The organism is Phytobacter massiliensis JC163 (genome assembly GCF_000321045.1).
Lineage (GTDB): Bacteria > Pseudomonadota > Gammaproteobacteria > Enterobacterales > Enterobacteriaceae > Phytobacter_A > Phytobacter_A massiliensis.
Map to the genome: position 1 here is coordinate 163,205 of NZ_HE578949.1, position 57,671 is coordinate 220,875.

The following is a 57,671-nucleotide window of genomic DNA, read 5'->3' on the forward strand; positions in this document are numbered from 1 at the left end:
CGCGCCGTCTGCCGCTGCCTTCCCCGACTGCGCGAAAAGCAATTTCCCGCAAGCGGCCCAGTTCGCGTAATAAGGGCGCGTCTTCCTGCCCCTGGCGTTGCCAGAGGTAGATTGTTTTACCATCGGCGGTACGGCCAAGGCATTCGGCGCGGCTCAGTTCGCGGCGCAGCGTGGCGCGGTCTTCCGGACGGGCGATGGCGCACTCGGTTTTAAATATGCCGGGCAATTTTTCCCCAGACGTAACACGTGCTGGCGACATTTATCCGCCAGCTCCCGCGGCGAAAGCGAAGGCGCATGCCAGCTCTCCCAGGGGATACGCTGCCCGATGGTGACGGGCAATGTAGTGCCGCGGCGGCGGAACATCTGCTGCATGAGCAGCAGCACGGGCAGCGTGTCGGAGAGCAGGGCGCTGCCATAAAAGAGGGGGCTGTTGCGGGCAGTGATCCATACCGGCAGCAACGGAGCGCGAAACTTCGTCGCCAGCTTGATAAAACCGGTGTGCCAGCTGCCGTCGCGGATGCCTTTACGGGTCAGCCGTGAGACTTCGCCAGCCGGAAAGAAGATCAGCACGCCGCCGTTTTGCAGCTGGGTTTCCATCTGTTGTAGCGCGGCTTTACGCGTGCGCCCGCCCATATTGTCTACCGGAATAAACAATGAGCGCAGCGGAGTAAGATGGCTCAGCATACGGTTAGTGACCACTTTCACATCGCGGCGCACGCGGGAGACCGCATACAGCAGTGCCAGCCCGTCCAGGGTGCCGGTGGGGTGGTTGGCGATAATCACCAGAGGGCCGTTTTCGGGGATCTGTTCCAGTTCGTGTTCGGGAAGGGCACAGCGAATTTGCAGATGCTCCAGTACGTGTTCCACCATATCCAGCCCCTTAAGGTGGCGGTGGTCATTGGCGAACTGCTGGAACTCTTTTTCATACAGCAGACGTCTGAGAAGATTTTTCTGCCAGGGGGCGGGCCTGGCCTGTGGCCAGAGGTCGTCGAGAACATTATCGAGGCTAAACATAGGGACTCCTCCTGCTGTCTTGCGAAGACAGTAGAAGGCGCGGATGACAGTTGCATTTCAGCTTTGTGAATAAACCGTAATGCCGCAGAAGAGAGAAAAAAGCCCGGCAGAGGCCGCCGGGCCTGAGGGCTTACAGAATCTTACGTTCCGCCAGATCGAGGGCGAAGTAGCTGAAAATCAGATCCGCGCCGGCGCGTTTAATGGCGCCCAGGCTTTCCAGTACAACTTTATCCTCGTCAATCGCACCCGCCTGCGCGGCGAATTTGATCATCGCGTATTCACCGCTGACCTGGTAGGCACCCAGCGGCAGAGTGGTACGCTCACGAATATCACGCAGAATATCCAGATAAGCGCCCGCCGGTTTTACCATCAGGCAGTCCGCGCCCTGCGCTTCGTCAATCAGCGACTCGCGAATCGCTTCACGGCGGTTCATCGGGTTCATCTGATAGGTTTTACGATCGCCTTTCAACGCCGTGCCAGCCGCTTCGCGGAACGGGCCGTAGAAAGAGGAGGCGAACTTGGTGGAATAGGACATGATTGCCGTATCGGTAAAGCCCGCGGCGTCCAGCGCCTGACGAATCGCCTGCACCTGGCCGTCCATCGCGGCGGAAGGGGCGATAAAGTCTGCGCCAGCTGCGGCAGCGACAACCGCCTGCTTGCCAAGGTTCAGCAACGTAGCGTCGTTATCGACGCCGTGGTCGCACAGCACGCCGCAGTGGCCGTGGGAGGTGTATTCGCAAAAACAGGTATCGGACATCACGATCATCTCCGGCACCGCCTCTTTGCAGATGCGGGACATGCGCGCCACCAGCCCGTCTTCCCGCCAGGCGTCGCTGCCGGTCTCGTCGGTATGGTGGGAGATGCCAAAGGTCATCACCGAACGAATGCCCGCATTCGCGATACGCTCAATTTCCCGGGCGAGGTGTTTTTCCGGAATGCGCATCACGCCGGGCATGGCGGCGATGGCTTTGTAGTCGTCTATCTCTTCCTCGACGAAAATCGGCAGCACGAGGTCGTTGAGGCTCAGGGTGGTCTCTTCAAACATAGCGCGGAGCGAGGCGGATTTGCGCAGGCGGCGCGGGCGGGTGATTAAGTCGGTCATGATTTGCCTGATAGCTTATGAACAGAGGGCTAGTGTAGCTGAAAAGGGTGGCGGATGTTTCACCAAAATCGTCTTTAACGAGGCCTGCAGCGTTGGGGAGAGGGGAATTTCTTATATACATAATTTCAATTTCCAAATGGTTAATATTTATTCTCTGTATTGAATTCATTGGTTGATTATGTTCCTCGGTGTTATATATTAAAGAAATAAAAGGTTTTGTCCTAAATAAATGTGGAGCTGCGGTTAAGAAGCTGTTTAGTAATGTGGTTAACCTTTATAAATTCCTAATTTTGCTCATTAACCGCAATTTGTCCGATTTCGGACTTTACGAGAAGTTTAATTGAACCATTTCGTTTTTGTGCGGCATAATTTTTTCGCGCAATTAAGTTTAATTGCATTTGATGCATTAAAAATGATGGACCAACGATTATATCCCTGAGGAGGGATGACAAATGCACTCGTGGAAAAAGAAACTGGTAGTATCTCAATTAGCGTTAGCCTGCACGTTGGCAATCGCTTCTCAGGCTCAGGCGGCGACTTACGATACCTTTGGATATCATGACGACGCAGACACTGCATATACGTGGGATAACTGGACAGACGCGGATAAGCTCAACTATATCTCTTATTATGGTTATATCTACAACAACGCGGCTGACGGTGCTTACGATCAGACATTTAACAATGATGTAGTAAACGGTGTTCTTTCCACTTACTACATGAACCATGATTACACCGACGGCACCGCTAATACGCTGGATGTTAAAAACTCTACCATCCACGGTATGATTACTTCCATGCGTCCGGTTGCTTATGTTGACGGTAACGGTTATGGCTACACCTGGAACAACGGAACTGACGTCGATTATAAATGGCATGATGGTGATATCTTCACGCTGAATGTTGTTAACTCTACTATCGATGATGATTATGAGTATTTTTATTTCACCGATAAATATCTGAACGGTGAAGGTAAAACCGCTTCAGAAGATTATCGTACAGCTTCCTTTGCTGCTCAGGGTCTTGCAGTAACAATGGACGTTGAAAGCAATATCAATATCAGCAATAACTCCCGTGTTGCGGGTATCGCCATGTATCAGGGTGATACTACTAATGCTGATTACACCACTGAATCCCATACCTGGGACAACAACATCAAGGTAACTGATTCTGCAGTTACTGCTGGTTCTTTTACTGCACTGGAAAATGAGGGTACCTATGGCAACTCTCATGAGCCGAACAAAAACGGCGGTATCGCGCTTTCCTTTAAGGATAATTCCTCTTCCGATTATGCGATGAAAAACAACGTGTCTTTCAGCAATTCAACGCTGACAGGCGATGTTGAGTTCACAAGCACCTGGAACGCCAATTTTGACGCAACCGGTCATTCTACCGTCGCAAATGGTGATATTAACACCAATGGCGGATGGGCTGATGACGGCTTGAACGTTGATGAACTGAATATCACTCTTGATAACGGCAGCAAATGGTCTGGTGCTGCGCGGTTCAGTTATGAGTGGACTTCTCATATGTATGATGTTGCCTCTAACAGCCTTGAGCCTGATTCTGTTAAAGATAAATGGGGCAACGTTATCGGCAACGAAACCTTCCAGAGTGGTGTGTTCGACGTCACGCTGAATAATGGTTCACATTGGAATATTACTGGTGATTCAAATATTGATGACCTGACCGTAAACAACGGGTCTCATGTTGATCTGGCTAATAGCAATGGGTTAGTCGCTGATAACATTACGCTGAAAAATGGTTCAGCAATGAATCTCAGCTCTGGCGGTCAAGCTGAAACCGATCACCTTACTGTTGACAGCTACAGTAAAGTTGATCTGAACGACGAAACCACCTATCTGTATGCCAACACCATCACCGTGTCCAACGGCGGTGAATTCAGCATCGGCGCAGGCGCTTATGAAGCAAAAGCGTTTGATACCAATACTATGGAGCTGACGAAAGGTGGTGTATTCAACATCAACAGCAGCGACTATGTATTAGACGCTGACCTGGTGAACGGCCACACTAACACCACCAAGAAATCTGATGCAACCTACGGTTACGGTGTTATCGCTATGAACTCCGATGGTCACCTGACCATCAACGGTAATGGCAACCTCAACAATGCTGACCAGGAGTTCGATCTTTATGATGCGAACGACGACGTTGTTGCTGCCAAAGGTAACTACAAAGTCCGTATCAACAACGCTACTGGTACTGGTAAAGTCGCTGATTACAAAGGTAAAGAACTTATCTATGTCAACGATAAAAACACCACCGCTACCTTCAGCGCTGCCAATAAAGCTGACCTGGGTGCTTACACCTACGAAGCACAGCAGAAAGGCAACACTGTTGTTCTGAAACAGCAGGAACTGACTGATTACGCTAACATGGCGCTGAGCATTCCTTCTGCAAACACCAATATCTGGAACCTGCAACAGGATACTCTGGATACCCGTCTGACCAATGGTCGTCATGGCCTGGCTGACAACGGCGGCGCATGGGTGAGCTACTTCGGTGGCAGCCTGAACGGCGACAACGGCGTGATCAGCTACGATCAGGACGTTAACGGCATCATGGTTGGTGTGGATACCTTCATTGACGGTAACAACGCTAACTGGGTAGTCGGTGCTGCTGCAGCCTTCGCGAAAGGTGACGTGAGCGATCGTTCTGGTCAGGTTGATCAGGATAGCCAGTCCGCGTACATCTACTCTTCTGCGCGTTTCGACAACAACATCTTTGTTGATGGCAACCTGAGCTACAGCCGCTTCGACAGCGACCTGTCTGCTAACATGAGCAACGGCGACTATGTTGACGGCGATGCGTCTACCGACGCATGGGGCTTCGGTCTGAAACTGGGCTACGACTGGCATGTTAACGACAAAGGCTACGTGACTCCGTATGCAGGTATCTCTGGTCTGTTCCAGTCTGGCGATAGCTACCGCCTGAGCAACGGCATGAAAGCTGGTGACCAGGATTACGATAGCCTGCGTTATGAACTGGGCGTGAACACAGGTTACACCTTCACCTACGGCAGCGACCAGGCTCTGACCCCGTACTTCAACCTGGCGTACGTCTATGACGACTCCAACAACACGGCGAAAGTGAACGGCGACTCTATCGACAACGGCACCGAAGGTTCTGCGGTACGTGTTGGTCTGGGTACTCAGTTCAGCTTCACCAAAAACTTCAGCGCATTCACTGACGTGAACTACCTGGGCGGCGGCGACGTTGAGCAGGATTGGGGCGCGAAAGTTGGCGTGAAATACACCTGGTAATAACACTGGCAGGGAAGAGAACTTCCCTGCTACTTTATCAGTGCCTGAATTCCCGCCACGGACTGGCGGGAATTTTTTACATAAGGACTGTGAATGTTGCCAATTGAAAAGCCGCTTGCGGAATTTGAGTTATTAGACAAATGCTTCTCCCCTCACGGTGTTCATTTTGAACTGCCTGCTAATACCGTGCTTACCTTCAGCAATATCGATCCCAGTAACGTCACCGTCGTACTCAACCAGGGCGAAATCGCCATTAGCCGCAAATATAACGATGTATTAATGGGCATTGTTAACGCCCCGTTTGTCAACGGATTGAGTACCAGCATTATCAAACGGCCTACCGAATATATTTACACCACGCAAAACAGCTGTAGCGGCTACTACCTGCCTGCTGAACTGTCGCTTAAACTGGTGGAAGAACATCAGCTATGGCGAGAATCGTTTTGCTGGTTGACCTGGTGGTACCGGCTGGCAGAAACACGCGATTGCCAGCTTATCGGCAGCAGTACCTATGATCAAATCCGCTCGACGCTGCTGATTATGGCGGAATGGGAAGAGACGCTCCGCGCTCGCGTTGGCGTAATACAGTACATCCAGAAGCGCACGGGGATCTCCCGGTCCGTTATTGCCGAAATGCTCTCTGCGCTGCGTCAGGGAAATTATATCGAGATGAGTAAAGGCAAGCTGACAAAGATTAACCGCTTGCCTTATGAGTATTAATCGCCTGCTATTCAGGAAGAGGGGGCAACCAGCGGTTTATTATTGCTGAGCTCGCTCACCAGATCGTTAACGCCGTCGCTCATATTCACAAACTTCGTCAACGGTGAGCGGGTGACCACCACAAACACGCCAATATTATTTTGCGGGTTCATTGCCATATAGGTGATGAAGCCACCGCCACCGCCGGTTTTTTGAATGATTCCCGGTCGGCCATCTTTCGGCGCCATATAGACCCATCCCAGCCCTAGCGCATCCGCTTTGCCCGGCACATCCATACCGATCACCCGCGTCAGCTGGTTACGCTGATAGATAAGCGTCTGCATCCTGTCAGCCTGATTGTTACGGTGGTAAAAATCTGACGAAAGGAACTGCTGCATCCAGCGCATCATATCACCGGGGGTTGAGTAAACGCCGCCGCTGCCAATCGCTGCCAGCGTGTTATTACAGGGGCTGGCCCCTTTTTCCGCCACCATCAGGCGACGGCACTGATCCGGAGAAGGCGTAAAGGTGGTGTCTTTCATCCCCAGCGGTCGGGTTATCTGCTCTTCGAAAAGCTGCGGGTAGGGCTTACCCGCCGCCCGCGCAAGGGCATCGGCCAGCAAATCAAACCCCAGGTTGGAATAGGCGGCCTGGGAGCCGGGGGCGAATTTCAGCTTCGCGGTGGAGAGCCAGTTCCAGCGCTGTTCGCGCGTAGGCCAGACGAACACCGGGCGATGCGGCGCGCCGCCAGGTTGTTCACGGGGAAGGGCGCTGGTATGGGTCGCCAGGTTCACTAACGTTATCGGCTGGCCCTGATATGTGGGTACACGCGCGCCGGGGGGAGCGTACTTACTCAGCGGGTCGTCAAGCTTTACAACGCCCTGGTCGAGTAATTTAACCAGCATCTCGGTGGTCATCAGCTTAGACAGAGAGGCGATACGGATAACAGAATCCAGCTGCGGCCGCACATTGGTGCCCGGGCGCGTTTCGCCAAAAACTTCTGAACACGCGCTGATTACCGTCAATAGCGACCATCGCCATGCCCGTAGCGCCGCTGCCATAAAAAATATGGTTGGCGTAACGATCAACAATATCAGACGCAAAGACCGGGTCAGGAGACTGCTGCGCCGCCCGGGCGGAAGTGATAGTCAACGCACACAGCGTCGCACAGAGAAGCAAACAACGTTTCAACGAAAGCACCCGTAGTGAAGGAAGAGACTAATGCGTATTTATACTACCCGGCGGCATATTGCAAAACACCGAAAACAGCTACGTTCATGAAATAACGCAACGAGGAGCAAAAATGGGCCTGTTTCCCTTCGCACGCTGGCCGCTGCGCTGTGGTAATCTGCTTTTTTGCGCATATTCAGGAGGCAGGCAATGTCAGGTAAGCGGGTCGTTATGGTCGTGGACATGCAAAACGGCGTCTTCGCCACGCCACGCGTTGGGCGTGAGCGCTGCGCGGCGCTTATCAATCAGCTCACCAGGGCGGCAGACCAGGTTATTTTCATTCAGCATTGCGAAGAGGGCGGGCTGGAAGAGGGGAGCGATGGCTTCCAGATCCTGCCGGAACTGTACCAGCCGGACAATGCGCTGTATGTCACCAAAACCGCCTGCGACAGCTTTTATAAAACGTCGCTGGAGACGGTACTACGCGAGCAGGATATCAACGCCTTTGTCATCTGCGGGTGCGCTACCGACTACTGTGTGGACACAACAATCAAAAACGGCGCCAGCCGGGGCTACGCGATAACCGTCGCCGGGGATGCGCACACTACCGCTAACCGTGCCGCGGCCGATGCGCACACCCTCATCGAACATCACAATGAGGTCTGGCGAACGCTTATCGTACCGGGCAATCCGGTTCGGGTGAAATCCGTCGAAACAATTCTTCACGAGTGGCAAGCGAACTAAGGCGTTACGCTCAGGTCTGATGCAACAGCTTTCCTTTACACACGCCCGCAGAGTGCGCTCTGCGGTGGGAAGCGCTATCCGTTTTGAGCAATGCACAACAATAAGAAGTTCGCAGGAGATTCGTATGTTTAAGTCTTTTTTCCCGCAGCCGAAGCTGTTTTTTCTGTCGGCGTTTATATGGGCAATGATCGCTGTCATTTTCTGGCAGGCCGGTGGGCAGGACTGGCTGCTAAAGCTATGCGGCGCATCCAGTGAGCCGCCCATCAGCGCCGGACGCTTCTGGTCGGTTAATTTCCTTCTTTTTTATGCCTACTACGCGCTTTGCACCGGGGTTTTTGCCCTGTTCTGGTTTCTCTATTCGCCGCACCGCTGGCAGCGCTGGTCCATTCTCGGCACTGCGCTCATTATCTTCGTGACCTGGTTTCTGGTGGAAGTTAACGTCGCCATCAACGCCTGGTACGCCCCTTTCTACGATCTGATTCAGACCGCGCTTAGCGCCCCGAATAAAGTACAGATTGGCCAGCTCTACAGCGGCATTGGCGTCTTTTTATGGATAGCGCTCATCGCAGTAACCGTGGCGGTGCTCAATAACTTCTTCGTCAGCCACTATGTCTTCCGCTGGCGCACGGCCATGAACGAGTACTACATGGAGAACTGGGAGCGGCTGCGTCATGTCGAGGGTGCCGCCCAGCGTGTGCAGGAAGATACCATGCGCTTTGCCTCCACCCTTGAAGATATGGGGGTCAGCTTTATCAATGCCGTGATGACGCTGATAGCCTTCTTGCCGGTGCTGGTGGCGCTTTCGCCGCATGTTCCTGAGCTGCCGCTGGTGGGGCATATTCCTTACGGTCTGGTGATTGCGGCTATTCTCTGGTCGTTACTCGGCACCTTCTTGCTGGCGGTAGTCGGTATCAAACTGCCAGGGCTGGAGTTTAAAAACCAGCGGGTAGAGGCCGCCTACCGTAAAGAGCTGGTGTATGGCGAAGACGATCCCGCCCGCGCGCAGCCGCATACCATGCGTGAGCTGTTTGCCGCCGTGCGCCGTAACTATTTCCGTCTCTATTTCCACTATATGTATTTCAACGTCGCCCGTATTCTCTATCTGCAACTGGACGTGGTGTTTGGCCTGATTGTGCTTTTCCCGACCATCGCCGCAGGCGCTATCACGTTCGGCCTGATGCGCCAAATCACAAACGTATTTGAACAGGTGCGCAGTTCGTTCCAGTATCTGATAGCCTCCTGGACGACGCTGGTGGAGTTAATGTCCATTTATAAACGTCTGCGGAGCTTTGAACGGGAACTGGACGAGCCGTCCGTTTCGCCACTGACTGATTCGTTACATTAACGCAAGGAATGATATGCCTGTTTGCGCGCCGCGAATTCTCGCGACCACAATAACCCTGCTGGCGGGGATGATCCTCGCCGGTTGTACCACCACAACAAGCACCAGCAAGGCAAAAGATGGCGCGAAAGCCAGCGAGGCCGAAAGGCCTCGGGACGTGGCAAGCGTAGTGAAAGCGAAAATGCCGGCCAGCGTGAAAGACAGAGACGGCTGGGCGCGGGATCTCGCCACCACATTCGAGAGCCAGTCGATTGCCCCGACCCTTGAAAATATCTGTTCGGTGCTGGCGGTCGCGCAGCAGGAGTCGAACTACCGGGCCGATCCGGTCGTGCCGGGACTCAGTAAAATCGCCTGGAAGGAGATCGATCGCCGCGCGGCGAGTCTGCATATTCCCACGCTGCTGGTGCACACCGCGTTGAAAGTGAATTCACCTAACGGCAAGAGCTACAGCGAGCGTCTGGATAAGGTACAAACGGAAAAGCAGCTGAGCGAGATTTTCGACGATATGATAAGCGTCGTGCCAATGGGGCAGACGCTGTTCGGTTCTTATAATCCGGTGCATACCGGCGGGCCGATGCAGGTGAGTATCGCCTTTGCGCAGCAGCATACCGACGGCTATCCGTGGAAGATGGCTGGCACCGTGCGTCAGGAGGTCTTTACCCGGCGCGGCGGTCTGTGGTTCGGTACTTACCATCTGCTCAATTACCCCGCCAGCTACAGCGCGCCGATTTATCGCTTTGCCGATTTCAATGCCGGATGGTATGCCAGCCGTAACGCGGCTTTTCAGAACGCGGTAAGCAAAGCCACCGGCGTGAAGCTGGCGCTGGACGGTGATTTAATTGCCTACGGCAGCAGCGAGGCGGGCAGTACCGAGAGGGCGGTACGCAAGCTTAGGGCTAAGCTCGGTATGAGCGATCGTGATATTCGCCGTCAGCTTGAAGCAGGCGACAGCCTCAAGTTTGAGAAAACGGCGCTGTACGAAAAAGTCTATCGTCTGGCGGAACAAAAAAGCGGTAAAGCGTTACCGAAAGAGATGCTGCCAGGCATTCAGCTGGAGAGCCCGAAAATCACCCGCAACCTCACCACCGCCTGGTTTGCGAAGCGCGTCGACGATCGTCGGGCACAGTGTATGAAAGGGAATTAGTGATGGCGACGCCAGCGTAACACCAGGGCGATGAACCCCAGGATTGCGCTACCTGCCAGGAACGGCACCAGACCAAAAATGGTGCCGACGCCTAACCCCATTTCGACGTGGGGACGGTTGGCGTCCTGAATCTGCATCACTTGTTCGTAAACCCCCGGCGTGTGAACCAGCAGGTTTAACAGCTGCGCGCCTGCCCAGAAACAGAGCAGTACAAACACGGCATAGGCAATGTTACCTGGCGTAGAGGCGTCGCGAGTTTTCTTTCCCGAAAAGGGTTTCGACAGGGTAAAGTCAGCCATAAAGACCTCCGCTACTACGTTCAGTTTTCCCGGATCCAGGCCGGTCATTCGTACTGATTTTGACAGCTGGATTAAATTGTCAACATCAGAATGGTGATAATTTCATTCCGGGAATGATCCCGGTTGTGTAAATTCTGCCGCCGCTCACGTTTTTGTAACGAATTAATTACTTAATTAACATTTAAGAATTTCCGCATGCGCCACAGACGCGCCCGTTGAAATATGCGAGGATGCGTTTTTTATTGCCGGAGTTGTCATGAAGCTGCCTTCGAAATTACGCCGTGACTGGCACTATTACGCATTCGCGATAGGGCTGATCTTTATTCTCAATGGGGTGGTTGGGCTGCTGGGGTTTGAAACCCAGGGCTGGCAAAACTACGCCGTGGGGTTAGTGACCTGGGTTATTAGCTTCTGGCTGGCGGGATTGATCATACGCCGCCGTCCCGAAGACGAAACGACGGCGCAAGAGGAAGAAAAAACGTTGGATTAGCCGTTCATGGCGCTCCTGAGCGCTCTGTCGGCCTGATGGCGCTCCAGCGCCAGTTCAATCAGGCGGGTGATCAAATCGGTATAGCTGATGCCGCTCGCCTGCCACAGTTTGGGGTACATGCTGATATTGGTGAACCCCGGCAGCGTATTGATTTCGTTAATGATAACCTCGTTATCGGGCGTCAGGAATACGTCCACCCGCGCCATTCCCGCACAGCCCAGCGTCTGGTACGCCTGTACCGCAATACTCCGTATCCGCTCGTTAACCGCAGGATCGATTGCCGCCGGAACCACGACGCTGGCGCCGTTATCGTCAATGTACTTGGTATCGTAGGCGTAAAAATCGCTGTTAAGGATAATCTCGCCGCAGGTGCTGGCCTGCGGATGGTCATTGCCCAGCACCGCGCATTCGATTTCGCGGCCATTGATGCCGGTTTCCACCACCACTTTATGGTCGAATTCGAAGGCCAGACGGACGGCCTCGTGATATTGCGCTTCGTTGGTAACTTTGCTGACCCCGACGGAGGAACCCTGGTTGGCCGGTTTAACAAACAGCGGCAGCCCAAGCTGCGCCTGTACGTCGCTAAACATGATGTGCTCACGGCTGCTACGGGTAAGGGTGACGAACGGGGCGACGGCGAGACCGGCGTCGCGCAACAGCCGCTTGGTGACATCTTTATCCATGCAGGCCGCCGAGCCGAGCACGTCAGAGCCGACAAAAGGCAGGTTCGTCATGCGCAGCAGCCCCTGTAAGGTGCCGTCTTCACCCTGCGTACCGTGAACAATAGGAAATATGACATCCAGGGAGGGGAGCGGCGCGCCGTTATGCGCATCAATAAGCTGCCCGGCTGACTGCCCCGGCACCAGCGCAACGCTGTTCTGCGTGGGGGTAAGGGCAATATGCGCCGGATCGCTGGCATTTTGCAGGTAATTGTTTGCGTCGCAGAGATGCCACTGGCCCTGTTTATCAATCCCCAGCAGCACGACTTCAAAACGTGATTTATCCATTGCGTCGACGATATTTTTTGCCGATTGCAGCGACACCTCATGCTCGGCTGATTTACCGCCAAACACGACACCTACCCGCAGTTTTGCCATCTCAACTTCACTCACATCAATCCGAAAGCACATACCATAACACTTCTGCCATACTGTTTTGCAGTGATTAATGGAGGGGATGCGTGAAAGGGAAAAGCCTGGTGGTGTTATGTCTGTTAGCGGCGTGCGTGGGGGTGGGGTATCGCTATCTTCCCTCCTGGTATAACCCGTTTGCGCCTTTGCAACTGAGCGATCCGCCGGGGCGCATTACCCAGTTTAAACTGCGTCGCCTCGATCAGGCGCAGTGCGCCAGCCTGCTTGCTCAGGCGAATCAGCAAAAACTTATCACCACAACGCCGGTAGCCGACAGCCAGGGCGAGTGCCCGCTTACTGACGTCGTGCGGGTGCGGGATTTCGGCCCGGTGAAGCTGAGCGGCAGCTTCCTGGCCAGTTGCCCGCTGGCGCTCAGCTCGGCGCTGTTCGTCAGCCAGCAGGCGCGGCCGCTCACTGAGCAGTACACCGGTAGTACTCTTGCGCGTATCGATCATTTTGGTAGCTTTGCCTGCCGGAATATCTATCACCGACAGAACGCCCGTCGTAGCGAGCACGCCACCGCAGACGCGCTGGATATTAGCGCTTTTCGCCTGGCCAGTGGCGAGCAGGTTACCGTGCTGCGCGGCTGGCAGCGAGACAGCACCCAGCCCTGGCTGCGGGCGATGTTAAGCGCCAGCTGCGGCTATTATGGCAACGGTCTGGGGCCGGATTATAACGCGGCGCACGCTAACCATTTTCACCTGGGGATGCGCGGTTACGGGATCTGCCGATAAAGCATAATCCACTCTTATTCAGGGGTTTTTATTGCAGTCTTTTAACCTGGGGGCGCAAGGGGAAGATAAAATACCAAAATAATCCAGAGCGCATCTCTGGTGCGATATCCTGTTTTTATTCTTGTTACCCTGTGCGCCCTTTAGCAAAACTCAATCATTGTCGCTGGTTATGGAATCCTGGAAGGTTAACCTTGTTTCGGTGTGGTTCGGCTGTTTTTTTACCGGCCTCGCCATCAGCCAAATTCTCCCCTTTTTGCCGCTGTACGTTTCGCAGCTGGGCGTGACGTCCCATGAGGCGCTGTCGATGTGGTCGGGGCTGACGTTCAGCATTACGTTTCTCATCTCCGCCATCGTCTCCCCGCTCTGGGGCAGCCTGGCCGACAGAAAAGGGCGCAAGCTGATGCTGCTGCGCGCCTCTCTGGGCATGGCAATTGCGATTCTGCTGCAGGCCTTCGCCACGAACGTCTGGCAGCTGCTTATTCTGCGCGGCATCATGGGGCTGACCTCGGGCTACATTCCCAACGCGATGGCGCTGGTGGCCTCCCAGGTGCCTCGCGAGCGCAGCGGCTGGGCGCTGAGCACGCTCTCCACCGCTCAGATTAGCGGCGTGATCGGCGGACCGCTGCTGGGTGGTTTTCTGGCGGACCATTTTGGCCTGCGCACGGTCTTTCTGATCACCGCGACGCTGTTAATTGTCAGCTTTCTTGTCACGCTGTTTTTAATTAAAGAGAGCGGGCGGCCTAAAGTGAGTAAGGCGGAGAGCCTGAGCGGCAAGGCGGTGTTCGCCTCTCTGCCTTATCCGGGGCTGGTCATCAGTCTGTTTGTCACCACCCTGGTGATTCAGTTATGTAACGGGTCGATAGGGCCGATTCTTGCGCTGTTTATTCAATCGATGGCCCCGCACAGTAACAATATTGCCTTTCTTAGCGGCATGATCGCCGCCGTACCGGGCGTGTCTGCGCTGCTCTCAGCGCCCCGGCTCGGCAAGCTGGGGGATCGTATTGGTACCGGACGGGTGCTGATGGGCACATTAATTTTTGCTGTTGTGCTCTTTTCCGCCATGTCATTTGTGACCTCGCCGCTGCAGCTGGGGATTTTGCGTTTTCTGCTCGGCTTTGCCGATGGCGCTATGCTGCCCGCGGTTCAGACGCTGCTGCTGAAATATTCAAGCGATCAGGTGACCGGGCGTATTTTTGGTTATAACCAGTCGTTTATGTATTTAGGTAACGTCGTCGGGCCGCTGATGGGGGCTTCTGTTTCCGCGATGGCCGGGTTCCGCTGGGTATTTGTGGCGACGGCAATCGTCGTCCTGTTTAATATCTGGCAGCTGGCGCTGGCAATGCGAAAAACCCGGCGTAAATAAAATTAACGGAGCGGAATTATTCCGCTCTGTCCATTACTTTTCTTTATACTTCCCCGCCTTTTTCCCTGTCTTTGGGCCTGTAACGTTGCGAAAAGTTTAGCTTACGGACGAAGAAAGGTTCCTTTACCGCACTTTTGTCATATTTGATTTGCAAAACGTGGATTTTGGCAAAAAATGAGTAGATGCATACTATTTGCAACAACAAACCAGAGTGCTAATGTCATCGCAAATCACATAAGGAAATAGCGCTATGAAAAATCTCATTGCAGAGTTACTGGTAAAACTGGCACAGAAGGAAGAGGAGTCCAAAGAGCTGGTTGCGCAAGTGGAAGCGCTGGAAATAGTCGTCACTGCGCTGTTACGCCAGATGGCGCAGCCTGAGCAGCAGGCGCTCATCGAAAGCATTGAAGGCGCGCTGGATGATGTGCACCCCACCACTGACGTCTCTGACAGCGACGCAGCGCTATTACAACAATATCTAAAAAAGCTTTTACGGCATCCCCGCACGTAACGTAGCCAGAGATTCGCTGTCATATCTCTGTCATGCGGGATGCCTATAGTCGCTCTGTTTTTATTTGCTTTAAGTATATTTACACGGAGAAAATAAAGTGAAACAGAGCGCCTTATTCGTCGCCTTATTCCCGGTACTGTTTACCCCGGTTATTTATGCGGATACTTCTTCCACCCCCGTGCTGGAAAGTCGTGCCGCCCATGGCGATATTTCCACTCAGGGCGGCGCACGTCGCCTGAGCGGCGACCAGACCGCAGCGATTCGCGCTTCGCTTAATGATAAGCCCGCTAAAAATATTATCCTGTTGATTGGCGACGGCATGGGCGATTCTGAAATCACCGCCGCGCGAAATTATGCCGAAGGGGCGGGCGGTTTCTTCAAAGGTATTGATGCGCTGCCGCTGACCGGCCAGTACACCCATTACGCGCTGGATAAAAAAACCGGCAAACCGGATTACGTCACCGACTCTGCGGCGTCCGCTACCGCCTGGTCCACCGGCGTCAAAACCTATAACGGCGCGCTGGGCGTCGATATTCACGAAAAAGATCATATGACGATCCTGGAGATGGCAAAGGCGGCGGGGCTCGCCACCGGCAACGTCTCTACCGCTGAACTGCAGGACGCCACCCCGGCGGCGCTGGTGTCGCATGTGACCTCGCGTAAATGCTATGGACCGAGCGTAACCAGCGAAAAATGCGCCAGCAATGCGCTGGAGAAGGGCGGCAAAGGCTCCATTACCGAACAGCTGCTGAACGCCCGTGCCGATGTCACGCTGGGCGGCGGCGCGAAAACCTTTAGCGAAACCGCGACCGCAGGCGAGTGGCAGGGTAAAACGCTGCGTGAGCAGGCGCAGGCGCGCGGCTATCAGTTAGTGAGCGATGCGACAACGCTGGCGGCCATTACCGAAGCAAACCAGGACAAACCGCTGCTGGGTCTCTTCTCCGAAGGCAACATGCCGGTACGCTGGGAAGGGCCGAAAGCCTCTCTGCACGGTAATATTGATAAGCCTGCGGTGACCTGTACGCCCAACGCCAAACGCACCGACAGCGTGCCGACGCTGGCGCAGATGACGGAAAAAGCCATCGATTTGCTGAGCAAAAACGAGAAAGGTTTCTTCCTGCAGGTTGAAGGCGCGTCCATCGACAAACAGGATCATGCGGCGAATCCGTGCGGCCAGATTGGCGAAACCGTTGATCTTGATGAAGCCGTGCAGAAAGCGCTGGCCTTTGCCGAGAAAGAGGGCAATACGCTGGTTATCGTTACCGCTGACCACGCTCACGCCAGCCAGATCATTCCGCCTGATACTAAAGCGCCGGGTCTGAGCCAACTGCTGAACACCAAAGACGGCACGGTAATGGCCATGACCTACGGCAACTCGGAAGAGGAGTCGATGGAACATACCGGCACCCAGATTCGTATCGCCGCCTACGGGCCGCACGCGGCCAATGTGGTGGGCTTAACCGACCAGACCGATCTTTTCTTTACCATGAAAGAAGCGCTCGGGCTGAAATAAACCCTGACCCGGCGGGAAATATCTCCCGTCGGGTGGTTTTTTCACCACGACAGACCATTCTTAAAGTGCAAGGTTTATTTAAGGATGGTCATTATGAAAATAACGTTATTTGTTACCCTGCTATTCGGGCTGGTATTTGTCACCGCGCTGAGCGCGGCGGAGAAAACCCTCACCCCGCAACAACAACGCATGACCCTTTGTAATCAGCAGGCGACCGCCCAGACCCTTTCTGGCGACGAGCGGAAAAAATATATGAGCGACTGCCTGAAAAACACCAAAGTCGATCCCAACCAGAAAAGCCTTACTCCCCAGCAGCAAAAGATGCGCGAGTGTAATAGCCAGGCGACCCAACAGTCGCTGAAAGGCGAAGACCGCAGCAAATTTATGCAGGCCTGCCTGAAAAAAGCCAGCTAGTCCATTCGGGTGAGCGTGCCGTTTAGCTCACCCAAAATTTCATACTTTCCCTGCCGCCTCCCTCTCTATAATTTTGAAAATTGTTTCAGAATGTTCCCAAAAAATTATGAATGATAATAATTTTTACAAGGCAGAGGGGCATAAGGAGAGAAACCCGGCTCTGAGTGAAGATGACCCGCACAGCACTGGGCTGCTTTTTGCCCAGCGGAACAGAATGCCGCGCGCGGTCGGGCTGGCCTGTTTATTCCTGCCGCTGGCGGGCGCGCTGGTATCGCAACCGGTAGCGGGCATATGGTGGGTGATACTGGTGCTGTGGGCCTTCGTCTGGCCCCATCTGGCCTGGCAACTGGCTGTTCGATCAGCCGATCCTCACGCCTGCGAAACGTTTAATCTGAAAACGGATGCCATCATGGCTGGCATCTGGATAGGGCTGATGGGCGTGAATATGCTGCCGTCGCTGGCGCTGGCGATGATGGTGTTTATTACCACAATGGGCGCAGGCGGGCCGCGGCTGTGTCTGGCGGGCATCGCCCTGACGCTGCTCTCCTGCCTGGTGACGCTCCAGCTTAGCGAAACCGCCGTCAACCCGGCCAGCTCATCGTTAATTCTCTGCCTGACGGTGCCGGTTTTACTGCTCTATCCGCTGCTCTTTTCATGGGTGAGCTACCGTAACGTTACCCGCCTCGAAGAGCACAAGCGGCTGCTGCGGGTGATGAGCATTCGCGACGGCATGACCGGCGTCTATAACCGCCGCCACTGGGAGATTTTGCTGCGGGAGGCGTTTGAAAACTGCCGCCGCCAGCAGCGCATGGCGACTCTGCTGCTTATTGATGTCGACCACTTTAAAACCATCAACGATACCTGGGGGCATGATGTGGGCGACGAGGCGATTATCGCCGTGACCCGCCACCTGCAGCTTACCCTGCGCGGCAGCGATATCATTGGCCGCTTTGGCGGCGATGAGTTCGCTATCATTATGTGCGGCACGCCGCCGGAAAATGCCATTTCCGCCATGTCCCGCGTTCACGACCGCCTTGAAACCTTCCGCCTGCCCGGCACGCCTCAGCTTACGCTGCGCATCAGCGTAGGCGTGGCTCCTTTAACCGGTGAAATGACCCACTACCGGGAGTGGCTTAAAGCCGCCGATCTGGCCCTGTATAAAGCGAAAAAAGCCGGGCGCAGCCGTACTGAGGTTGCCGCCTGATCCTCCCGTCTGGTTGCTCAACGCCCATTCTCTGCCAGGCTTAAAAGCGATGATATTTATAAATTTCCTCGTGGTGTGCGCTGTCTGGCGTTACGTCCGTCTCTTCTGTACTGACACGAGAGCAATGTGATGAGCTACCAATACGTCGTTGATATGAATGCCCTTCCGGAGGGTAAACCGGTGAAGTTTGAAGTGGCGGGAACCGCCATGATCCTGATTCGCACTTTAACCCAGGTGCGCGCCTTCCAGAGCAAATGCCCCCACGCGGGCGCGCCGCTGGAGCAGGGCGCTATCTGCGAAGGGCGGCTGGTCTGCCCGTGGCACAAAGCTGAATTTGATATTACCAATGGCCAGTGGCTTGAGCCGCTGGCGCTGTCGAACCTGAAACAGTACCCGGTGCGCATTGAAGAGAATCGGGTGCTGGTAAGCCCCCGGGCCATGTCGCCGGCCAGCGCGCCGCTGCTTCGTGGGGAGAGCGAGCAGACTGCGGCGATCCTCGGTACCGGTGCGGCGGGCAGCGCGGCGGCGATTACCCTGCGCGACGCAGGCTTTAAGGGGCGGCTGATTCTTATCGATCATGAACCTGACGCGCCCTATGACCGCACGGCACTGAGCAAATTTGTTCCGGCAGGAAAGATGCAAATCAGCGAGGTTCCCCATGTTCTTGACGAAGGGTTTTATCAGCAGCCCGGCGTGGAGAGCATACGGGAAGCGGTCACTGCCCTGAACAGCCAGCAGCGCACCCTGACCTTCGAAAGCGGGCGAGAGCTTCATTTCGATAAGCTGCTGCTGGCGACCGGCGGAAAACCCGTGCGGCCAGAGATGGAAGGCAACCAGCTTGCGCGGGTTCACGTTCTGCGCGGCCTGCACCAGGCGCAGCGGCTACTCGAAGACGTGGAGAAGGCGCAGCAGCTGGCGATCGTCGGCAACAGTTTTATTGCGATGGAGCTGGCGGCGGCGCTGCGTAATCAGGATATCGACGTGACGGTGATCTCGCGCCATGAACGCCCCTTCGTCCCGCAGTTTGGCGAAGAGATTGGCCAGCATTTCCTCGATATGCATAAGCAAAACGGAGTGAAATTCGTGACCGGCGAGCCGGTTGCGCTGGAAGGTGCGGACGGCGTTGAGCGCGTTCGGCTGAAAAGCGGCCAGACGGTGCCCGCGCGGGTGGTTGTGCTCGCCACCGGCGTGCGCCCGTTTACCGATTTTGCCCGCGACCTGCCAAAGCAGGAGGACGGCAGCCTGGTGGTGGATGCATCCCTGCAGGCCGCCCCGGATATCTGGGTGGCGGGAGACATCGCCAGCTACCCCGCGCCGGAAGGGCGGCGTCGCATTGAACACTGGCGCGTGGCGCAGCAGCAAGGAAGGCTGTCGGCACTGAATATGCTCGGCGAAAATCACACCTTCGATCGGGTACCCTTTTTCTGGACTACCCACTTTGGCACCCGTTTTGAATATCTGGGTTACGCCAGCGAATGGGACACTACGAAAATGATCGGCTCGTTCGATAACAAGCGCTTTGCGATGTTATACGGTCAGGAGGGGATGCTCAAAGCCGTGCTAAGCTGCGGTAAAAATACCGCCACCGCCGGGCTGCTGGTGAAGATGCAGCAGCCGCTCAGTCTGGACGCGGCTGCGCAAATGCTCTCATAGGCGGGGTTATTTGCTCATGGCTTCGGATTTCGCCATGCAGGCCTGCATGGCGTCAATCACCGCCGCCCGGAAGCCTTTCTCTTCCAGCACTTTTACCGCTTCAATGGTCGTGCCGCCCGGCGAACAGACCATATCTTTCAGTTCGCCAGGGTGTTTACCGGTCTCCAGCACCATCTTCGCCGAGCCCATCACCGCCTGGGCGGCAAATTTGTAGGCCTGCGCCCGCGGCATGCCGCCGAGCACGGCGGCGTCGGCCATCGCTTCAATAAACATAAACACATAGGCGGGCGCGGAGCCGCTCACCCCGACTACCGGGTGGATCATCGGTTCGGCCACCACTTCCGCCTCGCCGAAGCAGCGGAAAATGGCCACGATGTCGGCCACATCTTCCGGGGTAACTAACGCGTTCGGCGTGATAGAGGTCATACCGGCATTCACCAGCGAAGGGGTGTTGGGCATAGTGCGGATAATTTTACGATCGTGGCCGAGGGCGCGGGCCAGCTGATCGAGGGTCACGCCAGCGGCGATAGAGACGACCAGCGACTCTTTATTCAGGCTGGAGGCCACTTCGCTGAGCACTTTGACGGTGATATTGGGCTTGACCGCGCTAAACACGATATCTGCGGCCTGAGCGACATCCTGCGCGCTTTCCGCCGCGTTGATGCCGAATTCGTCATGCAGCGCGGCAACGTTATCCGCGCTTGGGGTATAGACCCAAATCTGCCCCGGCTGCACCTGGCCGCTGGCAATAAGACCGCCCAGAATCGCCTTGCCCATGTTTCCGCAGCCGATAAAGCCGATTTTTTCTCCATCTTCTCTCCCTCTCTGCTGATATGTTTGCGTTATAGCTTAACGTGGAATGCGGCGCAGGGCGAAAGCTTAACGTCGCGCTTTGCGCCGCAGGCGGTTTAACGCCACAATGCGCAACCAAATAAGGAGTGACTATGCAGATATGGGTTGATGCGGACGCCTGTCCGAATGTCATTAAAGAAATTTTATTTCGCGCCGCCGAGCGTACGCAGACCTCGCTTACCCTGGTGGCGAACCAGAATATCCGCGTGCCGCCGTCGCGGTTTATCCGCGCCGTGCGCGTGGCGGCAGGGTTTGACGTTGCCGATAACGAAATTGTGCGTCTGTGCGCGCCGGGGGATCTGGTGATTACCGCCGATATTCCGCTGGCGGCAGAGGTGCTGGCGAAAGGGGCGGCGGCGCTTAATCCGCGCGGTGAGCGCTACAGCGAGGCCACCATCCGGGAAAAGCTGACCATGCGCGATTTTATGGATACCCTGCGCTCAAGCGGCATTCAAACCGGCGGGCCGGACAGCCTCTCCCAGCGGGACCGCCAGCAGTTTGCCGCCGGGCTTGATAAGTGGCTGCTGGAAAAGCAGCGGGCGGGCTAGCAGGCATACAAACTATCGTCATGCGGATATGTTACGCTAAAAGCGGATCCGGGCTTGTCAATTGACACTCTTTTAAGTAAGGTTGTCGTTACATTAGTTGCATTAAAAACTTTACACCCTGGCTGGCGCCAACCCCATCAGGTTTCAGGCAAAGACGTCAGGATTCATCAGAACTGTAATCTTTTGTTTACAATCACGGTCGCCATTAAGGCGCTGTTATCGCTGGCTACTTTTATCTTGCAAGACCTGAGGGAAGACGAGTTCATGACAATACCCATATTTTTGATTGGCGCACGCGGCTGCGGAAAAACGACAACGGGTAAGGCCCTGGCGCAGGCGCATGCCTGGCAGTTTGTCGATACCGACCATCGCTTGCAGGAGACGGCACAGATGACGGTGGCCGATCTGGTTAAGCTGGAAGGCTGGGACGGATTTCGCGCCCGCGAAACGGCTACGCTTGAAGAGGTTACCGGCGCGTCTCGCGTCATTGCCACCGGCGGCGGCATTATCCTCAGTGAATACAATCGCCGCTTTATGCGGGAAAATGGGGTGGTCATCTATCTGAGCGCGCCTGCGTCTGTGCTCGTCGAACGGCTCGAAGCCTACCCTAAAGCCAGCCAGCGTCCAACCCTGACGGGCAAGCCGGTGCGCGACGAGGTGGGTGAGGTTCTGGCAGTGCGCGATCCTATCTACCGTGAAGCGGCGCACTATGTGGTTAACTCGGCGCAATCCCCTGAGGGCGTTATTGCTGATATTCAGGCGGCCCTGCGCATGGCGCAGGCGAGTTGACGAAACGATTGTCTATACTTAAGGCCTGACTGGATAAAAAGGAAACGTCATGCCTACAAAACCACCTTACCCGCGCGAAGCCCGTGTTGTTGCCGTTGAGAAAGGCGCAACCGGGCAAACTGTCACCTGGTATGAATTACGTGCCGATCATCCGAAACCGGATTCGCTGATTAGCGAGCATCCTACCGAGCAGGAAGCGATGGATGCCAAAAAACGTTATGAGGACCCTGACAAAAGCTGATTTCGTCTGAATTAAGAGGCAATGCGTTCTCCGTCACATTTTTTGGCCTGGCGGAATGGATGGCAACCAATAATAATCATTCTCTACTGGTATGGCGGGGCGATTGTTCCGCCATATCTTTCTGACAGGCTGGTTCAGCCTGTGCGCCAGGTTAACGTTAAGAAGTGTTGTAAGGCGGAAAAACTGATGAGTGCAACTTTGGCTATTCTCACCATCGGTGTGGTGCCAGTCGATGTAATTTTACCCCTTCTCACCGAGCATATCCCTGAGGAGCAGATCACCCGCTATTCGCTGCTGGGCGATATGGACCCGGAAGAGGTCGTGGTGGAGTACCGTGTGGATCCTGGTGAAACGCCGCTGCCTACGCGCCTGCGTGATGACAGCGTAGCCATGGTTTCTCAGGAGAAGGTCGAACGCGATCTGCAAAGTATTATCGAAGTCATGGATAACCGCGGCCATGACGTTATTTTACTGATGAGCACCGCCCCTATTCGCGGGCTGGTCGCGCGTAACGCTATCTTACTTGAACCCCAACGTATTATTCCGCCGCTGGTCGCCTCCATTGTTGATGGACACCAGGTCGGCGTGATTGTGCCTATCCCTGAAATGATGGCGCAGCAGCAGGAGAAGTGGCGCCAGCTGGAAAACGAGCCGTTTTACACCCTCGCCCATCCTCTTTATGCCAGCGAAGCGGAGCTGATCGCTGCCGGTAACGCGCTGATTGAAAAGGGCGCAGATGTATTAATGCTTGATTGTCTTGGCTTTCATCAGTGGCACCGCGACTTACTTCAGAAGGCGCTGGATGTGCCAGTATTATTATCTAATATTCTGGTGGCTCGCCTGGCGTCTGAGCTACTGATGTGATTTTCCCGCCTGGTAATTTCGCGTGACAGAAGCAAAGACGGGCCTCTATAGTGTTTTTTCAAACATTTTCTCTGTAAGGGGCGGTTCATGCTTCAAAGTAACGAATATTTTTCCGGTAAAGTGAAGTCCATTGGTTTTACCAGCAGCAGCACCGGTCGCGCCAGCGTCGGCGTGATGGTCGAAGGGGAGTACACTTTCGGCACCGCGCAGCCTGAGGAGATGACCGTAATAAGCGGCGCTCTGCACGTACTGTTGCCAGGGGAAACCGAATGGAAAACCTACTCTGCGGGTGAAGTGTTCAATGTTGCAGGCCAGAGCGAATTCCACCTGCAGGTGGCTGAACCGACCTCTTATCTCTGCCGTTATCTGTAAAAATAACGTGGTTTCGTCGCCCGGAGAAGGCAACGCCGCATCCGGGAATGTCCCGGGTGCGCTTACGCTTACCCGGGCAAATCGTGCAGTGATGCGGTTTTTGTTACCCGGACAAAATCCGTTAACGCTGAGCTTCGCCGCCTAAACCTTCAACGAGGCTCTGAATTAAGGCTGCCAGTTCCCCGGTCATCAGAATAAAGTCGGCGTCAAAGCGCTGCGCCACATCTTCACGATCGATATCTTCATTCTGGTCGCGCAGTTCATCAGCGAATTTCAGGCGCTTGATTGAACCATCCTCGCAGACCACAAACTGGATGCGCTGCTGCCAGTCGAGGGCCAGTTTGGTGACCACTTTACCCGCTTCGATATGCACCGCGATCTCGTCGCTCACCAGATCCTGTTTCTTACAGCGGATTACGCCGCCATCTTCCAGCATCGCTTTCAGCTCTGCTTCGTCAAGCAGCTGGAAGCCCTGCGCTACCGTACCGGAACGCACCCACTCGGTCAGCGTCAGTTCGATAGGGTTTTCCAGCGTCAGCGGCACTACCGGCAGCGAACCAAGGCTTTTACGCAGCAGCGCCAGGGTATCTTCGGCTTTCTTCGCGCTGGCGCAGTCGACCATAATCAGCCCGTTAACGGTGTCGATCCACATCATCGTCTGGCTGAAGCGGCTAAAGGCGCGCGGCAACAGCGAGTGCAGCACCTCGTCTTTCAGCGAATCTTTTTCGGTTTTTTTCAGTTTGCGGCCCTGTTCGGCCTCAAGACGGGAGATCTTCGCTTCCAGCGCCTGTTTGATAACGGGGGAGGGCAGGATCTTCTCTTCTTTGCGGGCGCTGATAATAATCTGACCGTTGGCGGTATGGGTCAGCGCGTCGCTGTGTGAGCCCATCGGTGGAACCCACCCGGTTTTCGCCATATCCTGACTACCGCACGGAGTAAACGATAGTGGGGCAAGCTGTTTTCCATCTCTTCGGCGCGCAACGCTACATCGCGGCTAAGACGGTATACCATTAAATTTTTAAACCACAGCATGATTTTTTCCACGGCCTTGTCGTTAAATGCAGCGGGCATGATACCCAATTGTCGCCGCGCTTGCATGTGAATGGTTGTCCAACTATGAGGAGCATTGTGTGCGTATTGGTATCGATTTAGGTGGCACCAAAACAGAGGTTATCGCATTGAGCGAGAGCGGTGACGAACTTTTTTCGTCACCGGCAGGCCACGCCGCGTGATTACCACCAGACTATTGAGCTGATTGCGTCGCTGGTCGATTTAGCCGAAAAAGAGACCGGCCAGACCGGGACGGTAGGCATGGGGATCCCCGGTTCGATATCGCCTTATACCGGCGTGGTGAAAAAACGCCAACTCCACCTGGCTTAACGGCAAGCCGTTTGATAAGGACTTAAGCCAGCGGCTACAGCGTGAAGTACGGCTGGCAAACGATGCCAACTGTCTGGCGGTATCCGAGGCGGTGGATGGCGCGGCGGCAGGGGCACAAACCGTATTCGCGGTGATCATTGGCACCGGCTGCGGCGCGGGCGTAGCGCTTAACGGGCGATCGCATATCGGCGGCAACGGCACGGCAGGCGAGTGGGGTCATAACCCGCTGCCGTGGATGGACGAAGACGAACTGAAATACCGGGTGGAAGTACCCTGCTACTGCGGTAAGCAGGGCTGTATTGAAACGTTTATCTCTGGCACCGGTTTCGGCACCGATTATCAGCGGTTAAGCGGCAAGGCGTTAAAAGGCAGCGAAATCATTCGTCTGGTAGAAGAACAGGACGCGGTGGCGGAGCTGGCATTAAGCCGTTACGAACTGCGGCTGGCGAAGTCGCTGGCGCACGTCATCAATATTCTCGACCCGGATGTGATTGTGCTGGGCGGGGGAATGAGTAACGTCGAGCGTCTATACAAAACCGTGCCTGCCCTGGTGAAAAACTGGGTCTTCGGCGGCGAATGCGAAACCCCCATTCGTAAAGCGCTGCACGGCGACTCCAGCGGCGTGCGCGGCGCCGCCTGGCTGTGGCCAGCAGAGTAATGCTTTAGCGCACATCAGGGCTACGCAGGTAGCCCTGATAAGGCGCGTGCGCTGAATCAGGGGAAGTCAACAGGCACTTCCCATATTAGCTATACTTAGCAGGGCACCTCTTCGCCATTTTTCTCAGATTATGCGTGCATGGTTGCACATCAGGTTTTAGAACCCGGATAACAATATTGACGCCCGGAAAGCGCTCTTCTTTTAGACAATCATAACAGTCCAGTAATAACTCTGATAAGGGCCTGAATGATGGAAGTTTTCCTTGAGAGAATGAAAGATGAATGGGCGCAGTTAATCACCGAAACTGCTCCCGATATCCGCGTCCTCACCGCCGGGATTGCGCAGCAACATGCAGAGATGTTAAGCCGTGAATTTTATCGCATTGTTCTCGCCGATCCTCACGCGGAAGAATATCTGACGAATGAGCAGGTGGAAAAGCATCTGACGCACTCGCTACAGCTGTGGGTGCAGGAGGTGCTCTCCTGTCCTGCTGAAAATATTGACCAGGCAATAAAGACGCAGCACCGTGTTGCTGAAGTGCATTCGCGTATCGGTATTCCGGTGGAACTGGTTGAGATGGGTTTTCGCGTCCTGAAAAAGCTGCTATTTCCGGTTATTAATATCAGCCAGCTTAAACCAGAAGAGAAACTCGCTATCTATCATTTTGCGATTAATAGTATCGATCTTTCAATGGAAGTGATGTCGCGGGCCTTTTCGTTTATTGAGAGCAGTTCCGGTAAAGAAGATGAAAACTATCGCATCTTCTCGCTGCTGGAAAATGCAGAAGAGGAAAAAGAGCGTCAGATTGCCGCTCTCCTTACATGGGAGATGGATATTGTTTACAAGGTCATGCTGAATTCCGACCTTGGAAATAGCCTGCCGCTTAGCCAGGCGGAGTTTGGTCTGTGGTTTAATCATAAAGGCCGTCATTATTTTAGTGGTATAGCTGAGGTAGGGCACATTTCCAGACTTATCAAGGGGTTTGATGAGCTTTTCTGGGAGACGCGCATGTCGCCCCGCGCGCTGACCAATAAAACGCTACGGGTTCAGTTTCTGCTGCAGACGCGAAATACACAGTCGCAGATCATTACCTTGCTTCGTGAGCTCTTTGATAAGGTGTCACGACATGAGGTAGGTATGGATGTTCTGACAAAACTGCTTAACCGCCGTTTCCTGCCCACGATTTTTAAGCGGGAAATTGCCCACGCTAATCGTGCGCACACGCCCTTATCTATGCTGATCATTGACGTAGATAAATTTAAAGAGATCAATGATACCTGGGGGCACAACACTGGCGATGAGATATTACGGAATGTCTCGCAGGCCTTTTACGATAACGTTCGCAGCAGCGATTATGTTTTTCGTTATGGCGGTGATGAGTTCCTGATTATATTAACTGAATTGACCGAAGTTGATACCTTGCGTATTGCTGAACGAATCCGTGTTCGCGTAGAGAAAATCCGTATTAAATCACCCACTGGCGAAAATATACCCCTTTCCCTTTCGATAGGTGCAGCCATGTTCAACGGTCACCCGGATTATGAACGATTAATTCAGAGTGCTGATGAGGCCCTGTACATCGCCAAACGGCGGGGGCGTAACTGCGTAGAGTTGTGGAGAGATACGCAGTAAAAAACGCCGCTCCCTGTCATGAGAAGGTGAATAATGAAAGCCATTGAACAGACACAGCATGATGACGGTATACTTTTCCCTGCTCTTGAACAAAATATGATGGCGGTGGTGCTGATTGATGAAAAGGATCGGATCCTGTTCTTCAATGCCGCCGCGGAGAAATTATGGGGCTACGCTAAAGGCGACGTGCTGGGTAAAAATGTGTCTATGCTGGTGCCGCGTTCTTTACGCAGCAAGCACAGCGGGTATATTCAACATAATCGTCAGGGTGGGGAGCCGCGGGTCGTCGGCATGAGCCGTGACTTACTGCTTGAGAAGAAAGACGGCAGTATCATCTGGTCACGTTTTTCTCTGTCGAAAGTGAATACGCAGGGAAAAATTTATTATCTGGCGCTGGCCCGTGACGTCAGCGCGGAAGTAGAACAAAGAGAGCAAAAACGGCTGCTCATCATTGCGGTAGACCATATCGATCGGCCCGTTGTCGTACTGGATGTCCGGCGGCGTATTGTCCAGTTTAATCAGTCGTTTACTGAAATGTTTGGCTTTCAGCTTAATGAAGCGACCGGACAATTGCCTGACACATTACTCCGCTTTTCAGCACAGCCAGCCGATAACCTTTTACGCATGCAGCAAATGCTGTGGCAAGGCCGACGCGATCAGGGTGAGTTTCTGGTTCATAATCGGGCAGACGAACAGATTTGGGTCAAAGCGTCTATTAATCCCGTGCTCGATGAAGAGGGTAATCTGCAAAATCTGGTAATGACATTCTCAGATATTACTGAGGATCGCCAAATCCGCGAACTTGAATTGAATGTGCTGGCCGCAATGTGTAGTACATTAACCTTTGAAGAGGTCGGTAATATTATTTGTCACAATATTGAGTCGGTGATTAAAGATGCGCATGTCAGTTTATATACGCTGACAAATAATGTACCTCAACGCTGGGCGTCGTCCTCCGAAAAAAATTAAGTCATCAATCGACAGGGCATTTATTAACGCTGCGCCAGAAAGATGGCACGGAGACGGGGAGGTTAATTATTCGCTTTGTACCCGGCAGAGAAACGCGCGCTTTTATCGAACGGGTGGCGGATATCAGCCAGCATCTTGCTGCACTGGCGCTTGAGCAGGAAAATAGCCGCCAGCGTATTGAACACCTTATTATGTTTGATCCCCTGACCGGTCTGCCGAATCGGAACAGTTTGCACGACTATCTGGATCAGCCTCGTGCCAACGCTGAGCACTGGGCTCCTGTCCTCTTCCTCATCAATGTGGATCATTTTTACGACGTCATCGACAGTCACGGCTATGCCGAGGCGGAACATGCGTTGTTAAAAGTGGTCAATCGCATCTGCAATCGGCTCAGACCTGGTCAATTCCTTAGCCGCACGGACAGTACCAAATTCGTGCTGGTCAGTGATGACAACAACGTCGACAGCATTATTCAGCAGGCGGAAGAGTTGCGTGCCGCTGTTGCCCTTCCCGTGCAGGTAAACGATGCGGAAATCGCCTTGTCTTTGAGTATTGGTATCAGCCACGAAGCGGGAAAACATCGGGACTATTTACTTTCGACGGCCCACTACGCGATGGACTATATCCGTAAAACGGGCGGCAACGGCTGGCAGTTTTTCAACCAGGAAATGAACCGGAAAGCGACGGAGCGGCAACAGATGAGCGCCGCGCTTAAACGGGCCATTACCGACAATCGCCTTCGTCTCGTTTATCAACCGCAGATCCTGGCGGATAGCGGGGCATTGTATGGTTTCGAGGCGCTTCTTCGCTGGAATGACCCGGTACATGGGGAGGTGCCGCCGTCTCGTTTTATCCCGCTTGCCGAAGAGGTAGGGGAAATTGAGAACATTGGTCAGTGGGTGTTCCGTGAAGCCTGTCGGCAACTGGCCGAATGGAACAGCATGTCGCTCGCCATCCCAACCATCTCGGTCAACCTGTCCGCGCTCCATTTTCGTAGTAACCAGCTCCCCGATCAGGTATCCCATGCGCTGGAGGCGTTCGCAATCAAAGGCGAACAGATAATCGTCGAGATCACCGAAAGCATGATGATGGAACAAAATGAGGAAATCATTGGCCGTATCCAGCGGTTACGCGATATGGGGGTGGGGCTGTCAATCGATGATTTTGGCACGGGGTTTTCCGGGCTTTCGAAGCTGGTGACGCTACCCGTGACAGAAATTAAAATCGACAGAAGCTTTGTCGCACAATCGCTGAAAGAGGAGCGTATCCGTTTTCTGCTGGAATCTATTACGCGGATTGGCCAGAGCTTTAACCTGAACGTGGTGGCCGAAGGGGTAGAAAATAAAGAGCAGCTCCAGTTACTGCGTAAACTTCGCTGCCCGGTAATTCAGGGATATTTCTATTCGAAACCCCTTCCAGCAGACCAGATCCCTGAATGGTATCGCGCGGTTCTGCCGGGTTACGCTGACTTGTCTGGCGAGTAAGCGCACTGCCGTGCCTTTCTCTTATGTTCACCCTCTCCACAGAAAGGGTGAACAGGGCGCGTCAGCTATTTGCCTCCACGGCAAACGCTTTATCCAGCTTGCTGAACCCCAGCCCGTTGACCTTTCTGACCTTAATCTGCACCGGAATGCGCTCTTTCATCGCCTCGACGTGGCTAATGACGCCAATCGTCTTGCCGGTGGCGTTGAGGGCGTCCAGCGCGTCGAGCGCGGTGTCCAGCGTTTCGCTATCCAGCGTGCCGAAGCCTTCATCAAGGAACAGGGAGTCGATACGCGTTTTATGGCTCACCAGGTCCGACAGGGCCAGCGCCAGCGCAAGGCTCACCAGGAAGCTTTCGCCGCCGGAAAGGGTACGGGTGTCGCGCACCGCATCCGCCTGCCACGTATCCACCACTTCCAGCTCCAGCGCCTCGCTGGCTTTGCGTTTGAGCAGATAGCGCCCGTGCAGCCGGGTCAGCTGATTATTGGCCAGCCATACCAGGTTATCCAGGGTCAGCCCCTGAGCGAATTTGCGGAATTTGTCCCCCTCCCTGGAGCCAATCAGGGCATTGAGGTGGCCCCAGTCTTCGCAGCGCGCCGACGTGTGTTCGATCTGCTCCATCAGTGCCGACAGACGCTGGCGGTTATCCGCATCCTGTTTCAACTGCTGGCGATACTCGCCCTGGCGGGAGGCGTTGTCGCGTAGCTGCTGCGCTAGCGCGGCAAGGATCTCGCGGCACTGTTCTACCGTCAGGTCCGCGCTCATGGCCGCAGGAGGCTGCGCCAGGTGGGCATTCAGCGTCTGCTGTGCGCTGGCGACCAGGGTTTGCGCCTGCTGGCAATGCGTCTCAAGCTGCTGGCGAAGCTGTTCAAGTCGGGTACGCTCGCTATCGTCAAGCAGCGCATCAACAAAAGCCTGCTGGTCGGCAAAGGGGCTTTGCGCCAGCGCGTCGGCAAACTGTTTTTCCAGCGCCTCAAGCCGTTCGCGTTCGGCAACACGCTGCTGCTGTAGCGTCTGCCACTGGCTCTGTAGCGATACACAGTCGTTATGCACCTGCCGCCAGTTCTCCAGCGCGACGGGCTGGCTGTTTTCTGTCTCTGGCTCGTCAGGCAGCGTGTCCAGAAGGGGCATAAGCTGCGCAATACGGTCGTGCAGGGCGGTAAACGCCGTCTGCTTTTCCTGCCACAGCTGCGCTTCGCGGGTCCGTTCCGCCAGCCACTGGGCCTCTTCCCCCTCCGGCGGCAGCGTCAGGTTCAGCGGCGCAAGCAGGGCGGCAAGGTGGGCGCGACGGCTGGCGGCAGCCTGCTGATACTGGGCGGCCTGCTGGTGCAGTTCGTTGAGCTGGGCTTGTAACGTCTGGCGCTGGCTTAACTGATAGAGCTGGTGCTCATAAGCGTCCTGGGCGGCCTGCCAGCTGGCGATCTCCTGCTCCGGTTGCAGGGTAATACCCAGCTCGTCGCATACCTGCGCCCACGCCTGGCGCAGCGTTTGCTCATCCTGCTGGAGGGTTTTTGCTTCCAGCTCGTCCTTCTCATAGCGCTCCGCCAGCGCTTTCAGCCGCTCGCCCAGGGCGATTCCCGCCTCTTTTACCTGGCGGACGTCGAGATCCAGCGCGTCGCGCCGGGCGTGATTGACCCCCGGCACAATCGCCTGATAAGCGGCAATGGCGGGGTGCTCAGTCGACCCGCAAAGGGGACAGGGTTGCCCGGCCTGCAGGCGCGCGCGCTCATTTTCCAGACTGTGGATACGGTCTTCCAGTTCGCATACGGTGCGCACTTCGCTCAACAGCTGGTTTTTTTCTTTGTACAGCGCGCGCTTGACGGCGAGTTCAGCGGCGAGCTTTTCCTGCTCCGTTTTCAGCTCGGCCAGGCTCTGCTGGCGCTGAACGAGCTGCTTTTGCAGCGGCGCGAAGCGGGCATGCAGCGCCAGAAGTTGTTGGCGTAGCGGGCGGTGCTGCGTACAGAGCGCCATCGCCGCTGCCACCTCCTCTGCGCTCATCTCCAGCGAGACGGCCATCAGGCCCCGCAGTTTTTGCTCGCTCTGTGCGATGCGCGTCTGCAGCGCCTGCCAGGGTTTTTTATCCTCTTCCTGCTGATTGAGCATGGCGCGCCAGCCTGCCAGCTCGCTCTGCCAGCGCTCGAAACGGGCGTTTTCCGTAAGCCACTGTTTAACGACGCTCTGCTCGGTCATTAGCTGCCCCTGCTGCTGTAGGGCGCTTGCGCGAATGCGGCTGCGCACGGCGCGGCTGGCAAGTAAGCGAGCATTTACTTCTTCACTCTGCTGTTGGCTGCGCTGCCATAAGGCGCGCTGCTCCTGCATTCTTTCCCACACCGGGCGCAGCAGCAGGGCGGGCTGGGCGCGTTCGAGCAGGGTTAACTGCGGCTGTGCCCCGGCGAGCGCCTGTACGGCCTGTTCGTGGCCTGCCTGCGCGCTGTTGCACGCCGCCTGCAGTTCCTGGCGACGCGCCAGCCAGGTGTGACGGGCCTGGGCCTGCTGCTGTTCGGCAAGCAGGCGGCGCTCTTCGTCAGTAAGCGCCTGCAAACCTGCATTGAGGGCGTCACGCTGCTCATCGCTGAACAGGGCCACGCCTTCGGCCTGGGTTTGCAGCTTATCCAGCTCGTGGCGCGCGGCTTTATGTTTTTCAAACACATCGGCGGAGATAAGGCCGTAGATCTCGGTGCCGGTCAGCTCTTCAAGCAGCTCGGCCCGCTCTTTGGGTTTCGCATTAAGGAAGGCGGCAAATTGCCCCTGAGAGAGCAGCATCGAACGGGTGAAGCGGCCATAGTCCAGTCCGGTTAAGGTGGCGGTCAGATCCAGCTTATCTTTGACCTTGTCGGCAAGGATCTTACCGTCGGCGCACAGCGCCAGTTCCACACGCGGCGCCTGTAAATTGCCGTCTGCCTGGCCGCGCGCGCGGGTCTGGCTCCAGAAGGCGCGATAGGCGACCCCTTTGACCTCAAACTCCACCTCCGCCAGGCAGTCGGCGGTGTCGCGGGTCATCAGATCGTTTTGCGACTGTGAAACGGTGTTCAGGCGCGGGGTTTCGTGATAAAGCGCCAGGCAGATGGCGTCCAGCAGGCTGGTTTTCCCCGCACCCGTTGGCCCCGTAATCGCAAACAGGCCGTTGCTGGCGAACGGCTCGGCGGTGAAATCAATTTTCCATTCGCCTTTCAGGGAGTTGATGTTTTTCAGGCGCAGGCTGAGGATTTTCATAGGTCGCGCTCCTCCAGGCTGTACAGGGTTTCACGAAACAGCCCTTCAAGACGGGTCTGCTGTGCTGCGTCCAGCTCTTCGAGCGCCAGTCGGCGGGCGAACACCTCTTCTACTTTCAGCTCGCTTAAGGTCTCGCGCTGTTCGCCGGCCATGATACGCTCCCGCTGTTCGCGGCTGCGGCGTACCAGCAGTACTTCAACCGGCAGTTCAGCGGTCATCTGCTGGATTTTACGCTGGATATTGCCGAGATAATCCTCGCTGACGATTTCGATATCCAGCCAGACCGGGGGCTGGGACGGGGCGTGTCGCCACTGTTCAAGCTGGCTTTCAATGGACGCCAGATCGCCTTTTATTACCGCCAACGGCTGGGTAACCGGCACTTCCAGCTCGGTAACCTCTGCCAGCGCGCCGTTTTCGAATGTCACCAGGTTGACGCATTTGCGCCTGCCGGTTTCGTCAAAGCTCAGTGCGATGGGGGATCCGCAGTAGCGAATATGCGTCTGTCCGCCAATTTTCTGCGGGCGATGAATATGGCCCAGCGCAATATACTCAACGGGCGGGAAGTGCTGCGCCGGGAACGCGTCCAGCGTGCCGATATAGATTTCACGAACCGCGTCGCTTTTGCTTGCGCCGACGGTCGTTAAATGGCCGCTGGCGATAATCGGTAACGGGCGGTCGCCGCGCAGCGCGCAGGCCGCCTCATACTGTTGCTGATAATAGTCGGTGATGGCGGTCAGCAACTGGCGCTGCTTCTGCTGTCCGGATAGCCCGGCCTGGCTGGTGACGATGTCGCGCGGGCGTAAAAAGGGCACCGGGCAGAACACCGCCCCCGGCGAGCCGTCGCGCAGGGGCAGGAGGAACGGCGTCGCGCCTGCGGCGGCAACAACGGTGGTTTTCAGCCACGCCAGGATATCTTTAGACTCATTGAGCATGGCGACGGAGTCATGGTTGCCCGCCAGCACCACCAGCTGGCAGCCGGTTTGCTGCAGGTTCACCACAAAGCGGTTATAGAGTTCGCGGGCATAGCTGGGCGGGGAACCGGTATCGAAGATATCGCCCGCGACGATGATCGCGTCCACCTGCTGCTCTTGCGCGGTTTTCAGCAGCCAGTTGAGAAAGGCGTCATGTTCGGCGGCGCGGCTTTTGCTGTAAAAATTCTGACCGAGATGCCAGTCTGAGGTATGAATAATGCGCATAGCGGTTCCATAGCAAAAAAGCGTGAACGGGATTATAACATTCAGAAGCGGGCGAGCCGCCAGCGAAAGCGCCGACCGCTGTCATAAAACAACGGCTTGGGTCATCTGTTGGTCATTTGTTTCATAAATCTGTCACAAAAGTGACGCATACTGGCGCCGCGATTGACTGATGACTTAATTAAACAGGGCAAATTATGGCAAGACGCATTCTGGTCGTGGAAGATGAAGCGCCAATTCGTGAGATGGTGTGCTTTGTACTCGAGCAAAACGGTTTTCAGCCTGTCGAAGCGGAAGATTATGACAGCGCGGTGAATCAACTTAATGAACCCTGGCCCGATCTCATTTTGCTCGACTGGATGCTGCCCGGCGGTTCAGGCATTCAGTTTATTAAACATCTTAAGCGCGAAGCCATGACCCGCGATATTCCGGTGATGATGCTGACCGCGCGCGGCGAGGAAGAGGACCGCGTACGCGGCCTGGAGACCGGCGCCGATGATTACATCACCAAACCCTTTTCGCCAAAAGAGCTGGTGGCGCGTATCAAAGCCGTGATGCGCCGCATCTCCCCTATGGCCGTGGAAGAGGTGATTGAGATGCAGGGGCTCAGCCTCGATCCCAGTTCGCACCGGGTGATGACCGGCGAAAACCCGCTGGACATGGGGCCGACGGAGTTTAAGCTGTTGCACTTCTTTATGACCCACCCGGAACGCGTCTACAGCCGCGAGCAGCTGCTGAACCACGTCTGGGGAACCAACGTCTATGTAGAAGACAGGACAGTGGACGTGCATATTCGCCGCCTGCGTAAAGCGCTGGAACACAGCGGTCACGACCGCATGGTGCAAACCGTTCGCGGCACGGGCTACCGTTTTTCGGCCCGATTCTAAAATTCAAAGGAGTGTGACGCGTGCTGGAACGGCTGTCATGGAAAAGGCTGGTACTCGAACTCGTTCTGTGTTGTCTACCGGCCGCGCTGCTGGGGGCATTTTTTGGGTATCTGCCGTGGTTTTTACTGGTGGCGGTAACCGGGCTGCTCGCGTGGCATTTCTGGAATCTGATGCGGCTGTCGTGGTGGCTGTGGGTTGATAAAAGCATGACGCCGCCGCCGGGCAAAGGCAGCTGGGAGCCGCTGTTGTACGGCCTGCACCAGATGCAGATGCGTAACAAAAAGCGCCGTCGCGAGCTGGGAAACCTGATCAAGCGGTTTCGCAGCGGCGCGGAGTCGTTGCCTGACGCGGTGGTGCTCACCACCGAAGAGGGGGCGATTTTCTGGTGTAACGGCCTGGCGCAACAGCTGCTGAATTTGCGCTGGCCGGATGATAACGGCCAGAATATCCTCAACCTGCTGCGCTACCCTGAATTTACCCGCTATCTGAAAACGCAGGACTTTTCCCGCCCGCTGCATCTGGTGCTCAACAATGGCCGCCACCTTGAATTTCGCGTCATGCCCTACAGCGAGCAGCAATTGCTGATGGTCGCGCGGGACGTAACGCAGATGCACCAGCTTGAAGGGGCGCGCCGCAACTTCTTCGCCAACGTCAGCCATGAGCTTCGCACGCCGTTGACGGTATTGCAGGGCTACCTGGAGATGATGCAGGAGCAGACGCTGGAAGGGCCGCCGCGCGATAAAGCGCTGCACACGATGCGCGAGCAGACATCGCGTATGGAAGGGCTGGTTAAGCAGCTGCTTACCCTGTCGAAAATTGAAGCCGCCCCCACGCTGCCGCCTAATGAGGTCATCGACGTGCCGATGATGCTGCGGGTAGTAGAGCGGGAAGCGCAGACCCTGAGCCAGAAAAAGCAGACTTTTGAATTCGAGGTCGACCCCGCGCTTAAGGTCATGGGCAATGACGAGCAGCTACGCAGCGCCGTTTCCAACCTGGTGTATAACGCGGTGAACCATACGCCTGCGGGCACCCACATTACCGTGCGCTGGCAGCAGGTGCCGCAGGGGGCGCAGTTCAGCGTTGAAGATAACGGGCCGGGCATTGCCGCCGAGCATATTCCGCGCCTGACGGAGCGTTTTTATCGTGTCGACAAGGCCCGCTCCCGGCAGACCGGCGGCAGCGGCCTGGGGCTGGCGATTGTAAAACACGCGCTCAATCATCACGATGCCCGCCTTGAAATTGACAGTACCCCCGGCAAAGGCACCCGTTTTAGCTTTGTCCTGCCTGAACGGCTGGTTGCGAAGCTTTAACCCGCCCGGTTTTCCACTTCTCCCTTAACGGGAGGGGCCGGGTAAAGGTATCAGGCTCTCGGGCTTGATACCGCTGCCTTGGCTGTCAGCTTTTCTTTCCATTCACGCCAGTTGTGCTGTTTTTGCCGTTTCGCGCCCGCTGTTTTGGCGGGTGAAGATCGCTTTGCCTGTTTTTTGTTCGCATGATTAGCCATCTGTTTTTTCTCAACGCAGTACGATCGTCTTGTTCGAAAGCAATAACTGGCATAACTCTCTGGTTTTGCGATCCCATATTGCCTTTAAACGTTATAAGCGTTTAAATTGCGCCCCGTCCGTCGTCAGACCGACTGTTTTTGCGTGGAAAATCGAAAAACTATTCTCCGCCACGCAGAGCGGGAAGTATTTCCCGCTGCGTTTTACGGTTATTTCCGCCTGATTGTTCCGTAGAAAAAAGGCGAAAATTTCAACACTTACACCACCACATCCACAGGCAGTAAACGTTTATGACCCATCGTTTAAAACCACGAGACATTGTTGCTCTGGGCTTTATGACTTTTGCGCTGTTCGTCGGCGCAGGCAATATTATTTTCCCACCGATGGTGGGGTTACAGGCAGGCGAACACGTCTGGACCGCCGCTATTGGCTTTCTTATTACCGCCGTGGGCCTGCCTGTGTTGACCGTGGTGGCGCTGGCGAAAGTGGGCGGCGGAGTGGACAGCCTGAGCACGCCAATCGGTAAAGTGGCTGGCGTTCTGCTGGCGACGGTCTGCTATCTGGCGGTTGGCCCGCTGTTTGCGACGCCGCGTACCGCGACCGTTTCGTTTGAGGTGGGCATTGCCCCTCTGACCGGTGACGGCACGCTGCCGCTGCTTATCTACAGCGTGATTTACTTTACGCTGGTGATCCTGATTTCGCTCTATCCGGGCAAGCTGCTGGATACCGTGGGCAATTTCCTTGCGCCGCTGAAAATTATCGCGCTGATTATTTTGTCGGTTGCGGCGATTGTCTGGCCTGTTGGCCCCATCAGCCACGCGATGGAAGCTTACCAGCACGCGGCGTTTTCTAACGGTTTTGTGAATGGCTACCTGACCATGGATACCCTGGGTGCGATGGTCTTCGGTATCGTTATTGTTAACGCGGCGCGTTCACGCGGCGTTACCGAAGCGCGTCTGCTGACCCGCTATACCGTCTGGGCGGGCCTGATGGCGGGCGTCGGCCTGACGCTGCTCTATCTGGCCCTGTTCCGTCTTGGTTCAGATAGCTCGACGCTGGTGGATCAGTCAGCCAACGGCGCGGCTATCCTGCATGCTTACGTTGCCCATACGTTTGGCGGCGCGGGCAGCTTCCTGCTGGCAGCGCTGATTTTCCTCGCCTGTCTGGTGACGGCGGTGGGCCTGACCTGCGCCTGCGCCGAGTTCTTCGCCCAGTATCTGCCGCTCTCTTACCGCACGCTGGTGTTTATTCTCGGCATTTTCTCGATGGCGGTATCGAATCTGGGGCTGAGCCACCTGATTCAGATCTCCATTCCGGTGCTGACGATGATCTACCCGCCCTGTATCGCACTGGTGGTATTAAGCTTTACCCGTCAGTGGTGGCATAATTCGACCCGCGTTATTGCTCCGGCAATGTTTATCAGCCTGCTGTTTGGCGTGCTGGACGGCATTAAAGCCTCGGCCTTTAGCGGTGTGCTTCCCGTCTGGACCCAGCGTCTGCCGCTGGCGGAGCAGGGGCTGGCCTGGCTGATGCCGACGCTGGTGATGGTGATTCTGGCCGCGGTCTGGGATCGCGTCGCCGGTCGCCAGGTGACCTCCAGCGCACATTGATTCGCAGTGTGGTAACATTTGCCAACCACGGGGCTTACGGCCCCGTGGTTTTTTGTTTTTAATTTTTACATCCTGGAACGGGACACCATGGAAAGCACAAACAAGCTAAAGCGGGGGCTAAGCACCCGACACATCCGCTTTATGGCCCTCGGCTCGGCAATTGGCACCGGGCTTTTTTATGGCTCCGCCGACGCGATTAAAATGGCGGGCCCCAGCGTGCTGCTGGCCTATATCATCGGCGGCGCGGCAGCCTATATCATCATGCGCGCGCTGGGCGAAATGTCGGTGCATAACCCTTCCGCCAGCTCCTTTTCGCGCTACGCTCAGGACTATCTTGGCCCGCTGGCGGGCTACATCACCGGGTGGACCTACTGTTTTGAAATCCTGATTGTGGCGATTGCCGATGTCACCGCGTTCGGCATCTATATGGGCGTCTGGTTTCCTGCCGTGCCGCACTGGATCTGGGTATTGAGCGTTGTGCTGATTATCTGCGCCATTAACCTGATGAGCGTGAAGGTGTTTGGCGAGCTGGAGTTCTGGTTCTCTTTCTTTAAAGTCGCCACCATTATCATCATGATTGTTGCCGGGTTCGGCATCATTATCTGGGGGATCGGCAACGGCGGCCAGCCGACAGGCATTCATAACCTGTGGAGCAACGGCGGCTTCTTTAGCAACGGCTGGCTGGGTATGGTGATGTCCTTACAGATGGTGATGTTCGCCTACGGCGGAATCGAGATCATCGGCATCACCGCCGGTGAGGCGAAAGACCCTGAAAAATCCATTCCCCGCGCCATTAACTCTGTGCCGATGCGTATTCTGGTGTTCTATGTGGGTACGCTGTTCGTGATTATGTCCATCTACCCGTGGAACCAGGTGGGCACCAACGGCAGCCCGTTTGTGCTGACTTTCCAGCATATGGGCATTACCTTCGCCGCCAGTATTCTGAACTTTGTGGTGCTTACCGCTTCGCTGTCAGCCATTAACTCCGATGTTTTCGGCGTGGGGCGTATGCTGCACGGGATGGCGGAGCAGGGCAGCGCGCCGAAGGTGTTCGCTAAAACCTCCCGTCGCGGTATTCCGTGGGTGACGGTGCTGGTGATGACCGTTGCGCTGCTGTTTGCGGTCTATCTGAACTACATCATGCCGGAGAACGTCTTCCTGGTGATCGCCTCGCTGGCGACCTTCGCCACGGTATGGGTGTGGATCATGATTTTGCTGTCGCAAATCGCCTTCCGCCGCCGCCTGCCGCCGGAAGAGGCGAAAGCGCTAAAATTCAAGGTGCCGGGCGGTATTGTCACCACGACGGTGGGCCTGCTGTTCCTTGTCTTCATTATCGCGCTGATTGGTTACCACCCGGATACCCGTATCTCACTGTACGTAGGGTTCACGTGGATAGCGCTGCTGCTGGTGGGCTGGAAGTTCAAGGCAAAGCCGGTGCTGGATAAGTAACAAAATGCCCGGGGCGCGGATGCGCCCCGGGCGACGTGGAGGGAGCTTATTTGCCTGATGAGGCCAAATGCGCTTTAAGCTTCGCAATGCGTTCCTGAACGAAGTCTGATCCAGGATACTTTTTCTCAAGCGCACGATAATAACCCATCGCTTTTTCACCGTCCTGAGCGACGCCGATACCGTAGCCATATATTTTAGCGAGTATACCTAACGCCCCTGTCTCTTCTTCATTTCCTGCCGCTTTATCCAGCCACAACAGCGCCTTATTCATATCTGATTTTGGACTGCGGTATTGCGCATCGCAGCTGGACATGATTTGCTGGCACACCTCAACAGGCAACAGGTCAACCCCCAGCCGGTACTGTGCCTGAACATCGCCAGCCTCCGCGGCCTGTTCGTTGTATTTCCGGAACTTAGGCAGATCTGGCGCAATGACGTCCTTTTTGCCGCTCAGATAGAGCCGGGAGAGCCAGGCAAGCGCATCGCTATTTTTCTGGTTAGCGGCTTTTAACATCCAGGATTCAGCCTGTTTAAATTCAGAACAGCCGTCGTAATAGAGGCCAAGCTGAGTCTGAGCACCAGCGTCGCCTTTTTTCGCCTGCGCTTTCACGTCGTCGGGGTTTTCCAGCAGCTTCATGGCATCGCAACCCGCAGCAATCAGCTTGCCGCTTTTATATTTTTTAATCGACGGCTGGTTGTTAACAAATTTATTAACATCGGATAAGCCAGCGCTCCATTTTTCCAGGATCAATTCGCCGGTTTCCGGATCGTACTGTTTACGCAGGCCGTTTTCAAAGCCCTCTTTATAGGTGGTTTCGAGGATCAACTTACCGGTTGCCTCATCCCACTTTTTGGTCAGCCCGGAGGGCTGATAGCTATCGTAGTGCGCCTCTGAGATTAACTTACCGGTTTTTTCACTCCAGCGTTTCCGGACGCTCCCATCGTTATCCTTGTTATAGATAACTTCGCTTAGCGGACTGCCAGCCTGCGTCCACTTTTTCTCCAGCACGGTCGCGCCGTGGTTATACTCTTCCTCAAGGATCAGCTGGCCGTTTTCAGCCCATTCCTGATGCTTCCCATTTTCTTTGCCGTTCTCGTCATACTGTTTGCTGGAGGCTTGTTTGCCATTTTGATACCACTTTTCAACAGCAATTTTCCGATCGTGTTGATAAGTCTCTTTTGAGATCAGGGTGCCATTTTCAAGATAGTCTTCCTGCAGACCGTCTTGTTTACCCTGCTGGTCATAATGTCTCAGGCTCTGAAGTTGACCACTGGCGTAGTACTCTTTACTGTCGCCGACGGTATGGCCGTCTTTATAGAACTTCTCGGTTTGTACTTTTCCGTCAGCAAAGTAATCAACGTATTTTCCGTCATAGTTGCCCTTAAGGTAGCTGTGCTCACGCAGCAGCTCCCCGTTGCTGCCGTAATGATTGCAGGGGCCGTCTGCATGCTCGCCATCTTTAAAATTGCTTTCGCTTGCTACCGTGCCGTTGTCGTTCCATTCAACGAATTTGCCGTCAGGTTCACCGTTTTTATAGCTAAACTTCTGCGACGGTTTGCCGTTCTTATGCCAGGCCTCAAATTCACCCTGTCGATAACCATTATCGTCATAGGTCAGTTGCGCTGCTTTTTGCCCTGTACGATGCCAGGCGGTGAAGGGGCCGATGAATTTCTGCGAACTGAAATCAGGCGTATCCGTATAGCCTTCAAACGCTTTGGTTTTGCCTTCGCCAGAAAGGTCGAGATTGTCGCCCAGGTACCAACCGGTGACTTTCCAGCTTTTGTCATCTTTGCCTTTGGTTAAGGGCAACCGGATAAAGAAACCGGCGGCGTCAGCGGCGTCTTTACGGTCGACAAGGTAAAGCTGAGAGAGGTTGCCGCCAACCCACAGGATTGAGTCATCAATAACAAACTTGCTGTCGCAAATCTCTTTATTACACACTTCAATTTTACTGGCCATCTGTGAGCCTTTGCTCTCACAAGAGGTCGCGGTAAAACGGAAATAGTACTCGTTTTTCGCTTGTTTCCAGATCTCACGCAGGCGCTTTTCGTAGTTCTCCTGCGACAGTTTTAATGAATCGGCGGTCACGTAAAGGGTGTCCTTACCGCAGGGAGAATCACTGTTGAGATAAATTCTTTCGGCGCTAATCAGTCCGCCTTGCTCATTGAGTGCCCCGCTGGCAACTTTCATCCTCTCGATCTGTGCGACAAACTGAACTGTATCGTTGGCAAAAGCCGTGCCGCCGATCGCCGCCAGCAACGTAAAAGTAAATATATTTAATTTCATTGATCGTCCTTGTCATAAATAATGCATCCTGGTTCGTTGCGGATTCTACCCTGCGTGTGACAAAGACGCGTCCGTGCTGCGCATTATTTCAGATAATGCATGGGGTTTTCGCGTGCGCCCTGGCTCTCACCCCCCCTGAAAGCGCAGAAAAGAGGAGTCGGCGACGGCGCGGTTGTGCAAAAGTGGGAGCCTTTATAACAAAGGGGAAAGTGAATGTTGCATGCCTGGCATCTGCCCGTCGCGCCGTTTGTGAAACAGAATGGCGACCAGTTAGTTATCACTCTCTGGCTTACCGGTAATGCGCTGCCGACGCGCGTTACGCTGCGCACGGAAATCGATAATGAAGAGACCTCGGTGCCGATGCGCCGCGTGCGCCTTTCCCCCCAGCCGGGCGTGACGGCCTGGCGAGGGGCGATTTCGCTCGCCAGCGGGCAGGCCCGCCGCCGTTACAGCTTTAAACTACTGTGGCAGGACAGGCAGCAGTGGTTTACCCCGCAGGGGCTGTGCGCTTTTCCCCCGGCAAGGCTGGAGCAATTTGCGCTGGATTGCCCGGATGACGGCCCGCAGTGGGTCGCCGACCAGGTCTTTTACCAGATCTTTCCCGACCGATTCGCCCGCAGCCGCCACTATCATGTGGCGCAGGAGGCCTATTACCACCATGCCGCCGGGCGCGATATCGTGCTGCGTGAGTGGGACGAGCCGCTGACCGGCGAGGCGGGCGGCTCAACCTTCTATGGCGGCACTCTCGACGGCATTAGCGAAAAGCTGCCGTACCTGCGCAGGCTGGGGGTGACCGCGCTCTATCTGAATCCGGTGTTTGTCGCCCCCAGCGTGCATAAATACGATACCGAAGACTATCGCCACGTTGACCCGCGCTTTGGCGGCGACGAAGCGCTGCTACGCCTGCGACAAAATACACGCCGTCTTGGCATGAAGCTGGTGCTGGACGGCGTCTTCAACCATAGCGGCGACTCCCACGCCTGGTTCGACAGGCATAATCGCGGCACGTCCGGCGCCTGCCATAATCCCGGTTCCGCCTGGCGGACATGGTATAGCTTTAACGAAGATGGTACCGCCCGCGACTGGCTTGGCTACCCCAGCCTGCCCAAGCTGGATTACCAGTCGCCCACCCTGGTGGACGAGATGTATCAGGGGGAAGAGAGCGTGGTGCGCCACTGGCTCAAGGCGCCCTGGCAGATGGATGGCTGGCGGCTTGATGTGGTGCACATGCTGGGGGAGGCGGGCGGGGCGCGCAATAACTTGCGCCACGTGACGGGTATTACGCGGGCGGCAAAAGAGACGCAGCCTCAGGCCTACGTGGTAGGCGAGCACTTTGGCGATGCGCGCCAGTGGCTGCAGGCGGACGCGGAAGACGCGGCGATGAACTATCGCGGGTTCACCTTTCCCCTATGGGCGTTTCTTGCCAGCAGCGATATTTCTATGGACCCCCAGCGCATCGATGCGCAAACCTGCATGGCCTGGATGGATAATTACCGCGCCGGGCTTTCCCATCAGCAGCAGCTGCGGATGTTTAACCAGCTCGACAGCCACGATACCCCGCGTTTTAAAACGGTGCTGGGCAGGGAGGTGGCGCGCCTGCCGCTGGCGGTGGTCTGGCTCTTTAGCTGGCCTGGCGTACCCTGCATCTATTACGGCGACGAAGTGGGGCTGGACGGCGCGAACGATCCTTTTTGCCGTAAACCTTTTCCCTGGAACAACGCAGATCAGGATGCCGGGCTGCTGGCGCTCTACCAGCGCATGACGCGGCTTCGCAAACGCAGCCGGGCGCTGCGCTATGGCGGCTGTCAGGTGATTTACGCGCAGGAAGATGTGGTGGTGTTTTTACGGCTGTATCAGCAAGAGCATGTCCTGATCGCCATTAACCGGGGAGACGCCTGCGAAGTGGTATTGCCGCCAACACCGCTGCTGAATGTAAAAATGTGGCACGGTAAAGAGGGCAAGGGCACCTTGCAGGGGGATGTTCTATCGCTTCCGGGCATATCGGCAACGGTATGGCAGGGAAATTAAAGCGATAAAGCGCAACGGGATAGCCTGAATGTGACATTTTGTGCCAAAGTATTAGCACGCCCCGGAATTCAGGTGAAAACATGGATGGACTCTTACTCGTCGCATTTGCGGCGCTGTTTATGCTGGTAGTGGTTGTCCCGGTTGTAGCATTTGTTGCTTATCTGCGCAGTAATGCAGCGCGCGAGGAGCTGTCGCGCCTGCGTCAGCGCGTGGCAGCGTTAGAAGCGCGGCTGGAGGAAGGAGCCCGGCCAGCGGCGGCGCTCGCCCCGGAGGATGCTTCCCCTGTCGTGGCGGAGAGCCCCGTCGCGCCTGCGCCGGAGCCGGTTGCCCGTGCGCCTCGCATGGCGCCTGCCCCAGCACCGGTTGTTGAAGCGCCTCATGTCGAACCTGCCCCTGCCGCGCCCGTTAACGTCTGGGCAAGAGGAACGGTTGCCGCCTCTACCCCTGCGCCCACGCCCGCCACGCCACCGCCTTTATCTCCGGAGGAACCCCGCCAGGGCGGGGGGGTTATTACCTCGCTGGTTCGCTGGTTTATGCAGGGTAACCCGCTGGCGAAGCTGGGGATTATTCTGCTGTTCCTGGGCCTTGCCTTTCTGTTCCGCTACAGCGTGGAGCGTGCTCTGTTCCCGCTGGAACTGCGTCTGGCCGCCGCCGCGCTGGGGGCGATGGCGCTGCTGTTCCTCGGCTGGCGACTGCGGCATAAGCAGCCGGTTTTCGCGCTGATTTTGCAGGGTGGGGCGACCGGTGCGCTCTATCTGACGGTGTTTGGCGCGTTTCGCCTGTGGCAGATGCTGCCGATGCCGCTTGCCTTCGCCCTGCTGCTGGCGATCTGCGCGGCAAGCGTAGGGCTGGCGGTGCTGCAACGGGCGCTGAGTCTTGCAATGCTGGCAAGCCTGGGCGGCTACGCCGCGCCGCTGCTGCTCTCTACCGGCGGCGGCAGTCACATTGCGCTCTTCTCATTTTATCTGCTGCTCTCCGCTGGCATTCTGGCTATCAGCGTCTGGCAACACTGGCGCGAGCTTAATCTGCTGGGCCTGGCCTTCACCTTTGGCGTTGGCGGCCTGTGGGGAATGAGCGACTATCAACCGCAGTACTATCTGAGCTGCCAGCTGTTTCTTATTGCCAACCTGCTTATTTTTGGCGTGTTCAGCGTCGCGCTCTCCCTGAGGGCGCAGAAGCGTGAGGAACGTATTATCGACGGCGTTATGCTGTTTGCCCCACCACTGGTGGGCTTTGGCATGCAGTACGCCATGACGCAGCATATGGCATTCGGCCCGGCGATAAGCGCGCTGGGCTTCGGCGCTTTCTACCTGGCCCTGGCGATGGGCGCGTTGAAACGCTTTCCGACGGCGGGCAAACCGCTGGTGCTGGCAGCGCTGGCGCTGGGGGCGGCCTTTACCACGCTCGCTATTCCGCTGGCGCTCTCGGCGCGCTGGACGGCAATGGCCTGGGCGCTGGAAGGTCTTGGCGTGCTCTGGCTCGGGGTGATGCAAAACCAGCGTCGGATGAGCTACAGCGGCACCGGCCTGCTACTGCTGGCGCTGGGGAGCGCGCTGTGGGCGGTGAACGACGGCGTCTCCGCGCTTTCCCTGACGCTGATTTTCGCGGTGCTTAGCCTCTGCTGGCTGGTCGCCGCCTGGCTGTGGCGCGGGCTGCTTGCACAGGGCAGTCAGGCGCTGCTGGCGGGGGGCATTGTTTTCTGGGGCGTAGCGCTGTGGGGAATTGCCGCTTACGCTGCCGACAGGGCGCTGCCTGCCGTGATGCTGGCTCTGCTTGCCGTCTCAGTATGGATCTGGCGCTTCGGCGCGCAGCGGCTGCGCTGGCATGAAATGCGCCTCACCGTATGGCTGTTGTGGCCGGGGATGCTGGCGACCCTGCTCTGGCAACTGCTGGTGGAGCATCACTTGCTGGCGGCTGGCTGGCAAAATCTCGCCTGGTGCGTGGCGTTGCCCTCGGCGCTGCTGCTGCTTTACCGGCCCGGTTCGATACTCGCGCGGCCCTCTCAGGGGCTGCACATTGCGCTGTTGTGGATGGTGCTGCTCGCCGCAGGGATGGAGCTGTACTGGTTTGTCATCGGACTCCCCTGGGGGATGGATGCCTGGCGTACCGGCCTGCCGATGGCGGCGGGCGGCATTGTTATTCTGCTGCTTCATGGCGGCATTCGTCGCGGCATCTGGCCGCTGCGCGTGTGGCCTGCGCTCTATGGTCAACTGGGGCCGCTGCCGCTTATCCCGCTGTTGCTTATTCTGCTGGTGGTGGGCAATTTTCAGGACGGGCGCGTTATTCACTCTCTTTATCTGCCGCTGGTTAACCCGCTGGAAGAGGGGGCGGCCTTTGCGCTGCTCGGGCTATGGCTCTGGTGTCGGAATGCGCAGCCGCGCCTGCCTGCCACCGTCGCGCCGCAGGTTTCTTCTGCGCTACTGGCGCTGGCCTTCTGGTGGATTAACGGACTATTGCTGCGCCTGCTGGCGAACTATGGCGGCGTAGCGTGGGACAGCGACAGCCTGTGGCATTCGCGTCTTATCCAGACCAGCTTCGCGCTGTTCTGGATGCTGGCAGCGCTGGTGGTGATGCTGCTGGCGACCCGGCGCGGCTCGCGGCGTCAGTGGCTCGGCGGCGCGGCGCTGCTGGGGGTTGTGATTGTGAAATTGATGCTGGTGGATAGCGCGGGCGGCGGCGGTCTGGCGCGGGCCATTGCCTTTATTGGCGTGGCGGTGCTGGTATTGATTGTGGGGTATTTCTCTCCGTTACCGCCGAAAGAGGCGAAGGCGTTCAGCGAGGAAGAAAAATCATGAAATGGAAGATAGCATTTTTTACCGGCGCGTTATGGTGCGCGGCGCTACCGGCGCTTGCCCGTGAAGCTGCCCCGGAGTCGCCGCAGGATTATGCCTGGGGCAGGTCGCTTACGACACCGGTCTCCTCGCCCTGGTATCGGGTTTCGCTGCCCCCGCAAGTCTATGAGCAAAGCGTCTGGCCCGATCTGCGCGATGTGCGGGTTTTCAACCATCAGGGCGAGCGTGTGCCTTTTACCCTGCAGGCGCAGCAGGAGGCGCAGCCCGCGCCGAAAGAGCAGGCGTTGCGCATTTTCCCGCTTGCCGCTTCGCCCGTTGAAAAGCTTACGGATTCCGGCGAACGTATCTGGCTACGTTCGCCGGAAGGCTATGAGATCAAGCTTGAGGGCGAGCGCATTGAGGGGGTAGGTGAGAGTTACCTGCTGGCGCTGCCGGATGATATAAAAAAGGTGAACGCAACGCAGCTGCAGCTCGGCTGGGATAAACCGACAGAAAACTGGCAGGGTAAAGCGTCCCTTTACTACAGCGCCGATATGAAAGAGTGGAATTTGATGCAGGCGGATGCGCCGCTGATGGACCTTGCAAGCGGCAGCGATCGCCTGAAGCTGGACACCATCAATATCAATCTGTCGATGACCATCAATTACCCGCGCTATCTAATGCTGGTGTTTGATAAGCCACAGCTGCCGATAACCCTTACCCGCGCGGTGGTGATAGACAGCCCTGAGTCAATGAAGATAACTAACGTTGCGCTGCCAGCCGCCGGGCAGGCGCTCTCGCAGGATCGGGCACGCTATCACTGGGCCAGTCCGCAACCCCTCACCGCCATCTCGCTAAGCCTGGAAGAGGAGGGCACGCTGCCGGTGGAGATCGCCTGGCGTGCGTCCCCCAACGAGGAGTGGCGACCGCTGGCAAAAACCGTGCTGTGGAAGTTAAACGGCCAGATTCAGGAGCCGATCCCCGTCACGGTGGGTAATGTGCAGGAGATTCAGGTGACCACGGTCAACGCCCACCTGCCACAAACCCTACCGCAGATAACCGGCTTACGCGAAAGCCAGATGCTGATCTTTAACGCTCAGGGGAGCGGTCCGTTTATGCTGGCGTGGGGCAATAAAGCGGCGCAAAACGCGGCAACGGAGCTGGACGCCTTAATTCCTGCGGCCTTACGCCAGCGCCATGCGCCGGAGAGCCTGCCGGAAGCGTGGACTGGCGAAGGGGTAAAACTGGGCGGCGAGGCGCGTCTGACCGCGACATCCCCCGTAGAGCAGCGCAGCCTGTGGCTCACTGCCCTGGTATGGGGCGCGCTGGTGCTTGGCGTGCTGGCGCTGGCCTGGATGGCGCTGCGCATCTGGCGCGAGGTCAAAGAGAAGCCGTAATCAGAGCGTTCTGGCTTTTGCCTGCGCCATCATACGCGGGTAAAACTGCCAGAACTTTTCTTCCAGCGCCGGGTAGTGCTGGTCGAGGTCGGTCCATGAATCACGCAGCGCGTCGAGTCTGGGCCGACGGCTGGCCATGCCGTTGAGCACCCGCTGAATAAACGCCATCTCCTGATAACGTTCCAGCCAGCGTTCCGACCAAAGATACTCATTAAGATTCACAAAGCGCGGCGGCGCCTGCGGCAGGATTGCGCTGACCTGCGTGTGGGCATAGCGGGCAAACTCCGGTAGTGGCATTTCTGGCGACAGCTGCGCCCAGTGGCGGGAGAGAAAATGGTCCCACATCACATCCAGCGTAATGGGGGCCACCCGCCGGGTCTGGGGACGAAACCATGTTTTCGCCTCGCTGACTTCGGGGAGGTTATCGGTCAGAACGTCGATGCGGCGATGCATGAAAATACCGGCGACCACGTCGGCGGCGTACTCTTCTTCGGGATTGCCGCGCACGAAATCGGCCAGCAGATTGCCGGAAAGCGAGCTGTTAGCGAGGTGCGCGAGGTGCAGGTGAGCGAGAAAATTCATCTGTTTTGTTATCCGGGTACGGCTAGTTGTTGCAGCAAAGAGGTGTGAGCACTAGACTAAGCCGCCTGTTTTTAAGTCACGAGTATACGTCATGCGCGTCGCCGATTTCTCCTTTGAGTTGCCTGAATCCCTGATTGCCCACTATCCACAGCCTGAACGCAGCAGCTGTCGTCTGCTGTCGCTGGATGGCCCAACGGGGGCGCTGACGCACGGTACTTTCACCGATCTTCTCGACAAGCTCAATCCCGGCGACCTGCTGGTGTTCAATAACACCCGCGTTATCCCGGCGCGGCTGTTTGGCCGTAAAGCCAGCGGCGGCAAGATTGAAGTGCTGGTCGAAAGAATGCTCGATGATAAACGTATTCTGGCACATATTCGCGCCTCTAAAGCGCCGAAGCCGGGCGCTGAGCTGCTGCTTGGCGACGATGAGAGCATCAACGCCACCATGGTAGCGCGCCACGACGCGCTGTTTGAAGTGCAGTTTAACGATGCGCGCCCGGTGCTGGATATTCTCAATGCGATTGGCCACATGCCGCTGCCGCCGTACATCGACCGCCCGGATGAAGAGGCCGACCGCGAGCTTTATCAGACGGTCTATAGCGCGAAGCCGGGCGCGGTCGCGGCGCCAACCGCCGGTCTGCATTTTGACGAGCCGCTGCTGGAAAAACTGCGCCAGAAAGGCGTTGAGATGGCCTTTGTCACCCTGCACGTTGGCGCTGGCACCTTCCAGCCGGTGCGCGTTGACACCATCGAAGACCATATCATGCACTCTGAGTATGCCGAAGTGCCCCAGGTCGTAGTCGATGCGGTGCTGGCGGCGAAAGCGCGCGGCAACCGGGTCGTCGCGGTAGGCACGACTTCCGTGCGCTCCCTTGAGAGCGCGGCGCAGGCGGCGAAAAACGCGCTTATCGAACCGTTCTTCGGCGATACGCAGATTTTTATCTACCCTGGCTATCAGTACAAAGTGATCGATGCGCTGGTGACCAACTTCCACCTGCCGGAGTCGACGCTGATTATGCTGGTCTCGGCATTTGCCGGTTATCAGCACACCATGAATGCCTATAAGTCTGCGGTAGAACAAAAATACCGGTTTTTTAGCTACGGCGACGCCATGTTTATCACGTACAATCCGCAGGCTCTGAACGAGCCTATCGGCGAGTAACCGCTTTTGCTGTTCCCGGATGCGGCTCAGTCCTTATCCGGGCTACGCGTAGCCTGGGTATCCGGGAATGACGATATAACGAGGTGAGGACAGACCTCTCCTCGTAACATTAACCATCAGACTGTCTCTCTGATGCAGGAGAAAAGAAGTGAAATTTGAACTGGATACCACTGACGGGCGCGCGCGCCGCGGCCGCCTGGTGTTTGATCGTGGCGTAGTGGAAACGCCTGCTTTTATGCCGGTTGGCACTTACGGCACCGTGAAAGGCATGACCCCGGAAGAGGTTGAAGCCACCGGCGCGCAGATCATTCTCGGCAACACTTTCCACCTGTGGCTGCGTCCGGGTCAGGAGATCATGAAGCTGCACGGCGATCTGCACGACTTTATGCAGTGGAAAGGCCCCATTCTGACCGACTCCGGCGGCTTCCAGGTGTTCAGTCTGGGCGATATCCGCAAGATCACCGAGCAGGGCGTGCACTTCCGCAACCCGATCAACGGCGATCCGATCTTCCTCGATCCCGAAAAGTCGATGGAGATTCAGTACGATCTCGGCTCCGATATCGTGATGATTTTTGATGAATGTACGCCGTATCCGGCGGACTGGGATTACGCGAAACGTTCCATGGAGATGTCCCTGCGCTGGGCGAAACGCAGCCGTGACCGCTTTGACGCGCTGGAAAACCCGAACGCGCTGTTTGGCATTATTCAGGGCAGCGTTTACGAAGATTTACGCGATATCTCGGTGAAAGGTCTGGTAGAGATTGGCTTTGATGGCTACGCTGTCGGCGGTCTCGCTGTGGGCGAACCGAAAGCGGATATGCACCGCATTCTGGAGCATGTCTGCCCGCAAATTCCGGCGGACAAGCCTCGCTACCTGATGGGGGTGGGTAAACCGGAAGATTTGGTTGAGGGCGTGCGTCGCGGCATCGATATGTTTGACTGCGTGATGCCGACGCGTAACGCCCGCAACGGTCATCTGTTTGTGACCAACGGCGTGGTGAAAATCCGTAACGCGAAATATAAGAGCGACACCAATCCGCTTGACCCTGAGTGTGATTGCTACACCTGTCGCAATTATTCGCTCGCTTACTTGCATCATCTCGATCGTTGCAACGAAATATTGGGCGCGCGCCTCAATACCATTCATAACCTGCGTTACTACCAGCGCTTGATGGCGGGTTTACGTAAGGCTATTGAAGAGGGTAAATTAGAGAGCTTCGTGACCGATTTTTACCAACGTCAGGGGCGAGAAGTTCCGCCTTTGAATGTTGCTTAATTTTAATAATGAGGGAATTTGAATGAGCTTTTTTATTTCTGATGCGATAGCGGCACCCGGCGGCGCGGCGCAGGGCAGCCCGATGTCTCTGATCCTGATGCTGGTGGTGTTCGGTCTGATTTTCTATTTCATGATCCTGCGTCCGCAGCAAAAGCGCACCAAAGAGCACAAAAAACTGATGGACTCCATCGGCAAGGGCGATGAAGTGCTGACCAACGGCGGCCTGGTGGGTCGCGTCACGAAAGTGGCGGAAAGCGGCTATATCGCTATTGCCCTGAACGATACCACCGAAGTGGTTATCAAACGTGACTTCGTAGCTGCCGTTCTGCCGAAAGGCACCATGAAGGCGCTGTAATTACTTGTTTTCCCAAAGGGAACTGCCGTGTTAAACCGTTATCCTTTGTGGAAGTACCTTATGCTGGTCGTCGTGGTTATCGTCGGCCTGCTGTACGCACTTCCCAACCTGTATGGTGAGGATCCGGCTGTTCAGATCACTGGCGCGCGCGGAGCCGCCGCCAGTGAGCAAACGCTGATCCAGGTCCAGAAAACACTACAACAAGAAAAAATCAACGCGAAGTCTGTGGCACTGGAAAACGGCGCTATTCTCGCTCGCTTTGACAGCACCGACGTGCAATTGCGCGCCCGGGAAGCGCTGGTGACAGAGTTAGGCGACCAGTTTGTGGTGGCGCTTAACCTTGCGCCCGCAACGCCGCGCTGGCTGAGCGCCATTAATGCCGAACCGATGAAACTCGGTCTCGACCTGCGTGGCGGCGTCCACTTCCTGATGGAAGTCGATATGGACACCGCGCTTGGCAAACTGCAGGAACAAAATATCGACGGCCTGCGCAGCGACCTGCGCGAGAAAGGCATTCCTTACACCACCGTGCGTAAGGAAGACAACTACGGCGTCAGTATCCAGTTCCGTGATTCCGACGCTCGCGATCGGGCGAACACGTACCTTACCGCGCGTCACCGCGATCTGGTGCTTTCTAATCAGGGCGATAACGTGCTGCGGGCGGTAATGACCGACGCGCGTCTGAGCGAAGCCCGCGAATATGCCGTTCAGCAGAACATCAACATTCTGCGTAACCGTGTAAACCAGCTCGGCGTGGCTGAACCGCTGGTGCAGCGCCAGGGTGCGGACCGCATCGTGGTTGAACTGCCGGGTATTCAGGACACCGCGCGGGCGAAAGAGATTCTCGGCGCGACCGCAACGCTGGAATTCCGTCTGGTTAACAACAATGTCGATCAGGCCGCTGCCGCCGCTGGCCGTGTGCCGGGCGATTCCGAAGTGAAGCAAACGCGTGAAGGGCAGTCTGTTGTGCTTTACAAGCGCGTGATTCTCACCGGCGACCATATCACCGACTCCACCTCCAGCATGGATGAGTATAACCAGCCGCAGGTTAATATCTCGCTGGACAGCGCGGGCGGTAATATCATGTCTAACTTCACCAAGGACAATATCGGCAAGCCGATGGCGACCCTGTTTGTGGAGTATAAAGACAGCGGTAAGAAAGACGCGAACGGGCGCTCTATCCTGGTGAAAGAGGAAGAGGTGATTAACATCGCCAATATCCAGTCTCGCCTGGGTAACAGCTTCCGTATTACCGGTATCAGCAATCCGAACGAAGCGCGCCAGCTCTCTCTGCTGCTGCGTGCCGGTGCGTTAATTGCGCCGATTCAGATCGTTGAAGAGCGCACCATCGGCCCGACGCTGGGGATGCAGAACATCACTCAGGGTCTCGAAGCCTGTCTGGCTGGCCTGGCCGTCTCGATTATCTTCATGATCTTCTTCTACAAGAAGTTTGGTCTGATTGCGACCTCCGCGCTCATCGCCAACCTGGTGCTGATCGTCGGCGTTATGTCACTGTTGCCGGGGGCGACGCTGACCATGCCGGGCATTGCGGGGATTGTGTTAACCCTTGCCGTAGCGGTTGACGCCAACGTTCTGATTAACGAGCGTATCAAAGAAGAGTTGAGTAACGGGCGTACGGTGCAACAGGCCATTGATGAAGGCTACCGTGGGGCGTTTAGTTCCATTTTTGATGCGAACATCACCACGCTTATCAAAGTCCTTATCCTGTATGCGGTTGGTACTGGCGCAATCAAAGGCTTTGCAATTACCACCGGTATCGGTATTGCAACGTCCATGTTTACTGCCATTATCGGCACCCGAGCCATCGTGAACCTGCTGTACGGCGGCAAGCGCGTTAAAAAGCTGTCTATCTGAGGAGTGCGTTGTGGCACAGGAATACACTGTTGAACAATTGAACTACGGCCGTAAAGTCTGGGACTTTATGCGCTGGGATTACTGGGCTTTCGGCATCTCAGGTCTGCTGTTAATTGCCGCTATCGTTATTATCGGCGTGCGCGGCTTTAACTGGGGGCTGGACTTTACCGGCGGTACGGTTATCGAAATCACGCTGGAAAAACCGGTCGATATGGACCAGATGCGTGAAGCGCTGCAGAAGTCCGGCTTTGAAGAGCCGCTTCTGCAGAACTTCGGCAGCAGCCGCGACATCATGGTGCGTATGCCACCGGTGCACGGCGAAACCGGCGGTCAGGAGCTGGGCAGCAAAGTCGTTAAGGTCATTAATGAAACCAGCAGCCAGAATGCGACGGTTAAGCGTATCGAGTTTGTCGGCCCAAGCGTAGGGGCCGATCTGGCCCAGACCGGCGCGATGGCGCTGATTGTTGCGCTGATCTCTATCCTTGTTTACGTCGGTTTCCGCTTTGAGTGGCGTCTGGCGGCAGGGGTGGTTATCGCACTGGCACACGACGTGGTGATCACCATGGGGGTGCTGTCGCTGTTTCATATCGAGATTGACCTGACTATCGTGGCATCTTTGATGTCGGTAATCGGTTACTCGCTCAACGACAGTATCGTGGTATCGGACCGTATTCGTGAGAACTTCCGTAAAATTCGTCGCGGAACGCCTTACGAAATCTTTAACGTGTCGCTGACCCAGACGCTGCATCGTACCTTGATCACCTCCGGCACGACCCTGGTGGTCATTCTGATGCTCTATCTGTTTGGCGGCCCGATTCTGGAAGGCTTCTCGCTGACCATGCTTATCGGTGTCTCCATCGGTACTGCCTCGTCCATCTACGTGGCTTCCGCCCTGGCGCTGAAACTGGGGATGAAGCGCGAGCATCTGCTCCAGCAGAAAGTGGAAAAAGAAGGGGCGGATCAGCCGTCAATTCTGCCGTAATCTGGCTTTTCCTTAAAAACCGCAGCCCTTAGCGCTGCGGTTTTTTTATACCTGATGACGGGATCATTGCTAAAAACTCCCCAAGGCGTGAAACTGTCCCTAAACCATTACATTGAACAGGTACGTTGTTGCCATGGCGATTATCCCGAAAAACTATACGCGGCTGGAAAGCGGCTATCGTGAGAAGGCGTTAAAACTGTTTCCCTGGGTCTGCGGCCGCTGTTCCCGGGAGTTTGTCTACTCCAACCTGCGCGAGCTGACCGTGCACCATATCGATCACGATCATACCAACAACCCGGAAGACGGCAGTAACTGGGAGCTGCTTTGCCTCTACTGCCACGATCATGAACACTCAAAATATACCGAAGCGGACCAGTATGGCTCGACGGTCGTGGCGGGTGAAGATGCGCAAAAAGATATTGGCGAGGCGACATATAACCCGTTCGCCGATCTTAAAGCGATGCTGAACAAGAAAAAATAAAACTAAAGTGAAAACCACGGATGGTTTTCCAGGCAACAAGGATGTCGGCTATGAACAAACCCCACTATTTTACCTTGCGCTTTCACGGCTTTGCCGTGGGCAACGATCCCGAAAGCAGTTTTCTGCGTCTTGTTACCCGCCATCACACCTTTTATACCGATAAGCGCTTTTTCCAGGACGAGGCGGGCTTCGACCAGCTGCAGAAAGAGAGTCTGCTCCACCTTGGCACCCACCGTTTAAAAGATGGCAGCTACTGGATTGACTGGCTAACAGACGGCACAACCACCCTTGAAACCGCAGGCGCTCGCCCGTCGTTACGTTTACCGCTTGGCCGCCTGTTAACGGGCGTTCCGGCGTTTTTTATCTCGGGTTCGATGATGTTTAGCTGGGGGTTTGCTTTCCTGATGCCGCTGCTGTTCCTGGCCGTCACCATGATGCTGCTGACCTGGGGCCTGTCCGATGTTCACGCGGTCTGTTTACGCTTTTCTCCACGGGTTCGCGATCTCCAGGCCAGGCTTGAGCAGGCAAAGCGGGGTGATACCGCTTTTTGTGAAGATATAGGCCCGGCGCTGTTAAACCCGCCGTATCCCGACGCGATGCCGGAAGGCTTCTCAGACTTTGGCCCGCAGCTAAGTGAAATAAAACACACGGTCTCGGCTGTCAGAAGCGGGGAGTGGAAATCGTATGTTGCTGACAGCTCTGGCGCGGCGCTGGTCTATGTATGTCAGGGACGAGGATTATCGCTGTCATGGCGGATGGGGGATCCGGCGTTGCGCAGCCAGCTGGATAAAATTCTGCCTTTTTTCTATCGCACCCATGCGCCTTTTATCAGTCAGGGCGACCATGTGCTGACCATTTTCAACCACCATTCAAACAAAGCGATCGGCGTCTATAACTTCACCGACGGCGGCTGCTACATCGCCAATGGCAACTGGTATCGCAGCGACCAAAGCATGGCGGCTTTTTATCGGGGCGTACTGTTTATCTTCGCCCCCGGCTTGATGGCATTGATGCTGCTTTTTGGCGCGGGCTTTGCGTTGAGCGCGGGGAACGTATGGCGCTGGCATTCAGTCTGCGGGGCGCTGAAAATTATGGTTTCCGTTATCTGCACCTTTTGTGGCGCGCTGCTCGGCGGCAGTGACCTGGCTATCCAGCTTACGCGCTTACTTTCATCACGGGTCGGCCACTGGCTACGCCTGCGCAGGCGGCTTGAACAGCTGCGTCAGGAGCAACAGCGCACACCCTGGATTCAGGAGATTTGGTAATGTTCGCCACCTTTCCCCGGCGCTGCCTGTGCGTGGCGCTTCTGCTGGCGCTCGGCTACTGGCTGAGCCCGTTTACTTTTTAACAATAAAAAGGCACCGACGAGAATCTCGATCGGTGCCTGATAGTAAGCCGTAAAGGGCTTAGAAGTTATAGCCTACCACCAGGTAGCCGCCCCAGCCGGTAGAGCGCACGCTGAAATCGCCGTTACCGAAGTTCAGGCTCGCGTCGTCGTTCCACTGGCCGCCGTTGTGCCAGTAACGGGCAACGACCGAGTAATGCCAGTGATCGTAGCTCAGCGCCAGAATATGGCTGGAGGCGATGGAATCGTTGGTACGGGCGCGTTTGTTGTTCAGGTCGTGGAAGTCTTTATCGCCCAGTTCCGAACCCCAGTCGAAGTTGGTGAAGCCGATATAGCTTAACTGGCCGCCCCACAGCTGGGTAATCGGCACAAAGTATTTCACTTTGAAACGGTAGCCGTCCCACTCGTTCTCATTCGCCGCCAGGTAGTTCTGCCACTGGTATTTTGCGTAGACGTTCAGCGACAGGCTCATCGGCAGGCCGGTGTCGATATCGGTCCCCAGGCCCATATACCAGGTGCTCTGGCGGCCTGAGGCGTTACGGCCCATATCGTAGATATAGTTGTTGGCAAAATACCACTCTTTGAACGGACCAAACGCCAGGCTGGTATTGGTCAGCTTATCAATGGAGAAACGCGGTTCGATCTCCATAAACAGCGGTGAGCCGTGGTTCCAGATCCCTTTCGCGTCGGTGTTACCGCCGAAGAAGACCGGTGCGTCCATGTAGCCATAGAAATCAAACCAGTCTTTTTTAGCGAACGCTTCATATTCCAGATAGGTATCGTTGCGGATCTGCGGTCCAAAACGGGTGTGGTAGCTGCCGACGACGTTAACGCTTTGATGCCACCAGTCGGAAACATACTCCGGCTTGCTGTCTTCTGCTTGTACGACAAAGGAGGTGGAGAGAGCCAGTGCAGCGCCCGCTGCAAGTAATGTTTTAGTCATAATTATGCCACTAATGAAAGATCCCTGTCGGGAAGGAAAGGGTCGACGCATTGCGTTTCTAAATATTTCAAATTTCTGCGGGCCTATTATAAGTATCAATGCTCACAAAAATATGTGTTGTTTCACATTACCGACATATACGTAATCGATTGCGTTCACGTTTGCGTGTAATTTACGGCGGCGATTGTACTGGCGATTATCACTGTCGCCAATAAATAAAGCCCGCCGGGTGCAAACCGGCGGGCTTAAGATGTGACGAATGGAAAGAAGAAGTATCGACTACTGCTGCTGCACCATCGCAGGCTGGATGTCGTGAATGCGTACAAAACCGAGCTGTTCCGGGGTGATACCGTCAAGCTGCAGCGCGACGTCGACATCGCTCGGGGCAAGCGTGCTGGCAGGGGCGCTGATAAGCTGGTTTTTAACGTTCACTTCCTGATAGTCCTGGGTCGTACCCTGGATCTGCCCCCACTCAACGGTGCCGGTAAAGGCGGGCAGCGGCTCGTTGGATTCACCCTGAATGCGCAGGGTGGCGCGCGTGCCGTTAGCGTTTGGCGTGATATCTTTGAGGGTCATACGCAGCATGCCAAGCTGGCTGTTGAGACGGGCCGGGGTATTGGAGCCGGGCAGCAGGTAGACGCCGCTGCTGGATTTGGCGTTCAGGGCATTCTGCTGGGTGATTTTGACCGTTTCCTCATTGAGCTTCGTCATCTCTTTATTCAGGGTTTTTACATCC

General features: G+C 55.9%; 44 protein-coding genes and 5 pseudogenes (1 of these 49 cut by a window edge). 35 read left to right on the forward strand and 14 right to left on the reverse strand.

The window, feature by feature from the left end; genetic code table 11:
- Together ENTHG_RS20745 and hemB are read right to left on the reverse strand one after the other, a co-directional pair.
- Positions 1–1,014 (reverse strand): annotated as a pseudogene (locus ENTHG_RS20745) (lysophospholipid acyltransferase family protein); the annotation flags it as partial.
- A gap of 130 nt (positions 1,015–1,144) precedes the next feature.
- A complete protein-coding gene (gene hemB / locus ENTHG_RS20750) occupies positions 1,145–2,116 on the reverse strand; it encodes a porphobilinogen synthase (protein ID WP_044184433.1) in 972 nt (323 codons plus the stop codon).
- Between the two features lie 452 nt (positions 2,117–2,568).
- On the opposite strand from hemB, the gene ENTHG_RS20755 reads away from it, so the two are divergent.
- Complete coding sequence (locus tag ENTHG_RS20755; RefSeq protein WP_044184436.1) at positions 2,569–5,400, forward strand: autotransporter outer membrane beta-barrel domain-containing protein; 2,832 nt, start codon at positions 2,569–2,571, stop codon at positions 5,398–5,400.
- 93 nt (positions 5,401–5,493) lie between these two features.
- Entirely contained in the window at positions 5,494–6,120 is a 627-nt protein-coding gene (locus ENTHG_RS20760) for a helix-turn-helix domain-containing protein (RefSeq protein ID WP_044184439.1), read from the forward strand.
- Positions 6,121–6,131: 11 nt separating this feature from the next.
- Here the strand turns inward: ENTHG_RS20760 and ampH are convergent.
- Positions 6,132–7,290 (reverse strand): annotated as a pseudogene (gene ampH / locus ENTHG_RS20765) (D-alanyl-D-alanine-carboxypeptidase/endopeptidase AmpH).
- 189 nt (positions 7,291–7,479) lie between these two features.
- Between ampH and ENTHG_RS20770 the strand changes: the two are divergent.
- The 3 genes from ENTHG_RS20770 (at position 7,480) to ENTHG_RS20780 (ending at position 10,499) form a co-directional block, all read left to right on the forward strand.
- Positions 7,480–8,013 (forward strand): isochorismatase family protein, encoded by a 534-nt coding sequence (locus ENTHG_RS20770; RefSeq protein ID WP_044184442.1) that lies wholly within the window; start codon positions 7,480–7,482, stop codon positions 8,011–8,013.
- A 124-nt stretch (positions 8,014–8,137) separates the two neighbouring features.
- Positions 8,138–9,358 carry a peptide antibiotic transporter SbmA gene (gene sbmA / locus ENTHG_RS20775; protein ID WP_044184445.1) on the forward strand — a complete coding sequence of 407 codons (1,221 nt, stop codon included), beginning with the start codon at positions 8,138–8,140 and terminating at the stop codon, positions 9,356–9,358.
- A gap of 13 nt (positions 9,359–9,371) precedes the next feature.
- Positions 9,372–10,499, forward strand: a complete 1,128-nt coding sequence (locus tag ENTHG_RS20780; protein ID WP_044184449.1) for a DUF1615 domain-containing protein — start codon at positions 9,372–9,374, stop codon at positions 10,497–10,499.
- Here ENTHG_RS20780 and ENTHG_RS20785 read toward each other — a convergent pair.
- Entirely contained in the window at positions 10,496–10,798 is a 303-nt protein-coding gene (locus ENTHG_RS20785; RefSeq protein ID WP_044185151.1) for a DUF2755 family protein, read from the reverse strand. The two genes, ENTHG_RS20780 and ENTHG_RS20785, sit on opposite strands and share 4 nt — an antisense overlap.
- A gap of 256 nt (positions 10,799–11,054) precedes the next feature.
- Here ENTHG_RS20785 and ENTHG_RS20790 point away from each other — a divergent pair, with 256 nt between their 5' ends.
- On the forward strand, positions 11,055–11,288 hold the full coding sequence (locus ENTHG_RS20790) for a DUF2754 domain-containing protein (protein WP_044184453.1): 234 nt from the start codon (positions 11,055–11,057) through the stop codon (positions 11,286–11,288).
- Here ENTHG_RS20790 and ddlA read toward each other — a convergent pair.
- Positions 11,285–12,385 carry a D-alanine--D-alanine ligase gene (ddlA, locus tag ENTHG_RS20795; RefSeq protein WP_044185154.1) on the reverse strand — a complete coding sequence of 367 codons (1,101 nt, stop codon included), beginning with the start codon at positions 12,383–12,385 and terminating at the stop codon, positions 11,285–11,287. The two genes, ENTHG_RS20790 and ddlA, sit on opposite strands and share 4 nt — an antisense overlap.
- A gap of 83 nt (positions 12,386–12,468) precedes the next feature.
- Here ddlA and ENTHG_RS20800 point away from each other — a divergent pair, with 83 nt between their 5' ends.
- The 7 genes from ENTHG_RS20800 to ENTHG_RS20830 all read left to right on the forward strand — a co-directional run bounded on the left by ENTHG_RS20800 (position 12,469) and on the right by ENTHG_RS20830 (position 19,810).
- Positions 12,469–13,152 carry an extensin-like domain-containing protein gene (locus tag ENTHG_RS20800; RefSeq protein ID WP_044184456.1) on the forward strand — a complete coding sequence of 228 codons (684 nt, stop codon included), beginning with the start codon at positions 12,469–12,471 and terminating at the stop codon, positions 13,150–13,152.
- A 169-nt stretch (positions 13,153–13,321) separates the two neighbouring features.
- Positions 13,322–14,515, forward strand: a complete 1,194-nt coding sequence (locus tag ENTHG_RS20805) for a multidrug efflux MFS transporter (protein ID WP_044184458.1) — start codon at positions 13,322–13,324, stop codon at positions 14,513–14,515.
- Between the two features lie 250 nt (positions 14,516–14,765).
- Positions 14,766–15,026: an anti-adapter protein IraP gene (gene iraP / locus ENTHG_RS20810; protein ID WP_044184461.1), complete on the forward strand. Its 261-nt coding sequence runs from the start codon at positions 14,766–14,768 to the stop codon at positions 15,024–15,026.
- Between the two features lie 97 nt (positions 15,027–15,123).
- On the forward strand, positions 15,124–16,539 hold the full coding sequence (gene phoA / locus ENTHG_RS20815) for an alkaline phosphatase (RefSeq protein WP_044184464.1): 1,416 nt from the start codon (positions 15,124–15,126) through the stop codon (positions 16,537–16,539).
- 93 nt (positions 16,540–16,632) lie between these two features.
- Positions 16,633–16,953 (forward strand): phosphate starvation-inducible protein PsiF, encoded by a 321-nt coding sequence (psiF, locus tag ENTHG_RS20820; protein ID WP_044184467.1) that lies wholly within the window; start codon positions 16,633–16,635, stop codon positions 16,951–16,953.
- Between the two features lie 106 nt (positions 16,954–17,059).
- Complete coding sequence (gene adrA / locus ENTHG_RS20825) at positions 17,060–18,157, forward strand: diguanylate cyclase AdrA (RefSeq protein WP_044184469.1); 1,098 nt, start codon at positions 17,060–17,062, stop codon at positions 18,155–18,157.
- Positions 18,158–18,286: 129 nt separating this feature from the next.
- Positions 18,287–19,810 carry an FAD-dependent oxidoreductase gene (locus ENTHG_RS20830; protein ID WP_044184473.1) on the forward strand — a complete coding sequence of 508 codons (1,524 nt, stop codon included), beginning with the start codon at positions 18,287–18,289 and terminating at the stop codon, positions 19,808–19,810.
- Positions 19,811–19,816: 6 nt separating this feature from the next.
- On the opposite strand, the gene proC is transcribed toward ENTHG_RS20830, so the two are convergent.
- Entirely contained in the window at positions 19,817–20,656 is an 840-nt protein-coding gene (gene proC, locus ENTHG_RS20835; protein ID WP_275404638.1) for a pyrroline-5-carboxylate reductase, read from the reverse strand.
- A 98-nt stretch (positions 20,657–20,754) separates the two neighbouring features.
- Here proC and ENTHG_RS20840 point away from each other — a divergent pair, with 98 nt between their 5' ends.
- The 5 genes from ENTHG_RS20840 (at position 20,755) to ppnP (ending at position 23,476) form a co-directional block, all read left to right on the forward strand.
- Positions 20,755–21,210 carry a YaiI/YqxD family protein gene (locus ENTHG_RS20840; protein ID WP_044184478.1) on the forward strand — a complete coding sequence of 152 codons (456 nt, stop codon included), beginning with the start codon at positions 20,755–20,757 and terminating at the stop codon, positions 21,208–21,210.
- 264 nt (positions 21,211–21,474) lie between these two features.
- Entirely contained in the window at positions 21,475–21,999 is a 525-nt protein-coding gene (gene aroL, locus ENTHG_RS20845) for a shikimate kinase AroL (RefSeq protein WP_044185157.1), read from the forward strand.
- A gap of 49 nt (positions 22,000–22,048) precedes the next feature.
- A complete protein-coding gene (yaiA, locus tag ENTHG_RS20850) occupies positions 22,049–22,240 on the forward strand; it encodes a protein YaiA (protein ID WP_044184481.1) in 192 nt (63 codons plus the stop codon).
- 186 nt (positions 22,241–22,426) lie between these two features.
- A complete protein-coding gene (locus ENTHG_RS20855) occupies positions 22,427–23,104 on the forward strand; it encodes an AroM family protein (RefSeq protein WP_044184484.1) in 678 nt (225 codons plus the stop codon).
- A gap of 87 nt (positions 23,105–23,191) precedes the next feature.
- Complete coding sequence (ppnP, locus tag ENTHG_RS20860) at positions 23,192–23,476, forward strand: pyrimidine/purine nucleoside phosphorylase (RefSeq protein WP_041852550.1); 285 nt, start codon at positions 23,192–23,194, stop codon at positions 23,474–23,476.
- A 121-nt stretch (positions 23,477–23,597) separates the two neighbouring features.
- Here the strand turns inward: ppnP and rdgC are convergent.
- Positions 23,598–24,508, reverse strand: a pseudogene (rdgC, locus tag ENTHG_RS20865) (recombination-associated protein RdgC).
- 98 nt (positions 24,509–24,606) lie between these two features.
- On the opposite strand from rdgC, the pseudogene mak reads away from it, so the two are divergent.
- The 3 genes and pseudogenes from mak to dosP all read left to right on the forward strand — a co-directional run bounded on the left by mak (position 24,607) and on the right by dosP (position 29,599).
- Positions 24,607–25,514, forward strand: a pseudogene (mak, locus tag ENTHG_RS20870) (fructokinase).
- A 249-nt stretch (positions 25,515–25,763) separates the two neighbouring features.
- A complete protein-coding gene (locus ENTHG_RS20875) occupies positions 25,764–27,146 on the forward strand; it encodes a diguanylate cyclase (RefSeq protein WP_044184487.1) in 1,383 nt (460 codons plus the stop codon).
- A gap of 33 nt (positions 27,147–27,179) precedes the next feature.
- Positions 27,180–29,599: pseudogene (gene dosP, locus ENTHG_RS20880) on the forward strand (oxygen-sensing cyclic-di-GMP phosphodiesterase DosP).
- A 61-nt stretch (positions 29,600–29,660) separates the two neighbouring features.
- On the opposite strand, the gene sbcC reads toward dosP, so the two are convergent.
- Together sbcC and sbcD are read right to left on the reverse strand one after the other, a co-directional pair.
- Positions 29,661–32,810: an exonuclease subunit SbcC gene (gene sbcC / locus ENTHG_RS20885; RefSeq protein WP_044184490.1), complete on the reverse strand. Its 3,150-nt coding sequence runs from the start codon at positions 32,808–32,810 to the stop codon at positions 29,661–29,663.
- Positions 32,807–34,006 carry an exonuclease subunit SbcD gene (gene sbcD, locus ENTHG_RS20890; RefSeq protein WP_044184493.1) on the reverse strand — a complete coding sequence of 400 codons (1,200 nt, stop codon included), beginning with the start codon at positions 34,004–34,006 and terminating at the stop codon, positions 32,807–32,809. Before sbcD ends, sbcC begins: the two co-directional genes overlap by 4 nt.
- Before the next feature lie 194 nt (positions 34,007–34,200).
- Between sbcD and phoB the strand changes: the two genes are divergently transcribed.
- Positions 34,201–34,890 carry a phosphate response regulator transcription factor PhoB gene (gene phoB / locus ENTHG_RS20895; protein ID WP_044184496.1) on the forward strand — a complete coding sequence of 230 codons (690 nt, stop codon included), beginning with the start codon at positions 34,201–34,203 and terminating at the stop codon, positions 34,888–34,890.
- 20 nt (positions 34,891–34,910) lie between these two features.
- Positions 34,911–36,200, forward strand: coding sequence for a phosphate regulon sensor histidine kinase PhoR (gene phoR, locus ENTHG_RS20900; RefSeq protein ID WP_044184499.1), 1,290 nt, complete (start codon positions 34,911–34,913; stop codon positions 36,198–36,200).
- Positions 36,201–36,250: 50 nt separating this feature from the next.
- On the opposite strand, the gene ENTHG_RS25605 is transcribed toward phoR, so the two are convergent.
- Positions 36,251–36,394 carry a hypothetical protein gene (locus ENTHG_RS25605; protein WP_154657540.1) on the reverse strand — a complete coding sequence of 48 codons (144 nt, stop codon included), beginning with the start codon at positions 36,392–36,394 and terminating at the stop codon, positions 36,251–36,253.
- A gap of 288 nt (positions 36,395–36,682) precedes the next feature.
- On the opposite strand from ENTHG_RS25605, the gene brnQ reads away from it, so the two are divergent.
- Positions 36,683–38,002, forward strand: coding sequence for a branched-chain amino acid transporter carrier protein BrnQ (gene brnQ, locus ENTHG_RS20905; RefSeq protein ID WP_044184502.1), 1,320 nt, complete (start codon positions 36,683–36,685; stop codon positions 38,000–38,002).
- 87 nt (positions 38,003–38,089) lie between these two features.
- On the forward strand, positions 38,090–39,451 hold the full coding sequence (proY, locus tag ENTHG_RS20910; protein WP_044184506.1) for a proline-specific permease ProY: 1,362 nt from the start codon (positions 38,090–38,092) through the stop codon (positions 39,449–39,451).
- A gap of 46 nt (positions 39,452–39,497) precedes the next feature.
- Here the strand turns inward: proY and ENTHG_RS20915 are convergent, their stop codons facing one another.
- Positions 39,498–41,738 (reverse strand): hypothetical protein, encoded by a 2,241-nt coding sequence (locus ENTHG_RS20915; RefSeq protein ID WP_044184509.1) that lies wholly within the window; start codon positions 41,736–41,738, stop codon positions 39,498–39,500.
- A gap of 213 nt (positions 41,739–41,951) precedes the next feature.
- On the opposite strand from ENTHG_RS20915, the gene malZ reads away from it, so the two are divergent.
- The 3 genes from malZ to ENTHG_RS20930 all read left to right on the forward strand — a co-directional run bounded on the left by malZ (position 41,952) and on the right by ENTHG_RS20930 (position 47,934).
- Positions 41,952–43,766: a maltodextrin glucosidase gene (gene malZ / locus ENTHG_RS20920; RefSeq protein WP_044184511.1), complete on the forward strand. Its 1,815-nt coding sequence runs from the start codon at positions 41,952–41,954 to the stop codon at positions 43,764–43,766.
- Positions 43,767–43,846: 80 nt separating this feature from the next.
- Positions 43,847–46,561 (forward strand): DUF2339 domain-containing protein, encoded by a 2,715-nt coding sequence (locus ENTHG_RS20925; protein ID WP_044184514.1) that lies wholly within the window; start codon positions 43,847–43,849, stop codon positions 46,559–46,561.
- Positions 46,558–47,934: a DUF3999 family protein gene (locus ENTHG_RS20930; RefSeq protein ID WP_044184517.1), complete on the forward strand. Its 1,377-nt coding sequence runs from the start codon at positions 46,558–46,560 to the stop codon at positions 47,932–47,934. Before ENTHG_RS20925 ends, ENTHG_RS20930 begins: the two co-directional genes overlap by 4 nt.
- On the opposite strand, the gene acpH is transcribed toward ENTHG_RS20930, so the two are convergent.
- Positions 47,935–48,516: an ACP phosphodiesterase gene (acpH, locus tag ENTHG_RS20935; protein ID WP_044184520.1), complete on the reverse strand. Its 582-nt coding sequence runs from the start codon at positions 48,514–48,516 to the stop codon at positions 47,935–47,937.
- Between the two features lie 91 nt (positions 48,517–48,607).
- Here acpH and queA point away from each other — a divergent pair, with 91 nt between their 5' ends.
- From queA to ENTHG_RS20970, 7 genes are all read left to right on the forward strand, one after another.
- Positions 48,608–49,678, forward strand: a complete 1,071-nt coding sequence (gene queA / locus ENTHG_RS20940) for a tRNA preQ1(34) S-adenosylmethionine ribosyltransferase-isomerase QueA (RefSeq protein WP_044184523.1) — start codon at positions 48,608–48,610, stop codon at positions 49,676–49,678.
- A gap of 148 nt (positions 49,679–49,826) precedes the next feature.
- A complete protein-coding gene (gene tgt, locus ENTHG_RS20945) occupies positions 49,827–50,954 on the forward strand; it encodes a tRNA guanosine(34) transglycosylase Tgt (RefSeq protein ID WP_044184527.1) in 1,128 nt (375 codons plus the stop codon).
- A 22-nt stretch (positions 50,955–50,976) separates the two neighbouring features.
- Entirely contained in the window at positions 50,977–51,309 is a 333-nt protein-coding gene (yajC, locus tag ENTHG_RS20950) for a preprotein translocase subunit YajC (protein WP_044184530.1), read from the forward strand.
- Between the two features lie 27 nt (positions 51,310–51,336).
- Entirely contained in the window at positions 51,337–53,184 is a 1,848-nt protein-coding gene (secD, locus tag ENTHG_RS20955; protein ID WP_071825917.1) for a protein translocase subunit SecD, read from the forward strand.
- Between the two features lie 10 nt (positions 53,185–53,194).
- Entirely contained in the window at positions 53,195–54,166 is a 972-nt protein-coding gene (gene secF, locus ENTHG_RS20960; protein ID WP_044184536.1) for a protein translocase subunit SecF, read from the forward strand.
- Between the two features lie 133 nt (positions 54,167–54,299).
- The gene (yajD, locus tag ENTHG_RS20965) at positions 54,300–54,647 is read left to right on the forward strand and encodes an HNH nuclease YajD (RefSeq protein WP_044184539.1); all 348 of its coding nucleotides are present in this window, start codon (positions 54,300–54,302) and stop codon (positions 54,645–54,647) included.
- Between the two features lie 50 nt (positions 54,648–54,697).
- Positions 54,698–55,912 carry a hypothetical protein gene (locus ENTHG_RS20970; protein WP_044184542.1) on the forward strand — a complete coding sequence of 405 codons (1,215 nt, stop codon included), beginning with the start codon at positions 54,698–54,700 and terminating at the stop codon, positions 55,910–55,912.
- A gap of 141 nt (positions 55,913–56,053) precedes the next feature.
- On the opposite strand, the gene ENTHG_RS20975 is transcribed toward ENTHG_RS20970, so the two are convergent.
- Together ENTHG_RS20975 and ENTHG_RS20980 are read right to left on the reverse strand one after the other, a co-directional pair.
- On the reverse strand, positions 56,054–56,935 hold the full coding sequence (locus ENTHG_RS20975) for a nucleoside-specific channel-forming protein Tsx (protein ID WP_044184545.1): 882 nt from the start codon (positions 56,933–56,935) through the stop codon (positions 56,054–56,056).
- Positions 56,936–57,214: 279 nt separating this feature from the next.
- Positions 57,215–57,671, reverse strand: partial view of a SadB/YajI family lipoprotein gene (locus ENTHG_RS20980; protein WP_044184548.1) — the 3' portion only. 92 nt of this gene lie beyond the right edge of the window; 457 of the gene's 549 nt are visible here — the last part of the coding sequence; the start codon falls outside the window, past its right edge; the stop codon is at positions 57,215–57,217.

Excerpts from the sequence above, each read along its gene's own strand:
- hemB (WP_044184433.1), bottom strand. The coding sequence starts at position 2,116 with ATGACCGACTTAATCACCCGCCCGCGCCGCCTGCGCAAATCCGCCTCG.
- ENTHG_RS20755 (WP_044184436.1), top strand. The coding sequence starts at position 2,569 with ATGCACTCGTGGAAAAAGAAACTGGTAGTATCTCAATTAGCGTTAGCC.
- ENTHG_RS20760 (WP_044184439.1), top strand. The coding sequence starts at position 5,494 with ATGTTGCCAATTGAAAAGCCGCTTGCGGAATTTGAGTTATTAGACAAA.
- ENTHG_RS20770 (WP_044184442.1), top strand. The coding sequence starts at position 7,480 with ATGTCAGGTAAGCGGGTCGTTATGGTCGTGGACATGCAAAACGGCGTC.
- sbmA (WP_044184445.1), top strand. The coding sequence starts at position 8,138 with ATGTTTAAGTCTTTTTTCCCGCAGCCGAAGCTGTTTTTTCTGTCGGCG.
- ENTHG_RS20780 (WP_044184449.1), top strand. The coding sequence starts at position 9,372 with ATGCCTGTTTGCGCGCCGCGAATTCTCGCGACCACAATAACCCTGCTG.
- ENTHG_RS20785 (WP_044185151.1), bottom strand. The coding sequence starts at position 10,798 with ATGGCTGACTTTACCCTGTCGAAACCCTTTTCGGGAAAGAAAACTCGC.
- ENTHG_RS20790 (WP_044184453.1), top strand. The coding sequence starts at position 11,055 with ATGAAGCTGCCTTCGAAATTACGCCGTGACTGGCACTATTACGCATTC.
- ddlA (WP_044185154.1), bottom strand. The coding sequence starts at position 12,385 with ATGGCAAAACTGCGGGTAGGTGTCGTGTTTGGCGGTAAATCAGCCGAG.
- ENTHG_RS20805 (WP_044184458.1), top strand. The coding sequence starts at position 13,322 with ATGGAATCCTGGAAGGTTAACCTTGTTTCGGTGTGGTTCGGCTGTTTT.
- iraP (WP_044184461.1), top strand. The coding sequence starts at position 14,766 with ATGAAAAATCTCATTGCAGAGTTACTGGTAAAACTGGCACAGAAGGAA.
- psiF (WP_044184467.1), top strand. The coding sequence starts at position 16,633 with ATGAAAATAACGTTATTTGTTACCCTGCTATTCGGGCTGGTATTTGTC.
- adrA (WP_044184469.1), top strand. The coding sequence starts at position 17,060 with ATGAATGATAATAATTTTTACAAGGCAGAGGGGCATAAGGAGAGAAAC.
- ENTHG_RS20830 (WP_044184473.1), top strand. The coding sequence starts at position 18,287 with ATGAGCTACCAATACGTCGTTGATATGAATGCCCTTCCGGAGGGTAAA.
- ENTHG_RS20840 (WP_044184478.1), top strand. The coding sequence starts at position 20,755 with ATGCAGATATGGGTTGATGCGGACGCCTGTCCGAATGTCATTAAAGAA.
- aroL (WP_044185157.1), top strand. The coding sequence starts at position 21,475 with ATGACAATACCCATATTTTTGATTGGCGCACGCGGCTGCGGAAAAACG.
- yaiA (WP_044184481.1), top strand. The coding sequence starts at position 22,049 with ATGCCTACAAAACCACCTTACCCGCGCGAAGCCCGTGTTGTTGCCGTT.
- ENTHG_RS20855 (WP_044184484.1), top strand. The coding sequence starts at position 22,427 with ATGAGTGCAACTTTGGCTATTCTCACCATCGGTGTGGTGCCAGTCGAT.
- ppnP (WP_041852550.1), top strand. The coding sequence starts at position 23,192 with ATGCTTCAAAGTAACGAATATTTTTCCGGTAAAGTGAAGTCCATTGGT.
- ENTHG_RS20875 (WP_044184487.1), top strand. The coding sequence starts at position 25,764 with ATGGAAGTTTTCCTTGAGAGAATGAAAGATGAATGGGCGCAGTTAATC.
- sbcC (WP_044184490.1), bottom strand. The coding sequence starts at position 32,810 with ATGAAAATCCTCAGCCTGCGCCTGAAAAACATCAACTCCCTGAAAGGC.
- sbcD (WP_044184493.1), bottom strand. The coding sequence starts at position 34,006 with ATGCGCATTATTCATACCTCAGACTGGCATCTCGGTCAGAATTTTTAC.
- phoB (WP_044184496.1), top strand. The coding sequence starts at position 34,201 with ATGGCAAGACGCATTCTGGTCGTGGAAGATGAAGCGCCAATTCGTGAG.
- ENTHG_RS25605 (WP_154657540.1), bottom strand. The coding sequence starts at position 36,394 with ATGGCTAATCATGCGAACAAAAAACAGGCAAAGCGATCTTCACCCGCC.
- brnQ (WP_044184502.1), top strand. The coding sequence starts at position 36,683 with ATGACCCATCGTTTAAAACCACGAGACATTGTTGCTCTGGGCTTTATG.
- proY (WP_044184506.1), top strand. The coding sequence starts at position 38,090 with ATGGAAAGCACAAACAAGCTAAAGCGGGGGCTAAGCACCCGACACATC.
- ENTHG_RS20915 (WP_044184509.1), bottom strand. The coding sequence starts at position 41,738 with ATGAAATTAAATATATTTACTTTTACGTTGCTGGCGGCGATCGGCGGC.
- malZ (WP_044184511.1), top strand. The coding sequence starts at position 41,952 with ATGTTGCATGCCTGGCATCTGCCCGTCGCGCCGTTTGTGAAACAGAAT.
- ENTHG_RS20925 (WP_044184514.1), top strand. The coding sequence starts at position 43,847 with ATGGATGGACTCTTACTCGTCGCATTTGCGGCGCTGTTTATGCTGGTA.
- ENTHG_RS20930 (WP_044184517.1), top strand. The coding sequence starts at position 46,558 with ATGAAATGGAAGATAGCATTTTTTACCGGCGCGTTATGGTGCGCGGCG.
- acpH (WP_044184520.1), bottom strand. The coding sequence starts at position 48,516 with ATGAATTTTCTCGCTCACCTGCACCTCGCGCACCTCGCTAACAGCTCG.
- queA (WP_044184523.1), top strand. The coding sequence starts at position 48,608 with ATGCGCGTCGCCGATTTCTCCTTTGAGTTGCCTGAATCCCTGATTGCC.
- yajC (WP_044184530.1), top strand. The coding sequence starts at position 50,977 with ATGAGCTTTTTTATTTCTGATGCGATAGCGGCACCCGGCGGCGCGGCG.
- yajD (WP_044184539.1), top strand. The coding sequence starts at position 54,300 with ATGGCGATTATCCCGAAAAACTATACGCGGCTGGAAAGCGGCTATCGT.
- ENTHG_RS20970 (WP_044184542.1), top strand. The coding sequence starts at position 54,698 with ATGAACAAACCCCACTATTTTACCTTGCGCTTTCACGGCTTTGCCGTG.
- ENTHG_RS20975 (WP_044184545.1), bottom strand. The coding sequence starts at position 56,935 with ATGACTAAAACATTACTTGCAGCGGGCGCTGCACTGGCTCTCTCCACC.